This is a genomic window from Ornithinibacillus jepli (assembly GCF_047228935.1).
Taxonomy (GTDB): Bacteria; Bacillota; Bacilli; order Bacillales; family Amphibacillaceae; genus Ornithinibacillus.
The window spans coordinates 57,672-115,342 of the sequence record NZ_JBFEGG010000006.1 but is presented as its reverse complement, the minus strand read 5'-3'; the positions used below and the strand labels follow the sequence as shown (position 1 = coordinate 115,342).

Below are 57,671 nucleotides of genomic sequence, written 5' to 3'. Positions count from 1 at the left end.
CCACCTTTTACCTATTGGTTGGATACGACGATGGCAGTAATGCAAACTGTGCAACAATTACGTAGCGCTGGAATTCCAGCATATTTCACAATCGATGCCGGGCCAAATGTGAAAGTGTTGTATCTTCCGGAACATGAGGCAAAAATACAAGAAACATTGCAGCATATTCCAGGTGTTACCGAGGTGAAATTAAGTCGTGTCGGTCAAGGAATAACCTATTTAGAGGATGAGGAACTTGTCTAATTCATCTATCACAATCCAAGTGCCTGGGAAACTAATGATTGCTGGAGAATTTGCCGTATTAGAGCCGTATCATAAATTAATTGCAATGGCAGTAAACCGTTTTGTTTATGTAGATATACATGCTAATAAAACGAATCAATTAACATTAGAAAAGTTTAACCTGCGTAACTTGAACTGGAACTTTGTTGATAAGCAAGTAATAATTGACTCTACCGATACACGTGTGAACTTTGTACAGGAAGCGATGACAATTGCTTTCGGGTATTTGAGTGAAAAAAATATTTCAATTGATAATTTTTCACTTCAAGTGAAAAGTGAACTCGATGATAAAGTGTCAGGGAAGAAGTTTGGTCTTGGTTCAAGTGCTGCTGTAGCTGTTGGTGTTATAACGGCTATTTTACAATATCATTTGCCTAAAGCTCCATCCCCTTTACTTGTTTTTAAGCTTGCCGCTATATCCCATGTGGCAGCGCAAGGTAATGGTTCTGGTGCGGACGTCGCGGCTTCTGCATTTGGTGGTATTATTCAGTATTCATCTTTTCAAGCAAATTGGTTACGAAATAGATATAATGAATCTAATACATTATTAGAAGTAATAGAAATGGATTGGCCGTATTTATCAATTGAACCGGTAGCGTTGCCAGCTGACATCCATTTGCGTGTTGGTTGGACAGGGAGTCCAGCGTCAACAGGAAATTTAGTAAATCAAATACTACAGTTAAAAAATACGAAACGTGACAAGTATGAGGAGTTTTTACATAACAGTGAGGAAGCGGTTAAAAACATTCTCCGTGGAATGCTAGATAACGATCTTCCTCTATTATTGAGTGGTGTAAAACAAAACAGAACGGCATTAGTAGCAGTTGGAAAAGAGGCAGAGACAGACCTAGAGACAACGAAGATAGCTAAACTATGTGATTTAGCAGAAGAACTGGGAGGGGCTGCTAAGCAATCGGGAGCCGGTGGCGGTGACTGTGGTATTGCTATGATGCCATCTATAGAGAGTGCAGAAATGTTAGTCCATACTTGGAAGGATGAAGGAATAACTCCGTTAGAACTCAAATCCTATCCTCTTGGAGCTATATCCCTATAGATAAGGTATCGTCCTAAAAGTGGTGATACTTTTTTCTTTGCAAAAATCATTAAAGCGTAAGTATGAATAAATATTCGAAAAATTGTCGAGTTGAGTCGTTAATATAAACTAAGGTAAAATAGTATTGTGGAGGTGGCTATTTATTATGAAAAATAAAATATCTTTAATCGGTGTCCCAATGGATTTAGGCCAAAGTCGTCGTGGGGTAGATATGGGACCAAGTGCACTTCGCTATGCTGGTGCGATAGAACGCCTGCAAAGTTTACATTATGATATACACGATTTAGGGGATATTCCGATAAATCGTCCAGATAAATATGAAGATGGAAGTAAATTGAAAAACTTAGAACAAGTTATTGAAGCGAATGAAACATTAGCGGAAATGGTCGATGCTGAGATTAAAAAAGGTCGGTTCCCATTAGTACTTGGAGGAGATCATAGTATTGCAATCGGAAGTTTAGCCGGTATATCCAAGCACTATGAAAATCTTGGGGTGATTTGGTATGATGCCCACGGGGATCTGAATACAAGTGACACATCGCCATCCGGTAATATCCATGGAATGCCACTTGCTGTAAGTCTTGGCATAGGGCATGAAAGGCTAACGAATATTTATAATTATGCTCCAAAGGTAAAACCTGAAAATATCGTGATTATCGGAGCTCGCTCACTAGACCCAGGGGAAAGAGAGTTAATTCGTGAAATGGGTATTAAAGTTTATACGATGCATGAAATTGATAGAATGGGTATGTCAAAGGTGATGGAAGAAACAATTGAATACTTTAAGGGAAATACAGATGGTGTTCATTTAAGTCTAGACCTTGATGGATTGGACCCAACAGAAGCACCAGGGGTAGGGACACCAGTATTAGGTGGTATGACATATCGTGAAAGCCACTTAGCGATGGAAATGTTAGAGGAATCAGAGTTAATTACTTCTTTAGAAGTAGTAGAGGTTAACCCAATTCTTGACGAAAAAAATAAAACAGCTACATTAGCTGTTGGATTAATGGGTTCTTTATTTGGTGAAAAATTAAAATAACCTAAAGATAAAACTTAAAAAGGCATTAATTTGATGAAAATTGATGTCTTTTTATTTATTTGTAATGTTGCTAAATTGGTATTGATTCAATAGATTATCTAATTTTTTGCTTGTTGCTACGACTACTTCTGAGGTGAGTTTATATTTATTGCTCAGTGTAATCATTTCTTTGCGACATTGTTCTATCTCTTGTAATAATGGTTTATTCATTTGTATTCCCCCTATTACTATACATTAAACTATATTACCTGAATAATTTACTGGTTTGCAATAGTAAATTAAGAAAAATCCATATTTTTTATGGATTTTGCGTTATAATGTAAATGGAAAATGTTTACTATTATGAAATCGCACTTGCCATGTCCCGCTCCGAACGCAATTCGCTTTCTGCGGGCGGCTGGTGAGCCAGGCTATTACTTGAGTAATCTTCTCTGTAGCCTTGCACTGAGGAAGCTTGCTGTGAAGCGATACTGGAAGACGCTGGGTGCATCGTAGGGTCTTTAACGATGCCTTTTTTCCTGCTGGAATCTTCGTGTAGTCAAGCCTCTCATTGCTGGATAGTTAGTAATATTCTTCATAAATACTATGGACCAAAAAAATAAGCGGATAATTTTTTTTTAAAAAAAGTGAAACCTTTTTAGTTTTGATACGTAAGGTTTAATACCGCATCAGGCGGAGGTACATGGAATGGAATTGTTAATTAAAGATAAAATTAAACAGGTAAAAAAAGGGGATCAAGCTGCCTTTGAAGATATTATCTTGTTTTATCAGGATAAGATTTATCAGCATTGCCATCGAATGGTTGGAAACGCACATGAAGCAGAGGATATTGCTCAAGAAGCTTTCATCCGTGCATATATGAATATCCACTCCTATGATGAACGTAGAAAGTTCTCAACTTGGTTATATCGTATAGCTACGAATTTAACGATAGATCGTTTGCGTAAGCGAAAACCAGATTATTATCTTGATGCGGAAGTGAAGGGTACTGATGGATTGGATATGTACTCACAATTAGCAACAGATGAAAAGCTTCCAGAAGATCAATTAGAAGGACTTGAACTTCAGAATTATATACAAAAGCAAATTGCTGAGCTTCCTCCTAAATATCGTAGTATAATAATGCTGCGTTATATAGAGGACTTTTCACTTCAGGAAATTAGTGAAATATTAGATATCCCGATTGGTACTGTCAAAACAAGAATACATCGGGGGCGGGAAGCCTTACGTAAAAAGCTTCGTCATGTGTAAAAGGAGTGAATCCAGTTGGATTGTAATAAAGAAGCATTAGAATTAATGCATAAGCACTTAGATGGGGATATATCTACGGAAGAAGAGACCCAATTGAAGAATCATCTAGAGGGCTGTCTGGAGTGTCAAAAACATCTCCATGAATTAAAACGGACGATTACTTTAATTCAAAGTACAGAGAAAATGACTGCACCAGAGGGGTTTGTAGCAAATGTGATGCAGCAATTACCAGTAGAGAAAAAGCATGTGAAGTATGTGCGCTGGTTTAAAATGCATCCTGTTTTAACTGCTGCTGCTATCTTTTTCATCTTCATGTTTACTGGATTAGTATCGGCATGGGAGCATGACTCTCAACTTATGGTTTCCAATCCAGAAAATCTAATAATCGAGGGGCATATGGTTATTGTCCCGGAAGGCGTTACGGTTGAAGGTGACTTAGTAGTTCAAAATGGTGATTTACGAATAGATGGAACAGTCGATGGTAATGTTACTTTAATAAATGGAAAAATAATCGAAGATAATGCATTAGACGGTAATGGACTAATGGCTAATGCTGCCGGTGTTAATGGAGAAATAAATGAAGTGAACCGGATATTTGAATGGATATGGTATCATATGCAAAACATAGTAAAAGGTATATTTTCAGTAGAGTAGAAAAACCTGGTAATTAGCCAGGTTTTTTTGTTACGTTAATTGGGAAAATAAATACAAGTTACCTAACTGAAATTGAGACTAACTAAATGACGTATCTCGAAGTAAAATGTGGTATAATGATAACGATATTTTGAATGAAAATACATAGAACTTTTAATAGCTACTTATTATTTTGACTCAGCACGTGTTCTAAAAATGAATACGGGAAGAGAATTTGATGAATAAAAGGAAGTGTAGACATGCCTAATGGGGATTTTGGTATATTAGACCTACTAAGAATAGGCGTAGATATAGGTCTCGTCTGGTATGTTCTATATAAATTAATCATGTTAATACGAGGAACAAAGGCGATTCAATTATTAAAAGGTATCGTCGTTGTTTTTATTGTACGTTTGCTCAGTATGTTATTTGAATTACAAACATTGATGTGGGCCACTGATCAAATTATCCGATGGGGAGTTCTTGTTATTTTCATTTTGTTCCAACCAGAGCTAAGAAGAGCGTTAGAACAAATTGGGCGAGGAAATTTATTCTCCAGAACGACGAAATCGGATGAAGAGAAATTTGATAAGCTAGTCACAGATATTGTGCATGCATGTAATTATATGGCAAAACGTCGCATAGGAGCATTGATTACTATAGAACGTGAGACAGGTATCGGTGAATATATTGAAACAGGGATACCGATTAATGGGAAATTGACACATCAACTCTTAACTAACATCTTCACACCGAATACGCCACTGCATGATGGTGCGGTTATTATTAAAGAAGATGAAATTGTGGCGGCAGCGTGTTATCTCCCGTTATCAGAAAGCCCGTTCATTTCAAAGGAATTAGGAACTAGACATAGAGCTGCCATGGGTATTAGTGAAGTGACGGATGCTTTGACGATTGTTGTATCAGAAGAAACAGGTAGTATTTCTGGTACTAAAAATGGTGAATTAAGAAGAGATTTAACACAAGACAATTTAAGAGAATACTTACTTGAGAATTTATCTCCTACTCAACGAGCTTTTGAGAAAAAAACTTGGAAGATAGGGGGAAGAAAGAATGGATAATTGGTTTCGAAGCAAATGGTTTATCCGAGGTATTTCCTTAGGTTTTGCCATATTGTTATATGTGTTTGTATCAATAGAAGAGGCAGACACAGCCCATGAAAGTCTTATCCCGAATCTTTTTGGTGGATCTACACAGGTAGAAACATTGCCAAGTGTTCCAATAAAAATCCTAATTGATAGTGAAAAGTATGTAGTTAGTGGTGTTCCAGAAAATGTATCAGTCCAACTTGAAGGAACAGCTAGCGCGTTAACACCTATTGTCAGACAACAGAACATTGAATTGTTTGTCGATTTAAGAGATTTAGGTGAAGGTGAACATGAGGTGGAAATCGAGTACGAGGATGTACCAAATCAAGTCGCTGTTTATATAGAACCAAAAACGATTGATGTCATTATAGAAAAAAAGGCATCCGATGAGGTTGGTGTAACGGTTGATTTTATTAATGAAGATAAATTGCCTGTAGGATATCAAGTAGGGGATTTTGAATTAAATACAGATACCGTTACCGTGACAAGTTCAAAAGAAATTATTGACCGAATTGCTATTGTGAAAGTGTATGTAGACGTCGGTGGATTAACGGAATCCATTAAAAATCGTGAAATTCCAGTAAATGTTTATGATAGCCAGGGGAATGAGCTTGCTGTTAGAGTCGACCCAGCAACGGTTGTCATTTCCGTTGACATTGAAAATCCTAGTAAGCGTGTTCCGGTAAGTCTTGCCACTTCAGGAGAATTACCAGATGGCTATAAGTTAATATCAATGGAGCCTTCAGTAGATGAGATTGAAGTGTTTGCGGTATCAGATATATTGGAAAATCTAGAAGAAATCACTACAAAGCCAATAAATCTATCGGAACTAAAAAAATCAGGAACGATAAAGGTTGGACTAGCAATACCAGATAATGTTTTATCCCCAGACGTAAAAGAAATCGAAGTAGAAGTGGAACTCGAGCAAACGAAGCAATTGGATAACATTGCCGTAGAGGTGGACAACTTACAAGAGGGGTATATCGCAAACTTTATCGAACCTAATGAAGGACAGCTTAGTATAACTGTGACTGGAAATGAACAAGATGTTAGAGAATTAAGCGCAGAAGACTTTCGTATATATATTAATGGTAATGGTCTAGAAGCGGGAAGAAACACCGTTCCGATTGAAATAGAGGGACCAGAAAATGTCACTATAGAGACAGAGACGGAAGAAGTCGTTATTGAAATAGAGGAAGTATAGGTACTAATCTCGAAATAGTATTTATAAATGTCCGGTTGTCAGTAAGGAATTAAAGGAGAGGTACAAAAATGGGTAAATACTTTGGAACTGATGGTGTTAGAGGTGTTGCGAATAAAGAATTAACACCCGAATTAGCATTTAAACTAGGAAGATACGGTGGTTACGTATTAACAAAAGAGACTACTAAACCAAGAGTATTAATTGGGCGTGATACACGGATATCAGGAACGATGTTAGAAGGGGCATTAGTGGCTGGTTTATTATCTATTGGTGCTGAAGTAATGCGTTTAGGTGTTATTTCTACACCAGGTGTAGCTTATCTAACTAGAGCAACTAGTGCACAAGCAGGTATTATGATTTCGGCTTCTCATAATCCGGTGGAAGATAACGGGATTAAATTCTTCGGGCCGGATGGATTTAAGCTTTTAGATGAACAGGAAGCGGAAATCGAAAACTTAATGGATGGAGAAGATAATTTACCTCGCCCTGTTGGAGCTGACGTCGGAGTCGTTTCCGATTACTTTGAAGCAGGACATAAGTATTTATCTTTTCTAAAGGAATCGATTGATAATGATTTTGTAGATATGCGAATTGCACTAGATTGTGCCCATGGCGCTACCTCAAGTTTAGCAACTCATTTATTTGCTGATTTAGAAGCGGACATTTATACGATTGGTGCTTCTCCTGATGGATTAAATATTAATGATGGCGTAGGTTCAACTCACCCTGAAACGCTTCAAGCGTTTGTGTCAGAAAAGAATGCAGATATTGGGTTAGCTTTTGATGGTGATGGGGACCGTCTTATTGCCGTTGATGAGAAAGGTAATATTGTAGACGGGGATCAAATCATGTTTATTTGTGGTAAGTATATGAACGAAAAAGGATTCCTTCGTCATAACACGATTGTTTCTACGGTGATGAGTAATATCGGTTTTTATAAGGCGTTAGAAGAAAATGGGATGCGCAGTGAGAAGACGGCCGTAGGAGACCGTTATGTAATGGAGGAAATGCGTAAAGGTGGCTATAACCTTGGTGGTGAGCAATCTGGACACATTATTTTCCTAGATTACAGTACGACAGGAGACGGGTTACTATCTGCTATCCAGCTAGTTAACGTCATGAAGGAAACAGGTAAACCACTATCTGAGCTAGCTAGTGAGATGACAGTTTACCCTCAAGTGTTAAAAAACGTGAAAGTAACGGATAAAGAAAAGGCCTTAAACGATCCAACAATTAAGCAGGAAGTAGAAAAGGTTGAAGCGGCATTAGGTAGTAATGGTCGTGTATTAGTAAGACCATCTGGTACTGAACCTTTAGTTCGCGTTATGGTGGAAGCACCGACGAAAGAAGAGTGTGACCAATATACGGAACAAATCGCTAAAGTAATTGAAGATTTACTGGGAATAAAATAAGATAAGAAACTGCTCTCGTAATAAGAGGGCAGTTTTTTTGTTAACGTTAAAAAATATAATTCTGAGAACTGTCAGATAATAAAAAATACGTTATACTATTTATAGCAGTAAAAAATTACAGTTTTCTAAAATGGAGGGGAAGAAAAATGTTGAGTTTTCCAAAACCAACAGTAGAGCAGTTCCTACGGACGTATGTTATTAGTGATTTTACAGTGAGTAAGGATGAAAAAAGGTTATTATTTAATAGTAATTTAAATGGAAAAATGAACCTATGGGCAATGGATCTTCCAGATACATATCCATATTTATTTGCACAAAAAGACCAATCTGCTAATTTCATTAAGATTGATCCTGAAGGTCGTTATGTTTTAACTGGATATGATAATGACGGGGATGAAAATTACCAAATTTATTCATTACCAAGTGAAGGTGGTATGCCACAAGCGCTTATTACCGGTGAGCCAAATGAAAAGTATTACTTCACTCATTTAAGTGATGATGGGAAAAGAGTATATTATGTAACTTCAGAAGGAAACCCAAACTTCTTAAATGCTCGGGTTCGCAATTTAGAGGACAATTCCGATACACTTCTACATGAAGGGGAAGCGGGTCCTACGTACTTAGCTGGCGTATCAGAAAAAGAGGATGTTTTTGTTTATACGCGTCTTTTCGCAAACACATATATTCAACTGTTTGTAAAAGAAGGAGACCAAATGGTGAGCCTAACTCCAGATCCGGAAAAGGTTCATGTAGCAACAGTTCCCGTATTTGTAGGGGAAAAGGACATCTACTTTACAACGAACTATGAACAAGAATATAGTTATGTAGCAAAATTTAATTTGGATACGAAAAAGTTTGAAACAGTACTTCAAGTAGAGAAGGAGAGCGTTAGCGACGTTAAGTATGATAAGGAAAATAACCTTCTTTATGTCGTAACGGAAAAAGGTGTAGAGGATATCTTATATCGATATGATTTAAGCTCTAACAAGTTAGAGAAACTTTCTACTCCGTTTGATGTTTTAGAAAAACTAGTGGTGACAAAGCCTGGTAATTTATATGTGTTAGGTCGTAGTGCTACTATACCGTTTAATATTTATAAATCTACTGATGGGTCCGATTGGGAATCTTTGACTAATAACCGTGTACTTGGTGTGAGCCAAGAAGAGATGGTCGAACCGGAAGTGGTAACATATCAATCATTTGATGGAATGGAAATAGAAGCATTATTATTCCGTGCAAATCCGGAGAATGACAATGGACACACGATTTTCTGGCCGCATGGTGGGCCACAAGCTTCAGAACGTAAAATGTTCCGTGCAATGTTCCAAAGTGCATTAAATCGTGGGTATACGATTTTTGCACCGAACTTCCGAGGTAGTACTGGTTATGGTTCTTCCTTTGTGAAATTAGTGGAACAAGACTGGGGACATGGACCGAGACTAGATTGTGTCGCGGGTATTGAGTGGTTATTTGAAAATAATATCACAAACCGTGATAAGCTATTCCTTGTAGGAGGAAGCTATGGTGGATATATGGCATTGCTATTACATGGTCGCCATCCAGAGTATTTTAAGGCAGTAGTCGATATCTTTGGACCGTCTGATTTATTTACCTTTGTAAACTCTGTACCTCCACATTGGAAACCGATGATGGAGCGTTGGGTTGGAGACCCTGAGCGTGATAAGGAACGCTTTATTACAGATTCTCCAATTACGTATCTTGAATCAATGGTTAAACCAATGCTTGTTATCCAAGGAGCAAAAGACCCTCGAGTTGTAAAAGAAGAGTCTGACCAGATTGTTGATAAGCTAAAAGCATTAGATAGAGAAGTCGAGTACCTTGTTTTAGAAGATGAGGGACATGGATTTTCTAAGAAAGAAAATGAAATTAAAGTATATAATATGATGCTTGATTTTCTGGAGAAACATCAAGGTTAATAAGTGAAGCACATGGGTTTAACATCCATGTGCTTATATTTTTAGGAGTTAAAAATTAACGAAACAAAGAAAATGTCATATAATATTAAATGTCACCATGAGATAATGATTGACCAAATGCCATTACATCCTGTAAGATAAATTGGTATCTATTCTTCAGGTTATTTTTTGCCAAGAATAGGGTGACTAAAAAAATGAAATAGTAAGGAGGATCGTAGCAAATAATAATAAAGCGCCTGGACTATTTTCTGTACGGAAATTGAAAATAGTTGACGAGGAAGAAGGTTATCGAGATTTATCGGCGGGTGCCTTCCGATTGCACACTCCAGTCGTCATGCTTTTTTCGAAAAACAGTAGGGTGACCTATTGCACAAAGGAAAAAAGTTGAGTGTAATAATAGACTAAAACACGAGAAAGGGGCAGCACTACGCCCCGTAGAAAGTAATTTCATCTTTCATAGGTCGTTTGTTGCCCCTTAGAGGAGGAACACAACGAATGTGTGGAATTGTAGGATATATCGGACAACAGGATTCAAAAGAAGTATTACTAAACGGACTAGAAAAACTAGAATATCGTGGATATGACTCTGCAGGTATTGCAGTACTTAATGATAGTGGATTAAATCTTTTCAAAGTAAAAGGCAGAATCGCTGCTTTAAGAGAATCAGTAGATGAAACGATTCATGCGACAATGGGGATTGGTCATACGCGTTGGGCTACACATGGAGAGCCTAGTGTAGATAATGCTCACCCTCATCAAAGTGCTAACGGGAGATTTACTCTTGTGCATAATGGTGTTATTGAGAACTATCTAGATTTAAAGCGTGAATACCTTCAAGATGTTACGTTTAAGAGTGAAACGGACACAGAAGTTATTGTTCAATTAATTGAAAAGTTTTATGAAACTAACCAAAGTACACTAGAAAGCTTCCGCCAAACTATGGAGCTTTTAAAAGGTTCTTATGCGATTGCTATGATCGACAATGAAGATCCGGAAACACTTTATGTTTCTAAAAATAAAAGTCCTTTATTAGTTGGATTAGGTAATGGATTTAATGTCGTTGCAAGTGACGCAATGGCTACATTAAAGGTAACAGATCAATATCTTGAAATTCACGATAAAGAAATCGTTGTCGTGAATCGTGAATCTGTAACCATCCAACAGCTTGATGGTGAAGTGCAAGAACGCAAACCGTTTACTGCATTAATTGATGCAAGTGATATTGAAAAAGGTACGTACCCACACTTCATGCTTAAAGAAATTGATGAGCAGCCTATCGTGATGCGTAAAATCATCAAAGAATATCAGAATGAAGATAATGAACTTAAATTGGATGAAGATATTCGTGCAGCAATGAAGGCTAGTGACCGTATTTATATCATTGCAGCTGGAACTAGCTATCATGCTGGTCTAGTGGGTAAAAACTTAATTGAAAAAATCGCACAAATTCCAGTAGAGGTTCATGTTGCTAGTGAATTCTCTTACAACATGCCATTATTGTCAGAAAAACCGTTATTTATCTTCATTTCTCAAAGTGGAGAAACGGCAGATAGTCGTACAGTATTAGTTAAGATTAAAGAAATGGGATATCCAGCACTAACCGTAACGAACGTGCCAGGATCCACCCTTTCTCGTGAAGCAGATTACACATTACACCTACATGCAGGACCTGAGATCGCAGTAGCATCGACAAAAGCTTACACGGCACAGATTGCAGTACTTTCTATTTTAGCGGTAGACACTGCACATGCAAAAGGTATTAAGGTAGACTTTGACTTAATGCAAGAGCTTGCGATTGTTGCGAATGCGATGGACGTTTTAACTGCACAAAAAGAAGAGCTAGAACAGCTTACAAAAGAATATTTAGAAACGACTCGCAATGCATTCTATATTGGACGCGGTATGGATTATTATGTTTCTTTAGAAGGATCATTGAAACTAAAAGAAATTTCTTATATCCAAGCGGAAGGCTTTGCAGGTGGAGAATTAAAACACGGAACTATCGCATTGATTGAAAAAGGTACTCCAGTAATTGCTATTGCAACACAAGAGAGTGTGAACTATTCCATTCGCGGTAATGTTCAAGAAGTAGTTGCACGTGGTGCCAACGCCCTGATCATTAGCATGAAAGGTCTTGAACAAGATGACGATGCATTCGTTATCCCAGCGGTACACGAATTATTAACACCACTTGCAGCGGTTATTCCGTTACAAATTATCGCATATTATGCAGCTCTACACCGTGGAGCAGATGTTGATAAGCCTCGTAACTTGGCTAAGAGTGTAACGGTGGAGTAGGAGGTTAAGTATAAAAAAAGATGGTGTCTAGTGTCCAGTAACATTATAGTTGGTAAATTTCAATAAAGTGGATAGAAACATTTTTTTAACCCTCTGTTCTAAAATAGGAACAGAGGGTTTTTTATATGGTTACTTTGTTGTGATTATCTTAAAATTTATGGGAGCCAATTGTTGATGAAACTAAGAATTGGATATTTATGTTAAAATACATATAGGATTCTGAATATTAAGTACTTCAACTAACGGAGCAGGATAGTTTAATAAGATGAAAACTGTGGCAAGGAGAGAACTAATGGTAGCAAATAAAAGAAAGAGAAGAATAGGAAAAGGGAAAATTATAATTATATTTGGCGTATTATTATTGTCGTTTATTTTTCTATTTAATTATTATGCCTCAACTTCCTATTACGGAACAATAGAAATTAGAGAATTAAAACAAGATAATAATGAATATGTTGTAGCTGTAGAAGGAGACTTTGGAGTTAAAAAGGCTAATTTTAATGAAAAAGAAACATTTAACATAGTTGAAAATGAAGAATTCAGAGTGGGAAACATTACTGAAATTTGGAATGACTTATCAGAAGGTAAATTATTTCAAGTACTTTTGAAGGCTTATGATAATCGTAATGAATTTACCTTAGAAAGAATCTATCTTGATTAATCAATTTAACTAAAGGGTGCAATAGTTAAAAAAAGGTGATCCAACTGGATTACCTTGATGTGTCAAAATTCTATTATTATTTTCTGAATATTATGCTATTGTTGAGGTGGATGTTATTTAACTATAGGAGCAGAAGAGTTTAATAAAAATAGAAATTCATTCAAAGTTAGAAAGAGAGGGTGAACTTATGAAATTACTTAGATACTATCCATACTTTGTAGCATTTGGATTTAGCATTATAATGTATTACCTGATTGCGATAGACCTTGTTCATGTAGAAGGACGTATATTGATATTTTTTCCTACACTTATTTTTACATTTATAATTGCAAGGTTTTATCATTTGAATTTTTATAAATCATTTTTTGTTTCATTATCATTCTTTATTATTGGAGCATTTTTTTTGTTTTTTGTAATTAACTACACTTCACCTTACGCATTAACATTGCACAATCTGGCTTTCCCAGTCTTTTTAGGAGCAATTATTGTAGGAATCATAATTGGATTGATTGTAGAGAAACGTGGAAAATAATTATTATTTTGATAATCTTATTTTGCTAAAGGGTGCTTTAATTGAACAAGCCAAATTTACAATAAAGTGAGCTGAGCCTAATTGTTTAATTAAAACAATTAGGCTTTTTATTCTCCAAAATATATCTACAGAAAGTGGGGAAAATTTACTAACTTTAATGTAATTAATATTTTTCCGGCCATGCAAATTTACTAACTTTAATGTAATTATTTTGTTTGCAGAAGAACGTAAATCACTTGTTATATAGGCATTCTATATTTACTAACTATAATGTTACTGGACAATCTCTCTGTCTTATTCTTCTTCCCCACGCTAAAAAGTCGGTACCTACTGCTAAATAGTTGGTATCCAAACGGCAAGGAAGCGGGAAGAGCAGCGGGCTGTCTATTATGTAATCAATCATTATTCAATAGGTTTTTTCAATCAAAAATCAATATCAACTCGGGGCTGGATTCAATATGATCCAGTCCTTTTTCTTTTACTCAATATCCCTCAATCACTTGTTCAATAAGGGTTCCAAACAACCTTTCTCAAATTCTCTTGTGTCTATTCCGTTGTTTTCCTCACTGTATAAACCCGTAGGGTTTCAGTTCTTTTTCGTGTATTTCTCAACGTGTTTTTTCAATCTTTTCTCTTGATTCTTCCCTCCATTATGGAAGAACTATTTAACATTGTCCGAATATTCGATACAACCCAGAACGGAAAAAAGAGGTCGAAAATGGGTGTTTTGGGGAAGAACTATATAACATAATGGAATGAAGAAAAAAGGCGAGATAAGAGGGTGGGGCTTAGAGCGGCAAGGGCTTGAGGGGAGTGAGAGGGGAAGGGAAGCGGGGAAGAACTTTTTGGCAGGGGAATAGTAAGGAAGAAAATTGATTACACTATTTAGAAGTTTATCTGAGGGCGATCAAGCTGAGATAATAGGGGCTATGGAACTGAAATTACTAAGGTATAAATAATCACGGGAACGTCTATCAAGTTCGACAATGTAATTAATATAGTGTGCAAACTAACGAGGAGCTGAGTAATCAGGCTTATAACCCGAAAAAATTATATAGCATTGATGGGGGTGATACAATAAGACTTCAACTCATGGAATATCAAAAAAGTGCTGAAGTATACTTCCTAAATCATTTGAAAACTGCAATGTACGATTCTCTATCGATTGTGATTGGTTTTGTGCAGATGGTACTCAAAATTACAATTTTATTAATTTATATAGGTCACATTGTCTTATTGTATAAAAGTTTTATTAGTAGTCTGGTTCTCTTTGAACGGGGCTATTTTATTTTAATTTAATAAAACAAATTTCACTGAATAATTGTATTAAAATTCAAACTATTCGTTGACATTATGTACTGGCGGAGTGTAATGTAATGCTAAATAGAGAAAGAAAATATGATATATGAAAGAAGGGGTGAAATTTGATACAACAAATTATTTGTCAGAATGTAGAGAAGGCGTTTAAAGGAGATGGAACGAAAACGATAGCATTAAAAAATGTGGATTTAACGTTTGAAAAAGGAGAATTTACGGCGATCATTGGTCCATCAGGTTCAGGTAAATCTACCTTGTTAAGTTTACTAGGGACCTTAGACAAGCCTAGTGAAGGCACCATTACATATGATGGTGAAGAAATCTTTAAAAAGAGTAAAAGTAAAATTGCAGATTTTCGCTTTCAAGAAATCGGGTTTATCTTTCAACAATTTCATCTACTTCCCACTTTAACTGCCCTAGAAAATGTCCTAACTCCATTGTTTTCCCGAAAAGTCCCATACAACAAATTGGAACGAGCGAAAGAAGTCTTAGAACAAGTAGGCCTACAAGATAAAATGAATTCACTTCCGTCGCAATTGTCAGGTGGTCAACAGCAACGTGTTGCCATTGCAAGAGCGATTGTCCATAAGCCTAGCTGGTTACTCGCGGATGAGCCTACCGGTAATTTAGATACGGAAACTGGTGAACGTATTTATGATTTATTAAAAGAGTTAAATGAGCAAGAAAGCTGTGGTGTGTTATTTGTAACTCATGATCCAGCACTAGCAGCTAAGGCCAATCGTATTATCACAATGAAGGATGGGGTAGTGCTTTCTGATAAGGCTGGTGTCCCTTCATGATTCGCTTTATTTGGCAAAATTGGTGGAGACGGAAGGAACGGTTTATTCTTCTCATCATTGGTGCCTTTATTGTAAGTGCCGGATTAACTTACCTAATTGGGTTATCTGAGACAAATAAAGGAACCGTCGTTGATACCTTACAGAAACGGTGGTCTGCTTCGTATGATATTGTAGTCCGACCCGAGGGGACTCGAAGCGTGACAGAGGAGAAAAAGTTACTAGAACCGAACTACCTAAGTGGCTTAAGTGGTGGCATTAGTGTTGAGCAATATGAAGCTATTAAGGATATTCCGGGTGTTGAAGTTGCAGCGCCAATTGCGATGATTGGCTATGCTGACTATGAGGTTAACTTTGGTTATGCAGAATTGCCAGAGGACGGCATTTATAGGAGGATAATGAAGACCACGGTTGACAACGGGTTAGGTAAAAGAAATGACATATCTGATTATTATTTTGTAAGTGATATTTGGGATAATATGAATAAGGGCCCAGAATATGGAGTAGGTAGCCCTTACCCGGATTTAACTGTTTACTCTTATTCACTGTTAGCTGGAATTGATCCAGAGCAAGAAGCAAAACTAGTCGGCTTAGATGAGGCAATCATTCCCTTGGGAACAAGTAGGTATTTTAATGAGTCTGATGAATATTACTTTAATGAAACTAACGGAGGACATCATGAGTTTCCAATCATCGTAAATCAACAAACATTCGTAGATAAAGTAGAAAGTATTACATTTGAACGTTTGAACATACCTATTAACAAAGAGAATGCAAATGAAGTAATGGAAATGGTAAAAGAAAATGGAGGAGGAAAATATCTAGATTCTATAGAAGGAAAGGTTGTCGAGACATTTACCTATACGGGTGAAGAAGCCTTTCAAAAGTTTATTAATGAAAAGACGGGTGTGGACTGGAAAACTGGTAAAGTACTTCCGGTTGAAGATAAGGAAGAATCAGAGGAGATTATTGGAAATTCTGGCGAGGATAACATAACTGGGATGGTTTATAAACCGAGTCCACTGGAGTACCACGAAATTGGAAGCCCTTATGCGGATAGGTGGCCATATACGTATCAAGTAATACCATTTCAAAATGGGGAAAATACCGTACCATTATATAGAAATCAAGAATCCTATCGTGAACCGGTTTTAATAGAGGAGGAATTTATTAATTATCCTCGAATTAAACCAAGCTGGATTGGCTTCTATGATGCTAGTAAACTAGCAATTTCAAAGGATCCAACGACAGAATTGCCAATGGAAACCTATCGACCAGCAACTGCCGAATTTGTAATGGATACTGAAGGTAATCCAGTGAATCCACCAAAACAATTAAAGCCTATCGGGGATCCAAATTACTTTTTAACAGAACCTCCAGGAATGCTTACCACAATTGAAGTGGCCGAAAAAATACTAGGTGATGAACCAATTTCGGCGATTCGGATTAAAGTTGCAGGTGTTACGGATTTAAGTGATGAGAGTCAAAAAATATTAGAAAAAGTTGCCTCAGAGATTGATAATAAAACTGGTCTTATCACAGACATCACTTTAGGTTCCTCACCACAGTTAGCATTAACATTTGTTCCCGGATTAAATGATGAAAGCGATATAGGTTGGTTACAACAACCATGGGTGAATATTGGATCTTCTATATCTATCTTTAGAGAAACTAAAATTGGCTTTTCAGGTGTGGTTGCAAGTGTAATAGCTGTAGCAATTGTTTACGTCTGGGCATCTGGAATAGTTAACTTGTTGGCTAGGAGAAAAGAATTTGCGGTATTATTATCTGTTGGTTGGAGACCAAATCAATTAAGTCGATTATTATTTATAGAGTCTAGCATAATGGGTGTTTTTGTTGCATTAATTTCTTGGATGATGCTTGGCTTTGTGTATATGTCAGGTGAAGCAACAATATCATTTAACCGTTTCTTATGGACTGGTTTGTTTGGACTTATTGTTTATGTACTAGGATCATTCATTCCGATGGTTTTAACCCGGAATATTTCCTCTTATGAAGCAATGCGTACAGGAGAAATATCTGGTAAAAGTAAGCGATTGTTCCGAGCCAAAGGAATTAATCGTATGGCATTTAACCATTTTATTGGAAAGTGGAAGCGGAGTATTCTTTCGGTTATTTCTATAGCCTTACCAACTGCCCTCTTGGCTGTATTTTTGTACATTACTTTTCGACTTAGAGGGATTATGTATACATCACTACTAGGGGAGTACGTGGCATTAGAGATAGGACCCGCTCATTATGTTGCAATCATAGTGTCATTAATTATTGCCGTCCTAACAACTGCTGAAATTATGTGGCAAAATGTTTCGGAAAGGAGTGAAGAAATTTCCTTACTGCAGGCGATAGGATGGAAAAGATGGAGTATTCGTAGGCTAATCCTTGCCGAAGGGGTGTTTAGTGGTTTTTTTGCTGCAATAATTGGTCTGGCACTTGCATTTCTGATGATGTGGGGTTTATACGGTGCATTTCCTACAGAGGAGATTTCATTCATATTGGCAACTGGATTAATTCCAGTAGTGATTGGTTTAATCGGAACAATCTTCCCAGCAGAGCGTGCGGTTCGTATTGTACCTAGTCAGGGAATTGGAGGAAACTTCTCCAATAAAAAAACTTCTGAGCGACGTTTGAGATGGGTTGTAATTTCTACATTTACTTTATTAGTTGGCACCTTTTTGTTTACTATGGTAAAGGTTGCACCAAATATTGAACGGGATGTTTCCAAAGGTGAGGTGGAACAAGCATTTAGCCCGACAGAAGGGGATATTGCGGATGGGGAGACTAAGAATAAAGTTGAAAAAAGTCCAGCTTCCAGTGAACCTGATAACGAGGGTAGCCAAGAAGTACCTAGGGAGTATTTGTTGGAATTTAATTCAGATGAAACCAGTAAAGATGCGGGGTGGGGTGGTGTACTACTCTATTCAGCTAAAGAAGTAAAGAGTACCTTACCGGCACCTGAAACAGGGATGAAAAATATCGCAATAGAGTATTCCTTTGAAATATTAGATTCTGCTACCTATGAAATGCGCCCGAAGAAAGACTTTTCGCTTATTGTTGATGAATCAACTTTTCTTCCAGAAGATATTAAGGTGCTTGATGCAGAAGCATGGGAAGAAGAACAATGGTTAAAAGGATACCATGGAGGAAGTATTCGTGCAGTGTTAGAATTCACTGTTCCGGAATCTGTTGTAAGTTATGGCTTATTGTTTAAGAACCGAACAATCGGAAAGGGTATAATGATTAGATTTAATTAGGCATCAAATTTGTTAATGAAAGTGAATGAAGCCCTTATATGGTACCTCTGTATTAAAAGAATACAGGGGTACTTGTTTAATTACAGCAAATTAAAGAAAGTTATATGAAGCCTTCCCGATAATTAACGTCGTACAAATTAATTATGTTTAGTTACTAACATTAATGTCAGAGTTATAAAATGGGGAAAATCCAGTTACCAACATTAATGTAATTTTAAAAAATGTATCAAAACGGTGAATACCTTGATACGAAAGGATTCTTTAGTTACCAACAATAATGTCCGTGAACAATGTTGTCTATTGTCCAGTAACATTATAGTTCGTAAATTTACATTAAACTTCGTACATTTGCATTATAGTTAGTAAATTTACAATAAAGTTGGTAAATTTCAATAAAGTAGATAGATACATTTTTTCACCCTCTGCCACTAATAGGAACAGAGGGTTTTTTTATTTGGTTACTTTATAATGATAGAAAATCTTACAATTTGTCGGGCTTAATTGTTGAGGAACTATTTGAGCTAAGAATTGGATGTTTATGTTAAAATACATATAACATTTAGAGTATTAAGTACTTCAATTAACGGGGCAGCTTAGTGGAAGAAGAGTGGATGATAAATTGCCTTTTTTTAAAAGTATAGAGGTGAGAGACATATGGGAAAAGGAATGATTTAATGAAAAAAGTCTATTTAATCCTATTTGCTTCAACTGCTATCATGATTGTTTTTGTTTTAAACAGTATATTTGATAAGCATGATCAAACTATTTACGTAGCTATAAATGGAAATGATCAAAATGCTGGTACAAGATCAAAGCCATTTCGCACACTAAAAAAAGCGGCTTCAGAAGCAGATGCTGGGACAACCGTCCTCATACGTAAAGGAAACTATAATGAAAAGCTTGTGGTTGAACATAGTGGCACCAAATCAAAACCAATTACTTTTAAAGCCTACAACAAGGAGAAAGTTGTGCTTAGTGGAAAGGACCTTAAGGATGTTGAAGGAGATACATCCTTAGTTACGATAAATAATAAAAACTACGTGACCATTAGTGGACTAATTATTCAGGATTTATCTACTGATTTAGCAGATGAAACAGTAATGGGGATTTATGTAACAGGATCTAGCAACCATATTACAATAGAAAATAACAATGTTCAGCGGATTGAAACCCATGCGGATAATGGGAATGGACATGGGATAGCTATATATGGAACTGGCACAATGAAAGATATAAATATTGTGAATAATACGTTGCAAGATTTAAAACTCGGTTCAAGTGAATCTCTTGTCCTAAATGGAAATATTGACGGTTTTAAAGTGGAAAATAATATAGTTCGCCGAAGTGATAATATTGGGATCGATATGATTGGTTATGAAGGCACGTCAAATGATAAAAAAGTGGACTATGTGCGAAATGGTATAGTAAAGAATAATAAAGTTTATGAAATATCTTCTTATGGCAATCCATCTTATGGAGATGATTATTCAGCTGGCGGAATTTATGTAGATGGTGGAAAGAATATAACCATTGAAAAGAATACCATTTATAAAAGTGATATTGGAATTGAAGCAACCTCTGAGCATGCTAAAAAATACGCTGATAACATTAAGATAATGAATAATATTATTTATGACAACTTTTACACCGGGATATCAATTGGTGGGTATGATGAAAATCGTGGAGGTACGATTAACTCTACTATCTCTCAAAATATTCTTTTTCGAAATGACACGAAGGGGCTATATGGGGGACAGCTTTTATTACAACATGATACAAAAAACAATGTGATAGAAAGAAATATTTTAACCGCTGGACCATCGCGGATTTTTATCTCCAACTATTTTACAACTAATCAAGAAAATAAACTACAAAAGAATGTATTTCATAAAGAAAAAGGAGAAACGGGTATTTGGATATGGAAAGAGGAAGAATATACATCTTTTCCGGAATTCAAAAAAGCTTCAAAAAGTGATGAAGAATCCAGTTATTTAGATCCAGGATATCAAAATGCAAACAAATATGATTTTAGGCTGAAAAAGGATTCGCCTGCAAAAAAAATTGTAGACTAATTTTGAATCTAATAATCTAGCTCTTTTGATATTCTAAACATCTACAAGACGTCAGACTTGTTCTGCTCTTATTAGTAATGTGGGGTCTATGCTAGTGGAGATAATTCCATACTAGCTCTTCTTCGATTAATTATTGCTGTAAGTAAGGAAATTAAAGCTATTATTGTAACTATACGCTTTAGTTCATATTTTGATTCTACATCTTACCGATGATTAAATGGGATAGTTACTTTCCAAGACTTTGATAATAATTTAGTGTTAGCCTTTGTGACATGTACCCAATAACTATCTTTCGTTATAGGGTGGCATATAATTAATAAAACTGGAAGGGAGTGATTAATCCAATAATTGTAATGTTTTAATTCTCCTCTATAGATAAATCCTTCTCCGTTTTGTTCATTAAAAAAGATATGCCACATTTTATCTGAATTGCTATTAAGTAAAGGTACATAAGATGGTAATAAAAAAGTAGTAGGAATAGTAAACAAACTATATATTATTGATGTACTTTACTGAGCTTTCCTAACTTAAAGAGACAAGGAAATAAAAAATGAACTATTTTTCACAGCGGATATAAATAAATATATATATTCTTAAAAAGACTGTCCTAAGGGATAGTCTTTTTTGTCAGTGTAATATATGGTTTATTTGTTTAACTTTAAAAAATCCCTATGAGCGAACTTAATAAAATTGGGAATGAACAAATTTAATGCCTTCAAATATAGCCACACCAGTAAAGGTACAGTTCGTATTGCTTATTCTTAGGTACTTCCCACGACCATAACAAATAAAAGATTAGTCCGGTTTGGACTAATCTCTTGTCTACAACATTATAACAAAGTACATGCTTAGTATGAAATTGAACCGCCGTATACGGAACCGTATGTACGGTGGTGCTAAATACTCCCTCCTACCGATGTATTCATCAAACTTGCGCACGTTATATAGGGTTAGAGTTCCAAATCGCAAATGTTATATTAGTGGTATGTTATTTTATGGATATTAAACTTTACAAATATAGCGTGATACTCACTATAAAACGGGTATATTTTTACTTGATAATTCCCCGTTCCTTAACTCAAACTGTAAATCTCCATATTTGGCCAACTCAAGGTCATGAGTAACTAGAATAATGGTTACTCCTTTTTTCTGTATATCCTTAAGCAAATTCATAATATTATCTCGATTATCGACATCTAAATTTCCTGTTGGTTCATCACAAAGAATTAGTTTAGGGTCATTCATTAATGCCCTAGCAATTGCGACACGTTGTTTTTCTCCCCCTGATAATTGAGATGGCATATGGTGATTTCTATCATTTAGGCCGACCAAATGGAGTAGGTCGTTTGCTCTTTTTTCGGCATCTTTCCTTGATTTAATCGGTAGTTGAGGAACAACCACATTGGTTAGGACGTCAAACTGTTCAAATAATTGAAAATCCTGGAACACGTATCCAATATGGTCTCTTCGGAATTTACGTCTTTCCTCTTCTGATGAGGATTTAGGGTTTAACGCATCTAATAAAACTTCCCCTGAATCCGCTTGTTCAATCGCAGATAAGCAACGTAATAACGTTGTTTTCCCGGAACCAGATGGACCGGTAATCGTCAGCCATTTCCCAGATTCAATAACAAGATTAATATTCTTTAAAACATGTACGGTCTCAACCTGTGTTTCGTATGACTTATTCACATTATGAAGCTCGATTCGCAATTTTACCACCCCTTCTTACATTCACACGATACAATGTTATTGTCGATCCTATTATTGTAGCTGCCAAAATGAGCAGGAAGCCTAAAAATCCTAATAGAACGGTTATCATTGTAATTTCTGTTACTAGGATTGTAATGATTAAACTTGTAATCCAACCAACCAAAGTAGAGAGTCCTGCCCAGATAAGAACTTCTTTTTGAAAATAGCCTTGTATAGCCTTTTTACCCCATCCAAGAATTTGAAATAGCTGTATCTCTGACTTTCGTGCATTCCACATGCGATTTAATGATTGAAAGACGGTGGTTAAACTTAGTACATATAATAAAACGATAACCAAATAGAATATCCCTTCTATTTCACCGTGTATAAAGGAACCTAATCTTGTTTTGGTCGTTCGTTCTACATTTTGAATTAAAAAGAATGGTAGAAAACAAGTTAAAATTGCCATGAAGAAAAGTTGAATACTAGATGCAAGTAATTTATTTCGATAGAATCGAATGTTTTGTATGGTAACCGACTTCGATTGTCTCTTAATTAAACGTACTTTATCCTTTTTAATTTTGTCAGCTATTAAAAATAATAAAATATTAACTCCACTTACAATAATTGAAATAATAAAAGGCAGCCACTGATTGTTCCATATTCCAAGGCAAATAAATCCGATGGAAACGAGGGCAATTGGAATACCGAGAACGAACGAGAATTCTTTGTATCGGATGCCACGTATAAGTTTTTCAGACCAACCTAAATGGGCGAGTAATTGCTCATCTTTTTTTCTATCAGCCAATACAATAAAATAAGTATACCCGACAAATGTTAATGCTACCAATCCATAGAGAACCGTTAACGCAACTTGCATCATATTCCAGCTGGATACGACTGTGCCAGCAGCACCAAGTGTCGTAAAGGATTGAACAACTTGGCCGATCCCTTCTACATCTACCGTTAGGTTCTGTAGAGAAGCCCCAGCTACGATATCAACGGTAAATCCTTGTTCTCTCCACTCATTGGCTAATTCCTCAATTAACTTTTCGGCTTTCTTATCATAACCAGTTAGCCCTGCTACTTTCACACGGATGGCATCAATTGGCGCATCGCTCTTCACCCTTTCAGCCTCTTCTATCGCAATTAATCCATGTGCAGGGGTTGTGATGAAGCTACCTGGCACAGCTGTTGGTTGTAGCTTGATAGATTCATCGGATGCTAGGTAAGGCATTTCTCGCCCATAAATACCTAGGGGGGCTGAGGCTAATGACTCCGTATTTTCTTTGATTGAAAACGTGCCATTTTCAATTAGCCCAAAATACTCTTCATCATTTTCCGCTTCATATAATCTATCTTTATTTAATTTATATAACTCCACTTCTTTCAGGTTGCGATAGGTTGGGACTTTATACACATCATCCAAACCAGTCTGCTTTACGAATAGTGTGTTATCTTCCTTTATTTCATAGACAACAGGCTCAAGAAGGTATCCTATCCGTTGACTGTGCTCATCATAAGTCCCAGCATACACTTCATCCTCCTCAAGGTCTTCAATCCCTCCGATTAATCTAAACGTCGTCATATTGTCATTAATTTTGAGCCTATGACTAAGAAAAGGTGAATGGCCGGCATCTGGTACAAGCTCGTTACTCTCTTCTTTCAACATCCGCTTCGTATGAATATGTTGATCAAGGATATGAAAGTAAAGAGAGGGGTCCTCAGCAAGGGTTACAATGGGCTGTCCCGCAATAAATTTTTGCTCCAATACCTCTAGTTCTTCAGAAGTGATATCCTTTAACCCATCCATTGTAAACTGAACAGTAACTGGTACTGAAACGTCCCGTAAACTCATGACTGGAGTTGAATACCTGCTTTCTTTATAGGAATTCATATGATAGGGTTCTTCTGTTAAAGGGGTAAAGTCATATCCGGTGAGTTTCCCCTCTTCTTCCGGATCAATTGCAACTACTTGATGGTAGGACTTTGGAAAATTAAATACCGCAACATCATTACCTTGATAATTATTAAGTAAATCAATGGTGGATGGATATTTCGGTGAACCTGGTACTTTATTTCCAAAATCATAGATGTACTCCCTGTCCGTTGCATATGTATTTACCCCATCACTAGTTCGATATTCCACCTCATAATATGTTGCATCCTCTTCATTTCTATCCAACATAAAGGTGCGTTCTTGTGCTGTGAATAGACCAATCGAGGCTACTGGTGCTGCTATTTCTACTTGAGGGTGATTTTTTATTTCTTTCCATTCTGCAATCGAGATTCCGCCATCACCAATACCAAGGTAGTTTTCCTCCACAAGATTCAATTGCCGTTCTAGATCTGTTTTTGCATGCGGCGGACGAATCAAGATATCGTAGGAACCTCGAGAAAAGTCTGTTATGTTCTGTGTCACCTGCTCATTTGCTTTAGCTAATATTGATAAAGTATAAGAGACTGTGCTAATCGTAATGATTAACACAGTCATTATTACAAGCATTGTTTTTGTTTTATTAATTCTAATCATACTAATTCATTCCCATCAGTATGTTATATTCGCCAAGCCATAAACCGTTGGACCAGGGCCATATGTTTCATTTGTAGCTTGTCCCCAGTAGTTATAGTCTCCATATGACTTCCAGTAATGGGACCAGGTGTAAGAAAGAGTTGTGCTCACTAATCTTTCTTTTGTTCCTGTACCATCTCCGGGATTAAATTTTAATGAGTTTCTCCCATTATTGATATTAGTACTAACTGTTATCCTTTTTGTAACATTCTGTTTTTCAGTAAAACTTTTTGGATTCAAATATGTTTCTGTCCTAGTGGAATTTAATTGTATATCTTCAGGTAGTACATCACCTAATTGTAGATCATCTGCTTGTACCGTGGAGACGCTAAATGTTAAACCTGCCATTACTATAAAACCCACCATTAGCCTTTTAATCAACTTTTTCATTTTTGATATCTCCTTTTTTAAATGGTTTTTAATTGTACTATACACTCCCTCTAGAATGTACGCGTTGTCATTTAATGCTCTAATAATTAAGCACCAGCAGTTACAAATAAAAAAACGCTAAAACTATAACCCCAATCTTTGAATCATTCCTTATTCCCCCTTTCACGCAATAAAAGTAATCAGAGGAATCTGACTACTCAATGTCATTATAACATATTGGTATATTTTAAATATTGGGAAATATATATAATAAATACGGTGATTTTTGACCATTTTGTATCGTAATTGGGAAAGTTGGAAAGTTTTCGACAAAAAACGCGGAAATAAGGAAAAAATAATATAGCAAAATGTCCTGTTTGTAATTCCTTTAATTTTGGGGAATTACTATTTAATCGTAGTGATGTTGAAATAACTATGCCTTAACTAATTCTAGTAGATGTAGAGTTTCGTTGATAGAAGCAATAGATATGCTATTACCTTCTTACTGTTTTAAGGGTAGAGGATATGCTGTTGTAATCAAAGCCAAATTCAAATTGGTCTGTCGCGGAAGAAATCACCAATGCTTTTATTCATGTAAGCCCTTTTTAGTCGCACATTAGTGAAACAAAATTGTGAGATTCTAGCTATTTGCTCTATTGTAAAAGGAGTATATAACTTTATTATGACATCGACCTGAAATTTGAATGGTATTTTGTGTGTTAGTTACGCATTTTAGTATAGAACTATTTTTTCATCTAACAGTTGTTGTAGTATGTAAATATGGAGAAGTGGTTGGGAAGATTGAAGCTCAGTCTAATAATCAGCGAGACGCACATAAAACAGGAAGATAATAGTAAGTAGTCTTTATTAAACAAACGTGTGCACTACTTTAAGAAGCAAAGGTTAATACATTTTATAACTATTGGTGTTAATTGAACAAGCTTTTGGTCGGGGAGAATTATATGGGTATACAAGAAAGCAATGAATTAAGACAACTATACCCAAAAACGACATAAGAAACGCAGAGAGTTTAACACCTCTGCCTTTTTAATTTTTATCTTTCTATAAATTCGAAATGATGCTCCCATAACTTTTTGTAGACTTTATATTCTAATTATATCATGAAGTGTGGTTTATACGAAAAATTCTGAAAGAACACCTTATGGAAGGTAAATAATGTCTGCTGTATCAAACACTAATACAGTAATAGAAGCTCTTCTCTTATCCCGCTATAGGTTGCTTTAGATTAACTAGACAATATAGAAAATATGGTTTTAAATTACAAGTTTGGTTAAAAAGGTAACGTAGTATAGAACACTTTTTTATGTCTATTTAATGGAGTTCTAATAACTGTAAAAAGAGTTATAACTTTATTATGATATCGCTCTGGATTGAGTACAGTAGGGTGTTTAGTAATGCATTCTAGAATGGAACTATTTTTCCATGCAACATTTGTTCAGTTACTGTCCAGTAATATTATTATAATTGGTAAATTTCAATACAGTGAACAGATACAGTTTTTCACCCTCTGCCCTTAAGGGACAGAGGGTTTTTGGTGATTACAATGTATGGTCAGTGGAATGATAATGGTTTCTTAATCAATTATGAGGAAGATTGAATTCAGAACGAATGATATCTATCGATACTAAATCAATGCTAAATATTGAAAATTCTATTTGTAGAGCTTCACTGCTTCCTCTAGAAAGTATAAATATTTTGAGATAAAGCTTTTTGGCTTCAAAATTTTAACTTTATTACCAAAACCAGCTAAAAACTGATAGGAAAATTGATTCTCGGGCAATTCAATTGTCGCATGGTATTCTCTTGGAGTCACTTTTGTAACGGAATTTTTTCCGTACCTCTCAATAAATTGATCTCTTACAGCAACATCTACCGATAGTTGTACAGTAACCAAACTTTGTTGTTCATTATGTTGTTTTTTTTCTTCAAATACCATATCGGATCTTGGGACAAAAAAACCATCTTTTTGGATGTTTGTTATCCTCGTCAATTTAAACGTTCGATAGTCTTTCCGTTCTACACTATAACCAAAAAGATACCAATGCATTTCCCTTAAATGTACCTTATAGGGTTCTACGAGTCTGTACGTTTTGTTTCCTATTTGATCCACATATTCAAATTTTAATAACCAATTGTTCTCAATTGCTTGCTTGATAAATAAAACCTCTTCGTTGATTTGGCTTCTCCCCGGCCAATCATAGAAAGTTAAATCAAGAGTTGGAGAAATATCTGCGCTGGTCATTCCTTTTATTTTTTGAATAGTCGTTTGAATCTCTTGATTGGTAATTAGTCTCTCAAAGCCATCTAAAGCTATAAGTATATTTTCAATATCCTTGTTATTTAGTAATCGTTTATCGAATTTATACTCTTCCATTAGCGCATATCCACCTTCAGCACCATATTCCGCATAAATGGGGATGTTTGCATAACTTAATGCTTCCATATCACGTTGAATCGTTCGTCTAGTTACATTAAAAAGTCGACTAAATTCCGATGCTGACACAACTTCTTTTTGTAATAAGATCATCACTATCGAGATAAGTCGCTCAATTTTTTTCATATTTTCCTCCCATATACGACATACAGTTGTCGTCTATGTACTATTATACTACAAGTATGAAAAGGAGGAATTAAGTTATGAAAGCAATATCTTATCTACAATTTGATGGAAGAGCAGAAGAAGCGTTAGCCTTTTATGAAAAGGCATTATCAGCAACTAGTGTAAAAATGGTGAGATTTGGTGATTTTGGTCAAGATTCCAATGCCCCATTAACAGAAGAAGAACAAAACATGATTATGGAATCTAGAATTGAGTTTTCAGGGAATACTTTAATGATTTCTGATGTTCCGTCTTTTATGCAAGCTGCGACAGGCGAAATCACAAATGGGAATACAATCCTAATTAGTATTATTGATGCTGATCCAGAAATGAATAATCAATATTTTGAAGGGCTTTCAGAAGGTGGTACTGTGATCATGCCGATATCTTCAACGCCATGGTCAGCAAGTTTTGGAATGCTAGTTGATAAGTTTGGGGTAACGTGGAAATTTAATGGTGAAGCGAGTAAATTTCTGGATGGTTTCATAAGTTAAATTTGTATTAGTAAAGTTGGGGGCTCATCAACTTTTTAACGTAGCACCAACACAAAGATAGATTTCCATAACAGACCCTGAATTTCTTACATGATTGAGGAATTTCAGGGTCTGTTTTATTTCTGTTTATCTTCGGGAATTAATTGTTGTTGATGAAGCTAAGAATTAGATTATTTATGTTAAAATGCATATAGGAATCTGAATAAATAAATAATATGAACCGTTTTTATTAAATAGTAAACACGTATTATCGCATATAACACAAAAAATTAGCTGATATAAGTCCGGTACAATACCGAACTCAAACCAGCCAAGCAATTTAGAGTGCACCAACGTGCTTAAGTCTCTTTTCTATTCTTGAAGTTCTTTCGTTTAATAATAATGAAGAAAATGAAAATCCCGTAAACTCCCAGTACTCCTGTAAGGCAGTGTGTAAGAAATTGGAGGTCTGGAGCAAAAAGTCCAAAAGTCCGCCAAGATATTCCTATACTGAAAGAGACAATTGGAATGAGAGCAACAGCGAGTAAAATCGAAAGCATACCAGAAAATATCCAAACTTTTTTATTAACGACTTTTCTACGAATAAAGCGAATTAAACTTATAGAAAAAACAACAATTAAAAGTAATACGATACCAAGCACAATCAACTGGGTACTAACACTCAATGGAGTTAACTCTGGGTTTTCCCCATTCATAATGGATCGGATTCCCTCCATCATACTTAAATAAGCAACCGCTTCTAGTTCATGGTACTTATTCGTTAAAAGAACAGCACCTAACTCCTCTTCGTGAATTAAGAATATCTCCGATCTATAATCTGTTGTTGCCCCAGTATGATAAGGATATTTATTCCCGCTTCTAGGAAAATGCCAGCCTAAACCATATCGTTGGCCACTTTCTGGTGGTGATAGTAATTGGGCTAAACTTCTTTCATTTAATAATTCACCACCCTGAAACATGAAATCAATAAACTTAATAAGGTCACTTGAAGTTGACGTCATATAGCCGTATGGTGCTCCCGAATGATCATACAACCCATCCCCTTTAACCGGTTGACCAAACCATGATTGGTAGCCAGGTACTAAACCTTTGTCTATAGCACTTTCATAGTCTGCCGTCGTGTTTTGCATATCCAGTGGTGCGAAAATATGATTATTCATATAGGATGAGAATGCCTGATTAGAAACCGCCTCAATAATAGCTCCTAATAGCAGATAGTTGGCTGAGTTATATTCATATACCTCTCCGGGACTTTGCCGTAATTCTACGCCGCTTAGTTCTTCAACGGCTTGTGTGATGCCAGATTGTTCATCACGATTCTCTTGATCTGTTACTTTCAGCCCCTCATAGGCACTTATCCCACTGGTTTGTTCCAATAAATGACGTACCGTTATTGAATTATTACTATCGGTTTGATAGGTAAACCACGGGATGTACGTTTCGATTGGTTCATCTAGTTTAATTTCCCCTTCATCTACTAACCCCATTATTGCAAGTGATGTTAAAGGCTTACTTATCGAACCTATTAGAAAAGTTGTGTCTTCGCTAACTGGTGAACCGTCACTCATTGTCCCCCAGCTATCTTGAAAAATGATATTCTCTTTATGTATGACTGCGAGTGTGGCACCAGGTATGTTATATTCCTCCAGCGCCTTATCCATAAAAGATTGAATTTTGTTAGTGGTATTGATCCTTTTATCTGCAAATGAATGGAAAGGGGTGATAATAAGGATTAAAGTAAATAACATCGCGACTATTTTTCTCATTTGGTTTCTCCCTTGTACCCTTAATATTTATTAAACACTTTAGTCAGAATCCGAAATTTTTATATAAAGCTCTACTAATTCGGTTAAAAGTTTATATGAATGGTCTATATCAAATTGATCATTGACTATTTTTTGTAATGCCAGGCCATCAAAACAAGCCAATAATATACTTGCAAGTGCCTTGGCATCTAGGGAATTTTTCACCATCTGTTGCAAAGGATTAGCAAGACTCTCTCTTCCATTGTTGAGAATAGAGTCCACTTGATTTTCGAGATGACCGCCTTTGTCCTTTATCCCTAAAGAATATATTTCATATCTCCAACGGTACCAATCTGGATCCTTTTCCACCCTTGTTTTTATTTCATGTAGAACCTCTGGCGGGCTAATTGATTCTCCTGTATGCCCGTCATATTGCTTTTGGTAACGATTTTGTACTTCCTCTTGTACAGAATGTAATAGTTCCTCTTTATTCTTAAAATAATAATGAACTAGTCCAGGTGTTATACTTGCTTCATTTGCAATATCTTTTATCGAAGCGTTGAGATATCCTTTTTCAACAAATACTTTGTAGGCAGCATCAATTAATTGCTTTCTTTTATCCTTTTTACTCATTTGAATCCCCTCTTATTTTAGTTGGTTGACCAACCAAATTATATTACTCATAATTCACTGTGTCAACTAGCTTAGGGTATATGGATACACATGAATTTTAATGGTACTTCCCTCTTATGTTAGAAGTTGTAAAGAAAAATTAAAAAAGAATTTTAGTAATAGATTATAGTAAAATGACACTAAGAAAGGTAATTTCTATAACTAAATGGGGGATTTAGTGTATGAATAGTAATGCTAATAAACCACAACCACCATATTATGCAGTCCTATTTACTTCACAAAGAACGGAAGGCGACAATGGCTATGGGGAAATGGCACAAGCAATGGGAGAGTTGGCTTCAAAACAACCAGGATTTTTAGGTATTGAAAGTGCAAGAGATCATGAGTTAGGTATTACTATTTCATACTGGGAATCTTTAGATGCTATCAAGAGTTGGAAAGAACATTCAGTCCATAAAGTAGCTCAAGAAAAAGGTAAAAAGGAATGGTATAAAAATTATACTGTGCGGGTTTGTAAAGTTGAAAGAGATTCTTATTTTGAAATGTAAATTATTTTAATAACGGGTACAATGCGTTAAAAGCCATTTTAGAAATGGCTTTTTTAGAGTGATAAAGAAACTCAGATAAACGATTATTTTTCTTCTATTATATTTGGTAAAGAAATGCCAAAAACCTCCGAAATCCAGAAATGAGTTCCACTCAAAACTGAAAAGTCGAAGGTTCTTTACATGTACTATTCTGCTGCAGATTCTTGCGCTGGCTCTGATGTTGGGTTCTTGGATCTAGATTTTTGACTAAGCTGTGCTGGTAATTGCCATGCAGTTGCAACTGCTAATAATACAAAAATGATATCCATACCACCAAATAATACCGAAATATTGTCTACAAATAGTGAAATAGATTCCCCTTGGAAAATACCAGAAATACTATCGTTAATGTAATAGCCTAGAATGAAATATTTTCCGAGTAATATTCCGATTAGACTTCCCACTACAGCAATGACCTGATGGGAAACCGCTACCTCTCCCTTTGAGAGATAGTATACTAAATACCCAGATAATCCCCCAATTGCCCAGGCAACAATCCCTATTTCATAATCTGATACGATAGCAATACCTGCCCAAACCGCACCACCAATTATAGCCGCTAATAAGGCGCCGACAATTGGCAAGCTTAAATTCTTTCCTGCATTCTCCATACTAACATTTCCTCCTAATATAAAATAAGTTCTACAAGATATTCTATATTTCGACAATAATCTCCTTCTTTTTTTGGTAAAATTTTTAAATTGCACAATTTAATAATGAATTTACTCTTACGTTTTGTCCTTTTAAGAGCTCTTTACTATATATAAGGTTACATTAGATAACTTTAATTGTTGAGAAACTATTTGAGATAGGAATTGAATAATTATGGTAAAATACATATAAAATTTAGAATATTATTTACAGGATAAACAGTATTATCGCTACAAAGTTCGTATAGATTTTTAAGATAGGAGTGCTTAAATGGAAGTGTATTATTGGGATACCCAACTGGAATATCTTAAAAGAACAAGGGATTTATATTATAACGATGACTATTTAGAGTTTTTAGTAAGTAGAGTTTGGAAGATTACGAAACCAGTACATATAATTGATTTTGGTTGTGGATATGGGTATTTAGGACTTAAATTACTACCTTTTTTACCAAAAGGTTCTAAATATACAGGGGTAGATAAGGGACAACAATTGATTAATAAGGCGAAAGAATATTTTCATAACCTTCCATATGAAGCGGAATTCTTCGTAGCAGATACAGATGAGATAGAATTAGAGAGAAAGTATGACATTGCTGTTTGCCATGCCTTTTTATTACACATGTCCGAACCCAAAAGAATGCTGCAAAAAATGATAGATTCGGTTGTTAACAATGGAAAAATTATTTGTTTTGAACCACATTGGATTTCAGGAATGTCATCATACGAACTGGAAGGGTATGAACAATCACAGGTTGTTCCACTTGGTATTCTACAGAGATTATTTGAAGAGAGTGCAAACAAAAGTGGTAAAAATGGAAATATTGGAGCAAGAGTACCTCAATATCTATCTGAATTGGGTGTAAAAAACATTGAGTGCCGTGTTAGTGATAAGGTTAATTTCCTACATCCTGATATGAATCAGCAAGATAAACAAAAATTGTTTCATTCGCTCAAAGAAGACGGAGTAGGTGGAGAACTGGTGAATAAAGATCAGTTTATAGAAAGCTTGCAAAAACGAGGTGTCACAGTTAAGGAGGCTGAGGAACAGTTTGAGGCTGAACTGCTGTTTTCAGAAGTATTCAACATGGATTCCTCTTTACTTTACGCTCCCAGCATGAAAATCACGTTTGGAGAAATTGAATAATTGTAGTGAGCTTACCGAAGAAGGCACTACTTCCTAATTATTTGTGTGTAGGAAGAGGGAATAGAGGTTATGGAGGGGGTAGGCCATTGTTTTTAACTTTGTCATAATTTTTAGAACGATAGTGACATCCAGTGTAATAGCTAATTACCAACCATCCGCTAATGAATTAGAACCAAAGGGATTAATGATTAAAAAGATTAAATTGGAGGGATTAGAAAATGGATGTGAAGACACTTTTATTACAACAATGGGTAAGTTGCTTAGATGAAGAGGACTGGTTTCCACCACTTGAAAGAGTTCTAGAAAATATTATGTTTGAACAGGCGATCTGGAAACCGGCAGAGAGGGAAATGAATTCCATTTGGGAATTAGTTTGTCATTTGCTTTTCTATGAAAAGAGATTTCTGATGCGATTTCTTGGTGACACAGAGAATGAACCACAGGCAGAAAATAATAAATCTACATTTCGTTTACCAACTGAGACGCCTCAAAATTGGAAGGAAACAAAACAAGAATACTTCTATGTTCATCGTGAACTTGGAAAAATACTAGCAAAATCAGATCATGACGATTTGTATAGAGAGGTACCAGGAGAGGATAATTCCTTAGTGCTTGAACTAAAGAGTTTAGCAATGCATGGTGCCTATCATATTGGGCAAATTGTGCTCTTAAGTAAATTGCAAGGTGCTTGGCAAGGGACACACGGCGTTTAAAAACGCTTCATTAACTTTACCGTATACCGATATAGGGGGAAAGTCTATATTCTATTACTTTATGTCTTAAAAAAATAGATTTATTGAATTGGTGAAATCTATGAAAAATTTTTCATAAGCGGGAGTGATTTGTTTGGGTGTTACCATCCATTTTGAAGGAACTGCACTAACTCAAAATCAACATAAGATCATTGAATTTATTGAAACATTTGCACGGAATCACAGTTGGAATATTAACGAAAAAGATTCCGCAAGAATCGTTGTTACTCCCCACCCAAAGAGTGAATCAATTGCCATTAGTTTAAACAATAAGCAAAAGTTTTCAGGAAGTGTGAAAACCGCATTCGCAACGAGTGATGTTCATAAACAAGTAGTCAAGCTGTTTTACGAATTAAAACCAATGATGAGGAACTTATCGATTGAGGATGAGAGTGGTTATTGGCTAGAGTATGTCGACCACATTAGCAAGATAAACAAAAACAGTATTACTAAGTTTCCAATGCTAACAAAAAAGGACCTCATTACAACCGAGCTCGTTCTTCCATCTCATGCTACCGCTATGGATCATGAATTCTGGAAAACAACACCCAATTATATGGATCCATTTTTAAATATTGCAGCTATAAGGGATGTAATGGGTTATGACCTAATGAATGGGTCACACGTATTAACTGCCGTCGAGCTAAAGGAGATGCTAGAGAGTGAAGGTTTCACTCTCAATCCCCCTGAGGAGTGGATTGAGGATATTGAATATCTAATTCATCTAGCAACATTATGGGCGTGGAGACAGTCTTCTAGAATGAAAGCAACGAATGTAAGAAGAAACAAATGCGTAGTATTTGGTTGGGCATTAGCGAGAGGTTGCCATGGATTTGGTGGTGGCTTTATAAACCAACTTCATCGTAGGGCTCAAATTGCTATAGACACGTTAAAAAGCGAAGAAGGAAAGGCCAACCCTATAAGAAGTTTAGAGATATTTTACGGACTATCTGATTTTTGTGGGTTCAAGAAAGAGGAGAAAAAAGTGTAGGAAGAATAATTTCTCCACAATACATTTTTTACTTGTGTTTGTTCACGTAATAATTATTTCGCTCTTAAAAAAGGTAATCTTTTAGGTAAAAGAAGGTACTTTCATTTATTTAACACGAAGGAGGTTTTTTTATGCAATATGGACCTGATCCAAATGCAATTTACCCAAATGAAGCAATTAAAAGTATTTGCTATATAAAAAACGTTATAACACGCCCAAATATTACCGTCGGTGACTACACATACTATGACGATATAAATGGTGCTGAAAAGTTTGAGGAGCATGTAACACATCACTATGAATTTATAGGTGACAAATTGATTATTGGAAAGTTTTGTGCCATTGCAAAGGGGATTGAATTTGTCATGAATGGTGCAAACCATAGAATGTCCAGTGTTACTACCTATCCCTTCAACATTATGGGCAATGGTTGGGAGAAATCGACGCCAACTTTATTAGACTTACCCCTAAAAGGCGATACTGTAATTGGAAATGATGTATGGATTGGTCAAAATGTCACCGTAATGCCTGGTGTACATATTGGTGATGGAGCAATCATTGCAGCCAATTCTGTAGTGGTTAAAGATATTCCCGCTTACCATATTGCAGGTGGAAACCCCTGCAAAACGATTAAGAAAAGATTTGATGATGAACTCATTGATTATCTCCTTACTATTAGATGGTGGGATTGGCCAGCACGTAAAATTTTTGATAATCTTGAGATTTTATGTAGTGGGGATTTGACCAAAATTATGAAAATAAAATAGTTGATGTAGCTATTATTATTAATTCTTGAGTGAATATTAGGTGTGCACCTATTTTTACCAACATGAATATCCTATCGGTAAAGTCATCTCATCTTCAGGGGGGATCAGTATGGGATACTATGTTAGTGTAGAATCAGGTGTAAAGTTATATATTGAAGATATAAATCCCAAGGGTAGTAAGACGATAGTGTTTTTACATGGTTGGCCGTTAAGTCATAAACAGTTTGAATATCAATTTGATGTTCTCCCCTTTATGGGTTACCGCTGTATCGGAATTGACTGGAGAGGATTTGGGAAGTCGGATAAGCCAATAAGTGGTTACAATTTTGACCGATTGGCTGATGATATACGGATAGTAGTTGAAGAACTTCAATTAGATAATTTCACTCTTGTGGGCCACTCTACAGGTGGAGCTATTGCGATTCGCTATATGTCCCGACATAATGGTTATGGCGTGGCTAATCTTGTCTTAGTTGATGCTGCAGCTCCTACAGGTTTTACTACAGAAACAGCGACTAAATTCCTTACTCAAGCGTTAAATAACCGTCCTAAGATGATGCGAGAAGTGACAGATAACTTTTTCTTTCAATATATAACTACTTCTTTCTCTGAGTGGTTCTTTCAATTGGGCTTACAAGCAGCAGGGTGGTCAACAGCAGCGATTATCATTACATTAAGAGATGAGACGCTATATGGAGATTTGCAAAAAATACTTGTCCCAACCGTAATAGTTCATGGCGTTCAAGACAAAGTTATTCCATTTTCCCAAGCTCATGAACTCCACCAGACTATAAAACATTCACAACTTGTACCGTTTCATTACAGTGGTCATGGTCCTTTCTGGGAGGAACGTGACAAGTTTAACCAACTATTAAGGCAAATTATTGGATGAATATATTTACTTATTCACGGTATAGTTGAAGAAGTCAAAATTAATTATTGTAAAGGTAAAATGCACATATTCCTAACCTAAGGAATATGTGCATTTTGAACAGTTGAATTTATGAAATTGTCTTTTCTGCTTCGTAGTAGCCCAATTTATGGAAGTTATAAAGTTGATTAATATGCTCCTGAGGATATGCTTCTAATAATTCAAGCATTTCTTTTGTAAATTCTAATGAAGCTGTTCCGTTTGCGGTCACAATTTTTCCGTCCGACACTGCTTGTTCTAGTACATAATGTATTTCATTTCTGTAGTTTTCTTTTGCATATGTTTTCAAATCATTAAGTTCATTACTCGTATGCTTTATTTCATTTAACCATCCATTAGCACCCATAAAAACAGTTGCATCACATATTGCCCCTACTGGAATATCCATAGTAAGTGCCTTTTCCACTAATGGAATGACGTTATTGCTTAGTGGTTTGCGCCATGAGTTCCCTCCAATTAGAATTAAACCACTAAAGGTTTCAGGAATATTATTTATAGTATAATCTGGAAGCACGTTTAACCCACCGATTGACTTTATAACTCCCTCACTTACGCCAACGATCTTAGTGATGTACTTGTCTGTACTATTTAAAAAAGCTGCTACATAAGACATTTCCCAATCAGCAAATTCCTCTAAAACTACAATTAAAATCTCTTTTTTCTCAAATTGATTCATTCTAAATTCCTCCTAATTAAATTAAAAAAATTCTATTAATTTGATCCTGTCTTCAGTATATAATGTAATAGTGACAAGTAATGACACAATTACAAAAAGGGGCAAAAAATTTTGAGTAAGGCGATTAGATTAAATGAATTAAGGCTGTATATTAATCGGGTCAAGAAGTTTAAGGTAGATGATTTAGCAAAAGAATTTAATGTTTCAAGAAGAACGATTCTTAGGGATTTGGAAGAACTAAGTATTTTAGGAGTTCCATTAACTTCTGCAGTAGGAGCTAATGGAGGATATCAGGTCTTGGAAGAAAAAAATCTACTTGCTGTATCTTTTACAAAGGAGGAAACTTTCTCTATCTTTTTTGCTCTTTTGTCTTTAAGACATTTTATTAGCCTTCCCTTTGAGTCTGAATATAATTCAATAATAAAAAAATTCTATTTAAACTTAAATGGAAAGATGAAAGAAGAAATTGATCTAATCAAAAATAAAATTGATTTTAAAATAGATAACCAGAGTAAAGAAAGTCCCCTATTAAAAGAGCTATTTATGGCTGCAATTGAAAATAATGCACTTTGGATTACTTATTTGGGGGTTAAAAGAGAAATTCAACCAGTGGGGTTATTTTCTCAGTATGGAAGATGGTATTGTCCATCATATTGTTATCTTAGGAAGGAATTTAGACTTTTTCGTTGCGACCGAATATCCGATGTCGGATTAAGTGTAAGAAATGACAAGTTGAATCTAAAAGAAACCAACTTATGTGATATTATTACTAATTTAACAACAAAAAGAGAGTATGAGCTTAATGTGGAAGTAACACCAGAAGGAGTAGAAAAATATAAATCTAGTGTTTCACTTTATTATCAAATATCAATCGATAGTAAAGGTTATGGAATCATAAAAGGTTCCATAAGTGAAACAGAAATAGACTTTTTGGCTGATTATTTCATACAAATGGGAAAGCATGCAAAAGTAGTTGAACCTATAGAGTTAAGAAATGTAATAAAGAAGAAAATTTTAGTATTGAGTGAATTATACCGTGATTTGGAATAGGCGACTATTATATAGTCATTCGTGGGTACTCTTTTCCGTAATCCTTATTTAACCTAACTATTGCTTTAGCTATCAGTTTAATGAGCTCCAAGGAATATTTCCTTGGAGCTATTTTTATTGTTTAGGATTGTTTTGGGTTTTTGATTGCTTTTATCATCTGTCGTATCGAACCAAGATGGTAGGCGGAGTGAGCGATAGCACCTAACAGACTATTCGATGTCTGTTCCTCTAAGGAGTCAAGTGAATCAATTTTTTTAAGTAGTGTTGTGTATGCTTGTTGAAGTTCTTCATTAATTTTGGCCCATGTGATTTTATCAACGCTTGTAATTTTCCATGACGCTTCCCAGTCCTTACTGGGTTCTTCACCATTTAAGTAGGAATTCACAACCCATAAGTAATAGCGGGTATGATCCGTTTGTGCGGAGATTGTCGTACCATTGACAGGTATCGAAGCTTCTTCTGCAGATAATTTTTCAAGTGTTCCAAATAAACCACTACCGGGTTTTGCTTCTGTGTACCAGCTTGCGTTTTCTTCCGGTCCATCATAGGTTTCTTCCAGCAATGTTCTAACAGCTACCAACATCTGATTATCCATCTCAGTACCTCCTATTTTTTAACCTGCAAAACTAATTTAGGTGGTTATATTTTAACCTGGTTGTGTCTAACTGTCAATATGTATTATGATGGTTATAGTAAAGGAGTTTTGATTATGTCGGAAACGAACGCTTATATGATGGTCGGAGAACGTATGTGTATGGATTTCATCAATACTGTTAGTTGGCGGGAAAGTGATGAAAAAAGGCGGGATTGGTTTACTAGTTATGACAAATTGGTTGACTGGTGCATCCATGCAGAAGTCTTGACCGGACAACAAGCAAGAACCATTCTATTAAATGCGAAGGAGAAACCTTCAGAAGCGGGAGAAGTTCTGAAGCAGGCAATCGAAATGCGGGAAGTCATGTATCGAATTTTCAAGTCCATTCCAAAGGAAATATCTCCTAACCCGCTAGACCTAGAACGTTTCAATGATTTTGTGAGTCACTTCTATCAAGCTTTGCAAGTAATCCATGAAAACCATCATTACACTTTGAAGTTCAAGCATACCGAGAGAAACTTAGACATTATGCTCCCTCCGATTTTGCAATCTGCAGTTGATTTGCTCGTTTCCAAAAATGATCTGGGACGAGTCAAACAATGTGAGGGAGATGCGTGTGGATGGTTATTCTTTGATACGAGCAGGAACCGGAGTCGCCGTTGGTGTTCAATGGCCGATTGCGGTAATCGTGCCAAAGCACGCCGATTTTACCAAAAAGAAAAGTGACCATACTAGGCAGGGTAGTTGAATAAGAACAATTTGTATTGACAAGTTCTGAAATATAGATAAAATAAGTAGTTAATATCTGCATAACGAAGATTTGTTGTAAACATTTCGGAGTATAAGAACAAAGGCTATGAAAAGAAAGAGTAGCAATCATGTAAACAGACAGAAAGTGACCGGTTGATGAGAGGTGCATGTTGAACGATTGTGAATACATCTTGGAGCTGTGTATCGAAAAGGATTTCCTTAGTAGACTACACCGGTTTAGCACCCGTAATCATGTGCTAAAGTATCGTCAAACGACCGTACTTACGAAGATAAGTAATGTGAGTTACTTATGAATTAAAGGTGGTAACACGAGATGAATCGTCCTTTTGGTTAATCCAAAGGGGCGTTTTTTTTTATCCTTTGTTTCTTATAGAACTTGCAATATTAGAAATAATATTTCAAGGAGATGTTAGTATGTTAGTAAAACCAGAAGAACAACTAAAGATTATTATGAAAGGTGTTCAAGAAGTAGTAAACGAGGAAGAATTACTGGCTAAATTAGAGAAGTCATACCAGTTACAGACTCCGCTTACTATTAAATTAGGACTTGATCCTTCAGCACCTGATATTCACGTAGGTCATGCAGTTGTATTAAGGAAAATTAAACAGATGCAAGATTTAGGTCATAGGGTAGTCATCATTATCGGTGATTTTACGGGCCGTATAGGGGATCCGACTGGAAAAGCAAAAGGCCGAGTAGCATTAAGTGACGAGCAGGTTAAAGTAAATGCAAAAACATACTTTGAACAAATCTTTAAAGTGTTAGATTCAGAAAAAACAACTGTCCGCTTTAACAGTGAATGGTTATCAAAATTAACATTTGAGGAAGTCATTAAACTAGCAGCAACAACCTCTGTTGCAAGAATACTAGAACGTGATGATTTCCAAAAGAGATATGAAAATCAAGTACCAATTGGTATTCACGAATTCTTCTACCCGCTAATGCAAGCGTACGATTCTGTAGAAATAGAAGCAGATATTGAATTAGGTGGTACAGATCAAACATTTAATATTCTAATGGGGCGTACACTTCAGAAGCATTGGGGATTAGAAAAGCAAATTGCAATTTTTATGCCATTACTGGAAGGTCTTGATGGTGTAGAGAAAATGAGTAAAAGCCTCGGAAATTATATCGGAGTAAATGAATCAGCAGAAGTGATGTTTAAAAAGGTCATGGAAGTACCTGATAACCTAATTATTAAGTACTTTGAGTTAGCAACCGATGAGCATCCGAATGAAATAGAAACGATTAAAAAACGTCTTGAAAAGGGAGTTAATCCAAGAGATATTAAGCTTGAATTGGCTAAAATTATTACAAACCTATATTGGGGAGAGGAAGAAACGAATAAGGCGATAGCATACTTTGAAACGGCATTTCGTAAAAAAGAAATACCAGATGATATCCCAGAATTACTAATAGAAGTTGGGACAGATACAATGGAAGCTATCATTCCTCAGTTAATAAACAAGGGACTTGTAAAAAGTAAAAGCGAATTTTTACGTTTAGTTAGACAGAATGGTGTTAAACTCAATAAAGAAAAAATAACTGAAGATGATTTAGGGCGTATATTACAGAATAATGAAGTCTTACAAGTTGGGAAAAAGCGATTTTTACGTTTCATTAAATAGACGATGATTTAGTGAGCGCTTATTCAACTTTAGAGATTAACGATTCTAAGGTGAACATAGTGTCACCTTTTTCTTTTGGGTATTATTTTTCGAATATTATGATATTATATAAATGGAGTCCTAGAGGAAATAGGAGCTAATGTTGAACCAGAATTACTTGGTTTCATTAGAAAATGTGAGAATGAACTAATAAGAAATAAGTTGCTTTTATAATAGCATAAGCGTCTCTAGTTATTTTTTATAGAAAGAAGTGAGGGGAATGAAGAAAAAGATCTGGTGGTTAACAGCTATATTAACAATCGGTACTTCCTACTGTCTAATAACCCTATTTCTTTACGAGCCATCTGACAATTTATATGGGTTTCCAGTACCTAAAAATGCAGAACTTACGCGAAAAGATGAGAAAGTGGAAAGTTATAATTGGTCAAGGGCATCCGAGGAAAATGGCATACCATTCTCATATGAAATGGTACTGAAAGTAAATGGTTGGACAAAAGGGGAGAGATTAGGTGCTTCTGTGGTTTATACAAAGGACGATTATGAAATCACATTGATTTCTACTACTAAACAATTAGATTTCATTAAACCTGAATAAGGGTACGAGGTATAATTTTTAGAAATATTTTTTAGTGTCGAATTCTAACCTGCTCCTGCTGTTATCAAGAATTTCACAATAATTAATTGTTCTGAAAATATATACATAAGAACATATGTTTGTTAATATGGAATGATAGAAAGGGGGAGTTTGATGAGTAACATACTACTTCGGAATGTGGAAAGGGATGACCTTCCTATATTTTTCAAGCACCAACAGAATCCTGAAGCTAATCATATGGCTGCCTTTACTAGCAAAGATCCTAGTGATTGGAATAGCTTCCTATCACACTGGTCTAATATTTTGGCGAATAAGGATATCGTTAAGCAATCAATCATGGTTGAAAATAATGTGGTTGGTCATATTTCCTGCTTTGAGCAATTTGGAGAAACAGAGGTTAGTTATTGGATTGGTAAGGATTATTGGGGGAAGGGTATCGCCACTAATGCACTACAAGAGTTTCTAAAAGTTATTACCATTCGCCCCCTTCATGCACGTGCAGCAAAAGACAATATTGGATCTCTTAAAGTACTTGAGAAGTGTGGATTCATAATTACTGGTGAGGACAAGGGTTTCTCCAATGCGCGTGGCGGAGAAGTCGAGGAGTTCATTCTTACTCTAAGTTAACATAGATATGGAGGAAACATATGCAAAAATTTGTAGCTATTTTAAAGGATAAGAAGAAGGGTATGTTAACAGAGGCATTATTACTTAAACATGTGGAGCACCTGACAACATTAAACTATCAATCTAAACTACTTTTATGTGGACCATTTAAAGATAATGATAAAGCAATACAAATTTTAAACTGTGAGACGATCAATGAGGCGAAACGCTTAGTGGAGGCTGATCCATTTATAAAAGAGGGTTATTATGATTCGTATGAGATAAATGAATTGATCGAAGCAAATGAAGAAAATAATTGGTTAATAGATATACCTCAAACTCAAGACAATGTTAAAGAAAAAAGTTAGTCTTGTTAGCCGGAAAAAATTATTGACCTCAAAAAACCGATACCCCTTGGGACATCGGTTTTTTTACTGTTTAAAGGACATTCACCGATACAAAATATAATTCAATTTCCTCATAATTTAACTAATAAAGGGGAAGATTATTCTTATTTGAAAAATCTGGAGGTTGCTACATGAAAAATTCGAAACAGCTTTTAATTTTCATGATGATGTTTTCTTGGCTCTCCCTTTTATTTATAGGCAAAAAATCCATAAAACGCTTTTTACCTGCATCGCTATTTATGGCGATATTAGTACGGTGCGTTAATGTTATAGCGAAAAAGAGAAGATGGTGGTGGTATACCAAAATCCATCCTTTTGTATCAGGTTCATTTCCTTTTGTTTGGGGGCCGTTCTTTGTAAGCTCTTTTTGGTTTTTGAAATATTCCTATGGAAAATTAATTAAATATTTTGGCTTGAATTTATCGGCACACTTTTTATTTACATATATACTAGAGCCTATTCTAAATAAAATGGGTATTGCATCTTTGGTACGTATGAAGAAGTTAGAGTTAATGTATGTGTTTTTAGTACTAGCATCATTTTTATATGGATTCCAATATATAAGTGAAAAGGTATCGATGAGTAAAGGAAGTTTTAACTAAAAAGGCTGGATCCAATGGGATCTGGTCTATTTTAATGTTTAGAAAAAAGTTAAAGGAATTGAAAGAAGGAATATTCCTATACAAAATAGAATTAATATTAAATTACCCGACATTTTTGTGCATGCAAAGTCGGAAGTAGGAATCCATTTTCTCGTATATTAGGTAATGAAAGGAGTGAGATAATGGATTGGCTAGAAAGAATGAATCGAGCGCTAGATTATATTGAGGAGAATCTCGATGATGAAATTGATTACAAAAAACTAGCAAAAATTGCGCTTTGCTCTCAATATCATTTTCCAAGAATGTTCTCAGCGATATCAGGTATATCGCTATCGGAATACATCAGACGTAGGCGTTTAACCGTTGCTGCTTTTGAATTACAAAAGAGTGACATTAGAATTATCGATTTAGCTATTAAATATGGCTATGATTCTTCAGATTCTTTTTCACGTGCTTTTCAAAAAACACTTGGAATAAAGCCATCAGAAGCTCGTAATAACGGAGAGCAATTAAAGGCCTATCCAAGAATCTCATTTCAACTATCAATAAAAGGGGATACGGAGATGGAGTATAGAATAGAGAACCTGGATTTTGAATTAAGAATTGTAGGGAAGGGTGAGCCTGTGAAAACAAGTAAGGCATTTAAAACAATCCCTACACTATGGAATACTGCTAAAAAGGATGGATTTATGCAGAAACTGATTGACATGTCATGGGAAAATCCAAAATGTACGCTTGAAAGCTTATTAGGAGTTTGCGGGAAAGAAGCGGCTATTATGGACGAAGAATTTACATATTTTATGGGTGTTCGTTATGACGGAGAGGCACCAACTGATATGGAGTGTATAATGGTATCTCACAGTACTTGGGCAGTAATCCCCAATATAGTGGAAGCATGGAAACGTTTGTATTCGGAATGGTTACCGACTTCAGGATATGAACTAGCCGATTTCCCTTGTATTGAATGCTATTACCCACCAAAGCATAAGCCTAGACATGAGCTGTGGGTTCCAATTGTTTCTAAATAATGGATATTTGGACTAGAATGAGTAAGAAGATGTTGTATATAAGTTTCTAAGGTGATAGAATATAAAAAAATTATATAGCGAATCACGATGAAGAGAAGAGTACATGAAATTAAATCATGACAGAGAGCTCCAGAAGCTGAAAAGGAGTATGCACTTATTTCATGGAAGCAAGTCTCAGAGTATCACGTTGGATTGAAGCATGATGGCGTGACGGGAGCTCCTGTTATAGAGCTAGAGTATAAGCAGATTTCTGCCGTACTTAAAGAGGTTAATATGGTGACATATTAACAAACTGGGGTGGCACCGCGAATATAAATTATTCAAAATCTCGTCCCCAAGGCTAATGTCTTGGGGGTGGGATTTTTTTGTTGTCATAAATAATTTGGAGGAGGCTTAATTATGGCGTTTAGAAAAATAGTAGATTATTGGAAGTATCCTTCTATTCTTTTATTTGGAATCGGAATTTCGAGTGTTGGTTCTTGGATATACTTTATTGCGTTAAACATAATCGTATTTAATATGACTGGTTCTCCTCTTGCGGTATCTGCACTGTATATTATAAAACCATTGGCTACGTTATTTGCGAATCTATGGGGTGGAAGTGTCGTTGATCGTGTAAATAAAAAGCACCTAATGATAGCATTGGACATTACACAAGGTATGTTTATTACTTGTTTAGCATTTTTAACTAATACATTATGGGCAATCTATTTGCTAGTATTTTTAATTAATATTGTCGGTTCGTTATATCACCCAACTTCTATTAGTTATATAACTAGATTAATTCCACAAGAACAAAGGCAACGCTTTAATTCGTTAAGAAGTCTGTTAGATTCTGGTGCGTTTTTACTCGGCCCGGCAATAACTGGGTTATTATTTTTATTAGGTACACCAATTTATGCGATTATTATTAATGCGATATCGCTTTTCCTTTCCGCTCTCGTCACCTTATGGATGCCTAATGTTGAGAAGAACAATTCGCTGAACCAAGTATCTAATCAAAAACTATCTTTTAGCGTAATAAAAGAAGATTGGAAAATAGTGTTACGGTTTAGTGGTCGCAATTTGTATGTGATGTCGGTTTACTTTTTATTTAGTACATTCGTTGTCCTTCAGTCAGCGGTGGACTCGTTGGAGGTTGCATTTTCTAAAGAAGTTATTTCGCTGTCAGATAGTGAGTATGGATTTCTTGTAAGTATTGCTGGGGCGGGTATTTTAATAGGGTCATTGTTCAATGTGATATTCACGAAAGGATTAGCAGTTCACTTCCTTATTGGTTCTGGTTCGGTAATGGTATCAGTAGGGTATATGATTTTTGCTTTCTCTAGTAATTTCACCATGGCTACGGTAGGCTTTTTTGTATTAGCATTTTCTCTTGCCTTTGCCAATACGGGCTTTTATACTTTTTACCAAAACAACATTCCGGTTGAGGTTATTGCCCGAATTAGCAGTATATACGGGTTTCTGGAGGCATTGTTAGTCATTGTTCTTACTTCTCTATTTGCTATAGGAGCACAAGTATTATCAATTAAGTTACTAGTAGCCTTGGGAGCCATTTTTATGTTGATACTAACCATAGCATTATTATGTATAAGTTTAGCACCGACTAAGCGCAAATATTATGAAGCGGCATCATGAACGAGAGAAATACACATTTTACCAACCTCGTTCTAGCGATTACAATGGGTTAAACGAGGAGTTATTAGCGGGAAAGATAGCCTGATAAAAGGAGGAAAATATTATGACAAGTGGAAGTAAAGAATTGTCATCTGAACAACGAGAAGGATTAATCAAAGTATTAGAAGCTAGATTTATAAAACATAAGCATCGTCACGAGGGGCTTGATTGGGCTCATGTTCAAGCAAAGCTAGAGGCAAATCCAGAAAAGCTATGGTCACTCCATGAAATGGAAAGAACTGGCGGTGAGCCAGATGTGGTCGGGTATGATGAAGAAAAGGATGAATACATCTTTTATGATTGTTCTCCGGAAAGTCCTAAGGGGCGAAGAAGTCTCTGTTACGATCGAGCGGCTCTAGAAGCAAGGAAAAAGCATAAGCCAGAAAATAGTGCTATCGATATGGCGGCTGATATGGGAATTGAAATTTTAACAGAGGAAGAATATCGAGAATTACAGAAACTGGAGACGTTTGATAAGAAAACGTCGACCTGGGTGAAAACACCGTCTGACATTCGAGCGCTTGGTGGGGCGTTGTTTTGTGATTATCGTTTTGGTCATGTTTTTGTCTATCATAATGGTGCGGATTCTTACTATGGTTCCAGGGGATTCCGAGGCTCACTTAGGGTTTAAGTAGTTTATAGGCGTGATTAAAATGAAGGGGCGGAATCCATTTGGATTTCTCCCCTTGCTAATAGTACATTACTGATTTACTAACGTAGCTTTACGTCTCTGGGAAGCATGGATTTTCTTCATTGCAAGTCTTGCTATAGGTTGAGCGATTACTAACTCAATCCAAAATGCTACACCAAAGTTTCTAAACCAACTTGGAAAGAAGTTTTGAAAAGGCAAAAGACTTATTTCTTTTGTACCAACCCAGTTTCCGATAATAGTTAGAAGTAATGATAATACAGTCACATTCAATAAAATCGTTAATAATACTCTCGCATTAAATCCATCGGTTTTTCCTACGAATTTTGGCATTAGTTGACCTACTAACGGACCAGCAACGAATTTCACCAATAAGACAACAATAATCCACATGATTGGAATAATTTTTAGAGTCTCCAAATAATTTTCCTTACTAAATCCGAGTTCCATACCTATGATAATGGGTGCAATCGTGTTAACGGAAATGATGGAAATAATTAATAAAAATATAATGCCTTCCTTTGGACTTTGAGGTAATCTATCTTCCTTATACATATTTTTTACCCTCCGAAATTAAAATTTCAGATGGTAGACGTATCTTGCGACATATATTTTTGGTCAAGTATTGGACCAATATCTCTACACACTGATTTCATTATTTTAGCATGTAATTTTACATGATTTCTAGACTTGTAATATTGTGGGATTTGTGAGCAAAATAACCCTTTAGCTATGAAGGAATGTAAAAACGTACAAAAAAGTAATTTTAAAAAAATGATTGACATATGTTTAAATAGGCACTATAGTATGTATCATAAACTTACAACTACATAAATTAAGAATTTTCTTCTTATCCAGAGAGACCGAGGGATCAGGCCCTATGACGTCTCGGCAGCGGGTTAATGTAAATTAACACTGTGCCAATTCCTGCAAATGTTTCACATTTGAAAGATGAGAAGGAAGTCGTTTCAATTTATATTTTGAGACCTTCCTTTTTTCTTTTGGATAAGAAAAAAGGAAGGTCTTTTTCCTTTTTACATAAATTTCAAGACAGGAGTGAGTCAAGTATATGATTGAATTTCGGAATATATCAAAAACGTTTAAAATTGGCAATCGAGAAGTAAATGCCGTTAAAGATGTTTCGCTTTCCATTCAAAAAGGCGAGATATTTGGAATTATTGGTTTTAGTGGAGCTGGAAAAAGTACTTTATTACGTCTGGTAAACCTATTGGAAACTCCTACGACTGGTGAAATTGAAGTGAACGGTGTAAATATCGGAACACTTTCCCAAAAAGAAGTGAGAAAGCTAAGAAGTGGAATCGGGATGATTTTTCAAAATTTTAATTTATTTGCTTCTAGAACCGTTGCGGGGAATGTAGCATATCCATTGAAACTTGCAGGTTGGTCTAAAAAGGATATCGATACAAGAGTCAATGAGCTACTTAGCTTTGTAGGTCTTACTGATAAGGCAAAGGATTACCCTGAACAATTATCAGGTGGTCAAAAGCAGCGGGTGGGGATTGCAAGAGCGCTTGCTACTTCACCTAATATCTTAATCTGTGACGAGGCAACATCGGCGCTAGACCCGGATACAACAAGTGAAATCCTTCGCCTTCTTAAAAAGGTAAATAAAGAACTGGGAATTACGATATTACTAATTACACATGAAATGCATGTTATACAAGAGATTTGTGACAAGGTAGCGGTAATGGAGAATGGAGAAGTGATTGAAACGGACTCTGTATTTAATGTATTTACGAATCCGCAGCATCTGACTACACAACGATTTATCCAATCCGTTCAGCAGGATAGACCGTCGGCTACCTTGTTGGAAGAATGGAAGAACAAGGGTGGAAAACATTTATATCGCGTTATCTTTAAAGGTGAAATTGCTAGTGATCCCGTCCTCTCTCGTGTGACAAGGAAATTTGGGGTAGATGTCAATATCGTGTATGGGTCTGTTCGAGAGCTTCAGGAGAAATTATATGGAAATCTGCTTGTATCGTTTGAAGGGGAAGAGGAAAATATTTCTTCGGTTCTTTCCGAGTTAACGAGAGATGTCATTGTAGAGGAGGTGAAGGTTAATGAAGGTTGATTGGAGTACGTTTTGGCCACGGATAGTGGAATCCACTGGTGAGACAATTTTAATGGTTGTCATGACCTTGATTCTAGGATCAATTCTTGGTATAATAATAGGTTTACTATTATTTGTGACGAGAACAGGAAATATTCTAGAAAATAAAATTGTATTTAATCTACTGAATGTCTTGATTAATATTATTCGTCCAATCCCGTTTATCATTTTCCTAGTAGCAATTAGTCCATTAACAAGAGCAGTAGTCGGGACAACTATTGGAACGTGGGCAGCTATATTTCCAATGACGATTGCTTCAGCATTTGGGATAGCGAGAGTAGTAGAGAACAACTTAGTTAGCATTGATTCTGGAGTGATTGAAGCGGCAAAGGCAATGGGGGCAAGTCCATTACGAATAATATTCACTGTGTTAATTCCAGAGGCACTTGGGCCACTTATTCTAGGTTTGACTTTTGTGACAGTTAGCTTAATCGACTTCTCCGCAATGGCAGGTACAGTTGGTGGTGGCGGCTTAGGTCACGTAGCGATGACATATGGATACCAACGATTTGATGGAAGTGTCATGCTCGTTACTGTCATTATACTTATTCTTCTAGTACAGTTTGCACAGTGGATTGGGAATACGCTATCGAGAAAGATTATGAGGCGATAAGCAACACGTTATAAGACTATTACATTATTTAACTACAAAAAGAGGAGATAGAATGATGAAGAAATGGTTTAGTATTTTAGTTGTGTTAATTGCGGTAAGTACATTGGTAGCCTGTGGAAGTGATACCACTTCAGACAGTGGGGATGATGTGGTAGTTAAGATTGGTGTAACTGGTACAGATGGTGAAGTTTGGCCGATTTTAAAAGAGAAGGCAAAAGCAGAAGGTATTGAAATTGAACTAGTGGAGTTCTCTGACTATACTTTACCGAACCAAGCGTTAGCAAACGGAGATATCGATATCAATTCGTTCCAGCATATCGCGTTTCTAGCTCAATTTAATGAAGAGAACAATCTTGATTTAGTACCAATCGGGGCTACTGTCATTGCGCCAATGGGATTATATTCAGAGAAGTTGAGTGATGTTAATGAAATTAAAGAAGGTGACAAGATTGCGATTCCGGATGATCCTTCTAACCAAGCACGTGCACTGAAATTATTGGAATCAGCAGGTTTAATTACGTTAGCGGACGACTTTGGCCTATTTGGTGACCCAAGTAAAATAGTGGATAATCCAAAAAACTTAGAAATCCTACCAATCGTTGCACAACAAACACCACGTGTATTACCTGATGTAGCGGCATCTGTTATTAATAATGGTGTTGCTGGTCAAGCGGGGTTTGACCCTGTGAAAGATCCGATTTACTTAGAAGATGCGAATGACCCGAATGCAATACCTTATGTGAACATCTTCGCTGCACGTTCTAGAGATCAAGATAATGAAGTTTATCAGAAGATTGTGGAACTATATCATGAAGAGGATGTAGTAAAAGCGGTAGAAGCAGATACAAATGGTGGTTCTATTGTGGTTGATTTATCGAAGGATGAGTTGCTAGAACAATTTGGAGGACTATAAGGAGGAGAGTATGTTGAGTAAAACGTTAGCGGGTGTGGAATTAATTCAAAAATCCATTGAGTCAAACAAAGAGCTGTATATTGAAACGAGTCAGGCGATTCATGCGAATCCAGAAATAGGCAATCAGGAGTTTTTTGCAAGTAAAAAACATGTAGAGATTTTGACTAATGCTGGATTTAAGGTAGAAACAGCTATTGCTGGACATGAGACATCTTTCTACGCTGTGAAGGATAGTGGGAAACCGGGTCCAGCAATTGCCTTTCTTGCGGAGTATGATGCACTGCCAGGCTTAGGCCATGCTTGTGGTCATAACATTATCGGTACGACTAGTGTAGCTGCAGGTATAGCGCTTGCTGAAACGCTAGCTGAAACAGGCGGAAAAGTGGTTGTACTAGGAACACCTGCAGAAGAGGGCGGGCCAAATGGTAGTGCAAAGGGTAGCTTTGTTAAGCATGGTTATCTTAACGGGATTGATGCTGCGTTAATGATCCATCCATCAGGGAAAACATCCCTCACAGGCGATTCATTAGCTGTTGATCCACTTGATTTTCACTTTTACGGGAAATCTGCCCATGCATCTGGTTCACCGGAAAAAGGAATTAATGCTCTAGACGCTGTTATTCTACTGTTTAATGGAATTAACGCATTACGCCAGCAGCTTCCGACTGATGTGCGAATTCATGGAATTATTACCCACGGGGGAGATGCACCAAATATTATACCGGAATATGCATCTGCTAGATTCTATATTCGTGCTGAATCATGGAGTAAAACAGAGGAAGTATCTAATAAGGTACGTGCTATAGCAGAAGGTGCGGGGCTTGCAACTGGTGCAACTGTTAAAGTTGAACGATTCCAAAATGAAGTTAAAGACTTCGTATTGAACTCTGTTTTGGATAATGTATTAAAAGAAGAGTTGGAAGCAGTAGGAGAGGTGGTCTGGACTGAAAAAGGAAAAGGGAAAGGCTCAACCGATGCCGGAAACATAAGTTACGAAGTACCAACTGCTCATCCTCACATTAAAATAGGTCCGGATGATTTGATAGGACATACAAATGAATTTAGAGAAGCAGCTAAATCAAAAGAAGGTGACGCGGCTCTTATTAAAGGGGCAAAAGTGCTTGCGAACACTGGATACCGACTGTTAACGGACAGTAATTTATTAAAACGAGCGAAGGAAGCTTTTGAAGAAGCTAAGACAAAGAAAAATTGAACATGATTAAACAAAAAATAGGGTATCCTTCTATGGATGCCCTTTTTTGACGTATAAGTTAGGAGTTGTTCTCCCAATATGGTGGATAGGAATATGTGGAATAGGTTGGTGAAAAAGTCGACTGCATTGTCCATACTGAATGGCACGATGATAGAAGAGAAAGATATCCCAAAGGATTAGCCCTCACTTGGGTGGTGGTAGAGGATAGAGCTTTTGTTCGTTTAGTAGCATAATAATTTTCAACCCTAGATTTCTATCTTTAGGAAAAGAGGTATAGGATTTCGTCTACATGGAGTATAAAACGATTGAATTAATTGATACTAAAAACGAAGTAGGCGAATGATTGGATTTCGGGGGTACACTATGGCAAAGATTACAATTCCGCAACTCTTTACTATTTTTCTTCTAAGCACGGGGTTAAATAATCATGTCATTATCACTCCATTATTACTTAATGCCTCAGGAAGGGATGCCTGGATTAGTATAATCATTGGTTATCTCGCAACTTTATTAATCTCACTTCCGATTTTCTACATATCGAGCCATTTTTTAAACGAATCCTTCATTTCGTGGCTTTCTACTACCTATTCGCGTTTTCTGGGTAGGATGATAGCGACTTTTTTTGTTATTCATTTAATGGTAGCGGGATGGATATCGTTAAGAGAGACCACGTATTGGGTAAATGAAACATTTCTATTTAATACACCGATCATAATAATTGCTATATGTTTATTATTAGCCTCGTTATATATTTCATATGGAAAATTAAATACTATTGCGATTTGTGCGGGTGTTTTACTACCATTAGTTATCCTCTTCGGTGTGTTTGTTGCCATTGGGACTATTCCTGATAAAAACTACCAGTTAGTAACACCAATATTAGTTGAGAATAGTTGGAGCGATGTATGGTACGGGGCATTATATGTATTAGGGTCAAATATAGAAATTCTTTTTATCATACTAATTCAAAACCAGATTTCAAAGAAAGTGTTACGGAGACATTATATTCTTCTTATTACGTTTTTAATTATATTGACGATGGGTCCGTTACTTGGGACTATAGCTATATTTGGCATTGAAGAAGCAAAAGAACTCAGTTATCCTTCTTTTTTCCAATGGAGAATTTTAGGGATTGGTACTTACTTTAATCATCTTGATTTTTTATCCATTTACCAGTGGACATCGGGTCATCTTATTAGGCTAGCGATATTTTTATACCTCATCACACATGTATTAGAAATAAAGAAGAAGAGAATGCGGCTTTATATTCAAGTATTTATATGTATGATTTATTTAACCTTCACGATATCTTCCATTTCAGATGAAGGATTTGTTACTTTTTTAAGCAATTATTATTATGCTTTTAGTTGTATAGTTGGTGTAACGATGATCATTTTTTTAACATTGCTTGTAAGAATATCAAAGAGGAGGGCCATGATTGAGAAATAATATTGAGGCAACAAAAACTTACATTAAAAACCTATTTCATGATTCTTCTGATATTACAATTGAGGAGCACCAACTCTTTAATCCGAATAAAAGTAAACTAATGATAGTTGTCTATTGTAATGGCCTTATGGATAATAATATTTTACGAGAAAGTATCCTCCCAAGTATTCAAAATAGCTACTATTATAATAAAAATAGTGACGTGTTATTAAATTGTACACTGAGTCTAAAGAGGAATGAACTTCATGCTGATCAAGTTATTACTGAAAATATATTTAATGGCTTAACCGCAATCTTTATAGACGAATCTATTTATTTTTATAATACATCTAATCCACCTAAACGTTCACCGGAGGAATCCAATGCGGAGGTTTCGTTACGTGGACCGAGAGATGGATTTGTCGAGGATATAAGTACAAATGTTGCATTAGTACGAAAACGCCTTAAAACTAATTCCCTTGTTATCAAATCGTTTAACATCGGTAAACGAAGCCAAACAAAGGTTTATTTAGCTTATATTTATGACATTGAAAATGAAGCATACATTCAAGAAGTAACGAAACGTTTAGAAAGTATTAATATTGATATGCTAATCAGTGACAATCAATTGTTGGGAGAGTTAGGTGATTCCAAATATCCTCTTTTTCCTTTGCTGGGTGCTTATTCACGGCCGGATGGTGTAGCGAGTAGTTTAGTTAGAGGGAGATTTGTGATTTTTATCGATAATGTGCCCAATGTACTTGTTGCCCCTGGAAATTTAGGATTATTCCTTAATACCTCTGAGGATGTACATGTGCCTTACTATTATGCTACGTTTGAATACTTATTAAGACTAATGGGATTGTTACTATCTTTATTTCTGCCGGGCTTTTGGTTAGCTTTATCAGCATATAACGTGGATCAAATTCCATTCCCGTTATTAGCTACAATAGCGTCAGCAAGATTAGGAATTCCATTTAATACGGCAATAGAGTTATTATTAATGATTACATTATTTGAGTTATTTCGTGAAGCGGGTATTAGATTACCTAAACCGGTTGGTCAAACCGTTGCTGTGGTTGGAGGATTAATCGTTGGGGATGCAGCTATCCGTGCAGGTTTGACTTCTCCTACGATGTTAGTAGTTGCTGCTATAACGGCGGTCGCGACATTTTCACTAGGAAATCAAGCATTGTTTGGCTCTGTCTCCATCATACGATATTTCTCCATTTTGATTACGGCTATTTTGGGGATGTTTGGATTTTTTATTAGTCTCTTTTTCGTTCTTGGGTACCTCGCTAAACTGGAGTCGTTTGGAATACCTTATTTAAGTCCGGTATCTCCATTCGTTCGAAAGGATTTTGCTAAGACTCTATTTCGATTTCCAGCAGTAAAACAAAATATGCGCTCAAGGATGCTAAAAACGATAGATCGTGATAGACAAGGAGATTCATAACAATGGTAAATCGTTTTATAAAACTCCTTTGTATAGGTGGTATGTTAGTTGTTGTGATGGGCTGCTGGGATGAAAAAAATATTGGAGAGGTTAATTATCCGGTTACATTAGCGATAGATTATAAAGATAATCGATATATCGTTTATGTTCAGCTATTAGATTTTTCTAATGTTGCCAAGCAGGAGGTTAAAACTAGCCAACCATCTCCGTTATTTATTGGGAGAGGAGAAGGAGAGACGTTCAATATAGCGATAGACGAGATTTATCGAACTTCACAACTAAGTATAGATTGGTCTCATATTGGAGCAATTATATATACAGAATCAGTTCTTGAGCGAGGAATAGAGGAAGTGGAACTATCTTTAAGTAAAAATGGTGAATTTCGTTATACACCATGGGTATTTGGAACAAAGGAATCCATAGAGGATATATTAAGTACATCGGGCTTTTTTCAGCTACCACCAGTGTATACTATATTGTATCGTCCTTTAGATTTATTTAAAAGCTATTCATATATAGAGCCAGTTCGATTGCATAAGTTTATATCTATTTATAGCGAGCCAGGAGGAACTGGACTTATACCGTCGCTTCAAGTGAACACATCGAGTTGGAGGCAGGCAACCGAAGAAACATTAGAAAAGAATGTTCTGGAGATAAATGGTGTTCATGCTGTATCAGAAGGTAAGTACAAAGGTTGGTTATCCTTTGATGATGTGGTAGGACTTAGATGGACACAAAATAATACAGAAAGAAGTACCATAGATATAAAGGATGAAGAAAGTATTGTAGGTACAGTTGAAGTGGAACAACTATTAACAAATACTAGTGTTGAAATAAATGGAAAGAATATTCGGGTGGATATAACTGTTCAGGCTTCAGGAATGGTAAAGGGACTAGAGGAAAATCTGAATCCTGAGGAAGTTATGGAGTTAGTTTCGAAACAAATGGAGAATGAAATAGAGACTACATATCAAATTGGAATAGATCATAGTATTGATATTTATAATATTAGAAACAAAGTGTTTCATAAAAGGGTAACTCCTAATAAGCTTGGGGAATATTCTTTTACTAAAGACTCTTTACACGTTAATGTTACATTTTTATTGAAAAGCATGGGGGTTAAAAAGTAATTATATACAAAATAGGGTGTCCTATTATTGGATACCCTATTTATCTTATATGGCTCAAGGTACGGGAGGTGGGGATGACTCTATTACTTATCACTATCCTGGTATAATGGATTAGGCGATTATTTATTCTCGTGCAGATCAACGCGATTTCCCACGTGTTGCTTCACAAAATGACAAGTCCGATTTGGTTTTTTAATCCGTTCTAAATTTTATGGATTGCCCCAGTAATATGGATATGGAATATACGTAATAGGTTGATAGTTTTGTGTTTGTCTTGGTTGATTATATGGTGTAGTCTTTTGTTGATATTGGGTATGTTCCTGTTGTCCGTTGCAATCTTTATATGGTCCGATATAGGTAGTAGGTTTCACCGGTGCGGTTGCTTGTTGCCATAAGTTTTTATCAATGCAATAAGTATGGGACATGATGGAAGCAGGAGTAAATTTTAAGATATCGGAGCCTAAAATCACTTCTGGAGTTGGTGCATCGAAAATGGCTAACAGGTGCGTATCATCAACTAAAGCCACCTCATAATGCCACCAGCCTTGAGGAACATTTGCAACCTGTCCAGGTGTAATGGTGTAATTTTGAATTTCCTTTGTAAAAGGATTGAGGATAGAGACCGTGGCAGATCCGGAAATACAGTATACTAGCTCTGCCGCATTTTGATGATAATGTGGTTCAACTACATTATTAGTGCCTAGGAAAATGTCTAATAATGAGACATTTTCAAGCGAGTTTAATTGTTGTATGCCTAAGATGTTAATGTAGTTTTGGTTGTCTTTTTTAAATAACGTACTTTTATTTACGTCAAAGCTAAATTGAGTTGAAGGGGAAGTGTAATCAAGTTTTGAAGACATTCGTTAATCACCTCTATGATATTCGCCCACTACAAGCGTTATAGTAATACGATATGCATTATCTTCCATTTCGTGCACATCTGCCTATAGTTGGTAAAATTCATAAGGACTTCCCTTTTAACTCAATATAAAAGTAGAAAATTAATGGTTTAAACTGTTTTCTTCTAACACTTCCGATATATCGCCATACACCTTGATGAGATGATTTTCACCCCATGTACATAACGAGCTTAAAATGGCTTCTAAGCTTTTCCCATATTCACTTAATTGATATTCTACTTTTGGTGGTACTTGATTATAAACAATCCGCTCAATAACCCCGTCTGCCTCTAGCTCACGAAGCTGTTGTGTCAACATTTTTTGTGTGATATTAGGCATCAATCGCTTCAATTCACTTGTTCGTCTTTTCCCATGGGTAAGATGGCAAAGGATGACGGTCTTCCACTTTCCGCCAATTACTTCTAATGTTGCTTCAACAGATATATTGTATTTCTTTTTTTCCATAGTAACGCCTCCAAATTCATAGGCACTAAAAAGTACCTATATAACTAAAAAGTACTTATATCACTTTAAAGTGCGTACTTCCCTTTTTGAACCACTTATCACATAATAACATTTGCCGGCGAATTCAACTATACTTTTTTCATTTTAATTGGTAGAAAGGGAAGGACAATATATGGGTTTAAGTAAAATACAAAGTACGCTTGCATTACTTGCGTTAGCAGTAAGTGCATTTGCGATTGGTACGACAGAGTTTATTAGTGTCGGATTACTTCCGTTAGTGGCGGAGGATTTACATGTGCCGGTAACTACTGC

Annotated in this window: 54 protein-coding genes, 1 riboswitch and 2 other annotated features (2 of these 57 cut by a window edge); of the genes, 40 read left to right on the top strand and 14 right to left on the bottom strand. The window is 35.9% G+C overall.

Going from position 1 to position 57,671, the window contains the following annotated elements:
* From mvaD to rocF, 3 genes are all read left to right on the top strand, one after another.
* On the top strand, positions 1-243 hold the 3' portion of the coding sequence (gene mvaD / locus AB1K81_RS17090) for a diphosphomevalonate decarboxylase (RefSeq protein WP_412977894.1). It extends 750 nt beyond the left edge of the window; only the last 243 of its 993 coding nucleotides appear in the window; its start codon lies off the left edge, out of view; it ends in the stop codon at positions 241-243.
* The gene (locus tag AB1K81_RS17085; RefSeq protein ID WP_412977893.1) at positions 236-1,336 is read left to right on the top strand and encodes a phosphomevalonate kinase; all 1,101 of its coding nucleotides are present in this window, start codon (positions 236-238) and stop codon (positions 1,334-1,336) included. The genes mvaD and AB1K81_RS17085 overlap by 8 nt, the downstream gene beginning before the upstream one ends.
* Positions 1,337-1,481: 145 nt before the next feature.
* The gene (gene rocF / locus AB1K81_RS17080; protein ID WP_412977892.1) at positions 1,482-2,378 is read left to right on the top strand and encodes an arginase; all 897 of its coding nucleotides are present in this window, start codon (positions 1,482-1,484) and stop codon (positions 2,376-2,378) included.
* A 51-nt stretch (positions 2,379-2,429) separates the two neighbouring features.
* Here the strand turns inward: rocF and AB1K81_RS17075 are convergent, their stop codons facing one another.
* Positions 2,430-2,588, bottom strand: a complete 159-nt coding sequence (locus AB1K81_RS17075; RefSeq protein ID WP_412977891.1) for an aspartyl-phosphate phosphatase Spo0E family protein — start codon at positions 2,586-2,588, stop codon at positions 2,430-2,432.
* Positions 2,589-3,065: 477 nt separating this feature from the next.
* Between AB1K81_RS17075 and sigW the strand changes: the two genes are divergently transcribed.
* The 12 genes from sigW to AB1K81_RS17015 all read left to right on the top strand — a co-directional run bounded on the left by sigW (position 3,066) and on the right by AB1K81_RS17015 (position 20,873).
* A complete protein-coding gene (sigW, locus tag AB1K81_RS17070) occupies positions 3,066-3,629 on the top strand; it encodes an RNA polymerase sigma factor SigW (protein WP_412977890.1) in 564 nt (187 codons plus the stop codon).
* A 15-nt stretch (positions 3,630-3,644) separates the two neighbouring features.
* A complete protein-coding gene (locus tag AB1K81_RS17065) occupies positions 3,645-4,283 on the top strand; it encodes a zf-HC2 domain-containing protein (protein ID WP_412977889.1) in 639 nt (212 codons plus the stop codon).
* Positions 4,284-4,522: 239 nt separating this feature from the next.
* Positions 4,523-5,344, top strand: coding sequence for a diadenylate cyclase CdaA (gene cdaA, locus AB1K81_RS17060; RefSeq protein WP_412977888.1), 822 nt, complete (start codon positions 4,523-4,525; stop codon positions 5,342-5,344).
* Positions 5,337-6,575: a CdaR family protein gene (locus tag AB1K81_RS17055; RefSeq protein ID WP_412977887.1), complete on the top strand. Its 1,239-nt coding sequence runs from the start codon at positions 5,337-5,339 to the stop codon at positions 6,573-6,575. The genes cdaA and AB1K81_RS17055 overlap by 8 nt, the downstream gene beginning before the upstream one ends.
* 68 nt (positions 6,576-6,643) lie before the next feature.
* Positions 6,644-7,987 (top strand): phosphoglucosamine mutase, encoded by a 1,344-nt coding sequence (gene glmM, locus AB1K81_RS17050; protein WP_412977886.1) that lies wholly within the window; start codon positions 6,644-6,646, stop codon positions 7,985-7,987.
* A 146-nt stretch (positions 7,988-8,133) separates the two neighbouring features.
* Entirely contained in the window at positions 8,134-9,924 is a 1,791-nt protein-coding gene (locus AB1K81_RS17045) for a S9 family peptidase (RefSeq protein WP_412977885.1), read from the top strand.
* A gap of 495 nt (positions 9,925-10,419) precedes the next feature.
* Entirely contained in the window at positions 10,420-12,222 is a 1,803-nt protein-coding gene (gene glmS / locus AB1K81_RS17040; RefSeq protein ID WP_412977884.1) for a glutamine--fructose-6-phosphate transaminase (isomerizing), read from the top strand.
* Between the two features lie 292 nt (positions 12,223-12,514).
* Positions 12,515-12,883, top strand: a complete 369-nt coding sequence (locus AB1K81_RS17035; protein ID WP_412977883.1) for a hypothetical protein — start codon at positions 12,515-12,517, stop codon at positions 12,881-12,883.
* Positions 12,884-13,070: 187 nt separating this feature from the next.
* Complete coding sequence (locus tag AB1K81_RS17030; RefSeq protein WP_412977882.1) at positions 13,071-13,415, top strand: hypothetical protein; 345 nt, start codon at positions 13,071-13,073, stop codon at positions 13,413-13,415.
* Positions 13,416-14,839: 1,424 nt separating this feature from the next.
* Positions 14,840-15,532 (top strand): ABC transporter ATP-binding protein, encoded by a 693-nt coding sequence (locus tag AB1K81_RS17025; RefSeq protein ID WP_412977881.1) that lies wholly within the window; start codon positions 14,840-14,842, stop codon positions 15,530-15,532.
* Positions 15,529-18,801 (top strand): ABC transporter permease, encoded by a 3,273-nt coding sequence (locus AB1K81_RS17020; protein WP_412977880.1) that lies wholly within the window; start codon positions 15,529-15,531, stop codon positions 18,799-18,801. Before AB1K81_RS17025 ends, AB1K81_RS17020 begins: the two co-directional genes overlap by 4 nt.
* A gap of 674 nt (positions 18,802-19,475) precedes the next feature.
* On the top strand, positions 19,476-20,873 hold the full coding sequence (locus AB1K81_RS17015) for a right-handed parallel beta-helix repeat-containing protein (protein ID WP_412977879.1): 1,398 nt from the start codon (positions 19,476-19,478) through the stop codon (positions 20,871-20,873).
* Between the two features lie 203 nt (positions 20,874-21,076).
* On the opposite strand, the gene AB1K81_RS17010 is transcribed toward AB1K81_RS17015, so the two are convergent.
* From AB1K81_RS17010 to AB1K81_RS16990, 5 genes are all read right to left on the bottom strand, one after another.
* A complete protein-coding gene (locus AB1K81_RS17010) occupies positions 21,077-21,292 on the bottom strand; it encodes a DUF4365 domain-containing protein (protein ID WP_412977878.1) in 216 nt (71 codons plus the stop codon).
* A gap of 613 nt (positions 21,293-21,905) precedes the next feature.
* Positions 21,906-22,586, bottom strand: a complete 681-nt coding sequence (locus AB1K81_RS17005) for an ABC transporter ATP-binding protein (RefSeq protein WP_412977877.1) — start codon at positions 22,584-22,586, stop codon at positions 21,906-21,908.
* Positions 22,567-25,098, bottom strand: coding sequence for an ABC transporter permease family protein (locus AB1K81_RS17000; protein WP_412977876.1), 2,532 nt, complete (start codon positions 25,096-25,098; stop codon positions 22,567-22,569). The genes AB1K81_RS17005 and AB1K81_RS17000 overlap by 20 nt, the downstream gene beginning before the upstream one ends.
* A 15-nt stretch (positions 25,099-25,113) precedes the next feature.
* Positions 25,114-25,527, bottom strand: a complete 414-nt coding sequence (locus tag AB1K81_RS16995; protein ID WP_412977875.1) for a hypothetical protein — start codon at positions 25,525-25,527, stop codon at positions 25,114-25,116.
* A gap of 1,651 nt (positions 25,528-27,178) precedes the next feature.
* Positions 27,179-28,087, bottom strand: a complete 909-nt coding sequence (locus AB1K81_RS16990; protein ID WP_412977874.1) for a helix-turn-helix transcriptional regulator — start codon at positions 28,085-28,087, stop codon at positions 27,179-27,181.
* A 77-nt stretch (positions 28,088-28,164) separates the two neighbouring features.
* Between AB1K81_RS16990 and AB1K81_RS16985 the strand changes: the two genes are divergently transcribed.
* A complete protein-coding gene (locus tag AB1K81_RS16985; RefSeq protein ID WP_412977873.1) occupies positions 28,165-28,620 on the top strand; it encodes a VOC family protein in 456 nt (151 codons plus the stop codon).
* A 338-nt stretch (positions 28,621-28,958) separates the two neighbouring features.
* Here AB1K81_RS16985 and AB1K81_RS16980 read toward each other — a convergent pair whose 3' ends face one another.
* Together AB1K81_RS16980 and AB1K81_RS16975 are read right to left on the bottom strand one after the other, a co-directional pair.
* Positions 28,959-30,386, bottom strand: a complete 1,428-nt coding sequence (locus AB1K81_RS16980) for a serine hydrolase domain-containing protein (protein ID WP_412977872.1) — start codon at positions 30,384-30,386, stop codon at positions 28,959-28,961.
* Positions 30,387-30,425: 39 nt separating this feature from the next.
* Entirely contained in the window at positions 30,426-30,998 is a 573-nt protein-coding gene (locus tag AB1K81_RS16975; RefSeq protein ID WP_412977871.1) for a TetR/AcrR family transcriptional regulator, read from the bottom strand.
* A 221-nt stretch (positions 30,999-31,219) separates the two neighbouring features.
* On the opposite strand from AB1K81_RS16975, the gene AB1K81_RS16970 reads away from it, so the two are divergent.
* On the top strand, positions 31,220-31,546 hold the full coding sequence (locus AB1K81_RS16970) for an antibiotic biosynthesis monooxygenase family protein (RefSeq protein WP_412977870.1): 327 nt from the start codon (positions 31,220-31,222) through the stop codon (positions 31,544-31,546).
* Positions 31,547-31,731: 185 nt separating this feature from the next.
* Here AB1K81_RS16970 and AB1K81_RS16965 read toward each other — a convergent pair whose 3' ends face one another.
* Positions 31,732-32,196 (bottom strand): hypothetical protein, encoded by a 465-nt coding sequence (locus AB1K81_RS16965; protein WP_412977869.1) that lies wholly within the window; start codon positions 32,194-32,196, stop codon positions 31,732-31,734.
* 310 nt (positions 32,197-32,506) lie between these two features.
* On the opposite strand from AB1K81_RS16965, the gene AB1K81_RS16960 reads away from it, so the two are divergent.
* From AB1K81_RS16960 to AB1K81_RS16940, 5 genes are all read left to right on the top strand, one after another.
* Positions 32,507-33,382: a class I SAM-dependent methyltransferase gene (locus tag AB1K81_RS16960; RefSeq protein WP_412977868.1), complete on the top strand. Its 876-nt coding sequence runs from the start codon at positions 32,507-32,509 to the stop codon at positions 33,380-33,382.
* 218 nt (positions 33,383-33,600) lie between these two features.
* On the top strand, positions 33,601-34,095 hold the full coding sequence (locus AB1K81_RS16955) for a DinB family protein (RefSeq protein ID WP_412977867.1): 495 nt from the start codon (positions 33,601-33,603) through the stop codon (positions 34,093-34,095).
* Between the two features lie 133 nt (positions 34,096-34,228).
* Complete coding sequence (locus AB1K81_RS16950) at positions 34,229-35,125, top strand: hypothetical protein (RefSeq protein WP_412977866.1); 897 nt, start codon at positions 34,229-34,231, stop codon at positions 35,123-35,125.
* 131 nt (positions 35,126-35,256) lie between these two features.
* The gene (locus tag AB1K81_RS16945) at positions 35,257-35,892 is read left to right on the top strand and encodes a Vat family streptogramin A O-acetyltransferase (protein ID WP_412977865.1); all 636 of its coding nucleotides are present in this window, start codon (positions 35,257-35,259) and stop codon (positions 35,890-35,892) included.
* Positions 35,893-36,001: 109 nt separating this feature from the next.
* The gene (locus AB1K81_RS16940) at positions 36,002-36,784 is read left to right on the top strand and encodes an alpha/beta fold hydrolase (protein ID WP_412977864.1); all 783 of its coding nucleotides are present in this window, start codon (positions 36,002-36,004) and stop codon (positions 36,782-36,784) included.
* Between the two features lie 109 nt (positions 36,785-36,893).
* On the opposite strand, the gene AB1K81_RS16935 is transcribed toward AB1K81_RS16940, so the two are convergent.
* Positions 36,894-37,499 carry a DJ-1/PfpI family protein gene (locus AB1K81_RS16935; RefSeq protein ID WP_412977863.1) on the bottom strand — a complete coding sequence of 202 codons (606 nt, stop codon included), beginning with the start codon at positions 37,497-37,499 and terminating at the stop codon, positions 36,894-36,896.
* A 111-nt stretch (positions 37,500-37,610) separates the two neighbouring features.
* On the opposite strand from AB1K81_RS16935, the gene AB1K81_RS16930 reads away from it, so the two are divergent.
* Positions 37,611-38,549 (top strand): helix-turn-helix transcriptional regulator, encoded by a 939-nt coding sequence (locus AB1K81_RS16930; protein ID WP_412977862.1) that lies wholly within the window; start codon positions 37,611-37,613, stop codon positions 38,547-38,549.
* 121 nt (positions 38,550-38,670) lie between these two features.
* Here the strand turns inward: AB1K81_RS16930 and AB1K81_RS16925 are convergent, their stop codons facing one another.
* On the bottom strand, positions 38,671-39,144 hold the full coding sequence (locus AB1K81_RS16925) for a hypothetical protein (RefSeq protein ID WP_412977861.1): 474 nt from the start codon (positions 39,142-39,144) through the stop codon (positions 38,671-38,673).
* A 114-nt stretch (positions 39,145-39,258) separates the two neighbouring features.
* Here AB1K81_RS16925 and AB1K81_RS16920 point away from each other — a divergent pair, with 114 nt between their 5' ends.
* The 9 genes from AB1K81_RS16920 to AB1K81_RS16880 all read left to right on the top strand — a co-directional run bounded on the left by AB1K81_RS16920 (position 39,259) and on the right by AB1K81_RS16880 (position 47,090).
* On the top strand, positions 39,259-39,870 hold the full coding sequence (locus tag AB1K81_RS16920) for a CGNR zinc finger domain-containing protein (RefSeq protein ID WP_412977860.1): 612 nt from the start codon (positions 39,259-39,261) through the stop codon (positions 39,868-39,870).
* 121 nt (positions 39,871-39,991) lie between these two features.
* Positions 39,992-40,244 (top strand) — a binding site (T-box leader).
* An 85-nt stretch (positions 40,245-40,329) separates the two neighbouring features.
* Positions 40,330-41,544, top strand: a complete 1,215-nt coding sequence (gene tyrS, locus AB1K81_RS16915; protein ID WP_412977859.1) for a tyrosine--tRNA ligase — start codon at positions 40,330-40,332, stop codon at positions 41,542-41,544.
* Positions 41,545-41,803: 259 nt separating this feature from the next.
* Positions 41,804-42,139 carry a hypothetical protein gene (locus AB1K81_RS16910; RefSeq protein ID WP_412977858.1) on the top strand — a complete coding sequence of 112 codons (336 nt, stop codon included), beginning with the start codon at positions 41,804-41,806 and terminating at the stop codon, positions 42,137-42,139.
* A gap of 153 nt (positions 42,140-42,292) precedes the next feature.
* Positions 42,293-42,766 carry a GNAT family N-acetyltransferase gene (locus AB1K81_RS16905; RefSeq protein ID WP_412977857.1) on the top strand — a complete coding sequence of 158 codons (474 nt, stop codon included), beginning with the start codon at positions 42,293-42,295 and terminating at the stop codon, positions 42,764-42,766.
* Positions 42,767-42,786: 20 nt separating this feature from the next.
* Positions 42,787-43,113: a YciI family protein gene (locus AB1K81_RS16900; RefSeq protein WP_412977856.1), complete on the top strand. Its 327-nt coding sequence runs from the start codon at positions 42,787-42,789 to the stop codon at positions 43,111-43,113.
* Between the two features lie 170 nt (positions 43,114-43,283).
* The gene (locus tag AB1K81_RS16895; RefSeq protein ID WP_412977855.1) at positions 43,284-43,754 is read left to right on the top strand and encodes a hypothetical protein; all 471 of its coding nucleotides are present in this window, start codon (positions 43,284-43,286) and stop codon (positions 43,752-43,754) included.
* A gap of 182 nt (positions 43,755-43,936) precedes the next feature.
* Positions 43,937-44,782 carry an AraC family transcriptional regulator gene (locus AB1K81_RS16890; RefSeq protein ID WP_412977854.1) on the top strand — a complete coding sequence of 282 codons (846 nt, stop codon included), beginning with the start codon at positions 43,937-43,939 and terminating at the stop codon, positions 44,780-44,782.
* Between the two features lie 78 nt (positions 44,783-44,860).
* Positions 44,861-45,121, top strand: a binding site (T-box leader).
* Positions 45,122-45,181: 60 nt separating this feature from the next.
* Positions 45,182-46,420, top strand: coding sequence for an MFS transporter (locus tag AB1K81_RS16885; protein ID WP_412977853.1), 1,239 nt, complete (start codon positions 45,182-45,184; stop codon positions 46,418-46,420).
* A 103-nt stretch (positions 46,421-46,523) separates the two neighbouring features.
* Positions 46,524-47,090 carry a DUF4256 domain-containing protein gene (locus AB1K81_RS16880; RefSeq protein ID WP_412977852.1) on the top strand — a complete coding sequence of 189 codons (567 nt, stop codon included), beginning with the start codon at positions 46,524-46,526 and terminating at the stop codon, positions 47,088-47,090.
* A 69-nt stretch (positions 47,091-47,159) separates the two neighbouring features.
* On the opposite strand, the gene AB1K81_RS16875 is transcribed toward AB1K81_RS16880, so the two are convergent.
* Positions 47,160-47,663: a hypothetical protein gene (locus tag AB1K81_RS16875; protein WP_412977851.1), complete on the bottom strand. Its 504-nt coding sequence runs from the start codon at positions 47,661-47,663 to the stop codon at positions 47,160-47,162.
* Positions 47,664-47,955: 292 nt separating this feature from the next.
* A riboswitch (SAM riboswitch) is annotated at positions 47,956-48,066 on the top strand.
* Positions 48,067-48,177: 111 nt separating this feature from the next.
* Between AB1K81_RS16875 and AB1K81_RS16870 the strand changes: the two genes are divergently transcribed.
* From AB1K81_RS16870 to AB1K81_RS16840, 7 genes are all read left to right on the top strand, one after another.
* Complete coding sequence (locus tag AB1K81_RS16870) at positions 48,178-49,203, top strand: methionine ABC transporter ATP-binding protein (RefSeq protein WP_412977850.1); 1,026 nt, start codon at positions 48,178-48,180, stop codon at positions 49,201-49,203.
* Entirely contained in the window at positions 49,193-49,855 is a 663-nt protein-coding gene (locus AB1K81_RS16865) for a methionine ABC transporter permease (protein ID WP_412977849.1), read from the top strand. Before AB1K81_RS16870 ends, AB1K81_RS16865 begins: the two co-directional genes overlap by 11 nt.
* 55 nt (positions 49,856-49,910) lie before the next feature.
* Complete coding sequence (locus tag AB1K81_RS16860) at positions 49,911-50,768, top strand: MetQ/NlpA family ABC transporter substrate-binding protein (RefSeq protein WP_412977848.1); 858 nt, start codon at positions 49,911-49,913, stop codon at positions 50,766-50,768.
* Between the two features lie 10 nt (positions 50,769-50,778).
* A complete protein-coding gene (locus tag AB1K81_RS16855; RefSeq protein ID WP_412977847.1) occupies positions 50,779-51,981 on the top strand; it encodes a M20 family metallopeptidase in 1,203 nt (400 codons plus the stop codon).
* 363 nt (positions 51,982-52,344) lie between these two features.
* Positions 52,345-53,430: an endospore germination permease gene (locus AB1K81_RS16850; RefSeq protein ID WP_412977846.1), complete on the top strand. Its 1,086-nt coding sequence runs from the start codon at positions 52,345-52,347 to the stop codon at positions 53,428-53,430.
* Entirely contained in the window at positions 53,420-54,865 is a 1,446-nt protein-coding gene (locus AB1K81_RS16845; RefSeq protein WP_412977845.1) for a spore germination protein, read from the top strand. The genes AB1K81_RS16850 and AB1K81_RS16845 overlap by 11 nt, the downstream gene beginning before the upstream one ends.
* A 2-nt stretch (positions 54,866-54,867) precedes the next feature.
* Complete coding sequence (locus AB1K81_RS16840) at positions 54,868-55,995, top strand: Ger(x)C family spore germination protein (RefSeq protein WP_412977844.1); 1,128 nt, start codon at positions 54,868-54,870, stop codon at positions 55,993-55,995.
* A gap of 209 nt (positions 55,996-56,204) precedes the next feature.
* Here AB1K81_RS16840 and AB1K81_RS16835 read toward each other — a convergent pair whose 3' ends face one another.
* Both AB1K81_RS16835 and AB1K81_RS16830 read right to left on the bottom strand, forming a co-directional pair.
* Positions 56,205-56,855, bottom strand: coding sequence for a cupin domain-containing protein (locus AB1K81_RS16835; RefSeq protein WP_412977843.1), 651 nt, complete (start codon positions 56,853-56,855; stop codon positions 56,205-56,207).
* A gap of 141 nt (positions 56,856-56,996) precedes the next feature.
* Positions 56,997-57,359 (bottom strand): winged helix-turn-helix transcriptional regulator, encoded by a 363-nt coding sequence (locus tag AB1K81_RS16830; RefSeq protein ID WP_412977842.1) that lies wholly within the window; start codon positions 57,357-57,359, stop codon positions 56,997-56,999.
* Positions 57,360-57,531: 172 nt separating this feature from the next.
* On the opposite strand from AB1K81_RS16830, the gene AB1K81_RS16825 reads away from it, so the two are divergent.
* Positions 57,532-57,671: the 5' portion of an MFS transporter gene (locus AB1K81_RS16825; RefSeq protein WP_412977841.1), read on the top strand. The gene runs 1,057 nt beyond the window's last position; only the first 140 of its 1,197 coding nucleotides appear in the window; the start codon lies at positions 57,532-57,534; its stop codon lies off the right edge, out of view.

Excerpts from the sequence above, each read along its gene's own strand:
- AB1K81_RS16870 (WP_412977850.1), top strand. The coding sequence starts at position 48,178 with ATGATTGAATTTCGGAATATATCAAAAACGTTTAAAATTGGCAATCGA.
- AB1K81_RS16955 (WP_412977867.1), top strand. The coding sequence starts at position 33,601 with ATGGATGTGAAGACACTTTTATTACAACAATGGGTAAGTTGCTTAGAT.
- AB1K81_RS16885 (WP_412977853.1), top strand. The coding sequence starts at position 45,182 with ATGGCGTTTAGAAAAATAGTAGATTATTGGAAGTATCCTTCTATTCTT.
- AB1K81_RS16900 (WP_412977856.1), top strand. The coding sequence starts at position 42,787 with ATGCAAAAATTTGTAGCTATTTTAAAGGATAAGAAGAAGGGTATGTTA.
- AB1K81_RS16995 (WP_412977875.1), bottom strand. The coding sequence starts at position 25,527 with ATGAAAAAGTTGATTAAAAGGCTAATGGTGGGTTTTATAGTAATGGCA.
- AB1K81_RS16890 (WP_412977854.1), top strand. The coding sequence starts at position 43,937 with ATGGATTGGCTAGAAAGAATGAATCGAGCGCTAGATTATATTGAGGAG.
- AB1K81_RS16920 (WP_412977860.1), top strand. The coding sequence starts at position 39,259 with ATGTCGGAAACGAACGCTTATATGATGGTCGGAGAACGTATGTGTATG.
- AB1K81_RS16945 (WP_412977865.1), top strand. The coding sequence starts at position 35,257 with ATGCAATATGGACCTGATCCAAATGCAATTTACCCAAATGAAGCAATT.
- AB1K81_RS16860 (WP_412977848.1), top strand. The coding sequence starts at position 49,911 with ATGAAGAAATGGTTTAGTATTTTAGTTGTGTTAATTGCGGTAAGTACA.
- rocF (WP_412977892.1), top strand. The coding sequence starts at position 1,482 with ATGAAAAATAAAATATCTTTAATCGGTGTCCCAATGGATTTAGGCCAA.
- AB1K81_RS17015 (WP_412977879.1), top strand. The coding sequence starts at position 19,476 with ATGAAAAAAGTCTATTTAATCCTATTTGCTTCAACTGCTATCATGATT.
- AB1K81_RS16905 (WP_412977857.1), top strand. The coding sequence starts at position 42,293 with ATGAGTAACATACTACTTCGGAATGTGGAAAGGGATGACCTTCCTATA.
- AB1K81_RS16865 (WP_412977849.1), top strand. The coding sequence starts at position 49,193 with ATGAAGGTTGATTGGAGTACGTTTTGGCCACGGATAGTGGAATCCACT.
- AB1K81_RS16965 (WP_412977869.1), bottom strand. The coding sequence starts at position 32,196 with ATGGAGAATGCAGGAAAGAATTTAAGCTTGCCAATTGTCGGCGCCTTA.
- sigW (WP_412977890.1), top strand. The coding sequence starts at position 3,066 with ATGGAATTGTTAATTAAAGATAAAATTAAACAGGTAAAAAAAGGGGAT.
- AB1K81_RS16935 (WP_412977863.1), bottom strand. The coding sequence starts at position 37,499 with ATGAATCAATTTGAGAAAAAAGAGATTTTAATTGTAGTTTTAGAGGAA.
- glmM (WP_412977886.1), top strand. The coding sequence starts at position 6,644 with ATGGGTAAATACTTTGGAACTGATGGTGTTAGAGGTGTTGCGAATAAA.
- AB1K81_RS17030 (WP_412977882.1), top strand. The coding sequence starts at position 13,071 with ATGAAATTACTTAGATACTATCCATACTTTGTAGCATTTGGATTTAGC.
- AB1K81_RS16970 (WP_412977870.1), top strand. The coding sequence starts at position 31,220 with ATGAATAGTAATGCTAATAAACCACAACCACCATATTATGCAGTCCTA.
- AB1K81_RS16940 (WP_412977864.1), top strand. The coding sequence starts at position 36,002 with ATGGGATACTATGTTAGTGTAGAATCAGGTGTAAAGTTATATATTGAA.
- AB1K81_RS17075 (WP_412977891.1), bottom strand. The coding sequence starts at position 2,588 with ATGAATAAACCATTATTACAAGAGATAGAACAATGTCGCAAAGAAATG.
- AB1K81_RS17020 (WP_412977880.1), top strand. The coding sequence starts at position 15,529 with ATGATTCGCTTTATTTGGCAAAATTGGTGGAGACGGAAGGAACGGTTT.
- AB1K81_RS16960 (WP_412977868.1), top strand. The coding sequence starts at position 32,507 with ATGGAAGTGTATTATTGGGATACCCAACTGGAATATCTTAAAAGAACA.
- AB1K81_RS16830 (WP_412977842.1), bottom strand. The coding sequence starts at position 57,359 with ATGGAAAAAAAGAAATACAATATATCTGTTGAAGCAACATTAGAAGTA.
- AB1K81_RS16880 (WP_412977852.1), top strand. The coding sequence starts at position 46,524 with ATGACAAGTGGAAGTAAAGAATTGTCATCTGAACAACGAGAAGGATTA.
- tyrS (WP_412977859.1), top strand. The coding sequence starts at position 40,330 with ATGTTAGTAAAACCAGAAGAACAACTAAAGATTATTATGAAAGGTGTT.
- glmS (WP_412977884.1), top strand. The coding sequence starts at position 10,420 with ATGTGTGGAATTGTAGGATATATCGGACAACAGGATTCAAAAGAAGTA.
- AB1K81_RS16895 (WP_412977855.1), top strand. The coding sequence starts at position 43,284 with ATGAAAAATTCGAAACAGCTTTTAATTTTCATGATGATGTTTTCTTGG.
- AB1K81_RS17035 (WP_412977883.1), top strand. The coding sequence starts at position 12,515 with ATGGTAGCAAATAAAAGAAAGAGAAGAATAGGAAAAGGGAAAATTATA.
- AB1K81_RS16980 (WP_412977872.1), bottom strand. The coding sequence starts at position 30,386 with ATGAGAAAAATAGTCGCGATGTTATTTACTTTAATCCTTATTATCACC.
- AB1K81_RS16975 (WP_412977871.1), bottom strand. The coding sequence starts at position 30,998 with ATGAGTAAAAAGGATAAAAGAAAGCAATTAATTGATGCTGCCTACAAA.
- AB1K81_RS16855 (WP_412977847.1), top strand. The coding sequence starts at position 50,779 with ATGTTGAGTAAAACGTTAGCGGGTGTGGAATTAATTCAAAAATCCATT.
- AB1K81_RS16840 (WP_412977844.1), top strand. The coding sequence starts at position 54,868 with ATGGTAAATCGTTTTATAAAACTCCTTTGTATAGGTGGTATGTTAGTT.
- AB1K81_RS16850 (WP_412977846.1), top strand. The coding sequence starts at position 52,345 with ATGGCAAAGATTACAATTCCGCAACTCTTTACTATTTTTCTTCTAAGC.
- AB1K81_RS16875 (WP_412977851.1), bottom strand. The coding sequence starts at position 47,663 with ATGTATAAGGAAGATAGATTACCTCAAAGTCCAAAGGAAGGCATTATA.
- AB1K81_RS16910 (WP_412977858.1), top strand. The coding sequence starts at position 41,804 with ATGAAGAAAAAGATCTGGTGGTTAACAGCTATATTAACAATCGGTACT.
- cdaA (WP_412977888.1), top strand. The coding sequence starts at position 4,523 with ATGCCTAATGGGGATTTTGGTATATTAGACCTACTAAGAATAGGCGTA.
- AB1K81_RS17045 (WP_412977885.1), top strand. The coding sequence starts at position 8,134 with ATGTTGAGTTTTCCAAAACCAACAGTAGAGCAGTTCCTACGGACGTAT.
- AB1K81_RS16925 (WP_412977861.1), bottom strand. The coding sequence starts at position 39,144 with ATGGATAATCAGATGTTGGTAGCTGTTAGAACATTGCTGGAAGAAACC.
- AB1K81_RS17055 (WP_412977887.1), top strand. The coding sequence starts at position 5,337 with ATGGATAATTGGTTTCGAAGCAAATGGTTTATCCGAGGTATTTCCTTA.
- AB1K81_RS16985 (WP_412977873.1), top strand. The coding sequence starts at position 28,165 with ATGAAAGCAATATCTTATCTACAATTTGATGGAAGAGCAGAAGAAGCG.
- AB1K81_RS16990 (WP_412977874.1), bottom strand. The coding sequence starts at position 28,087 with ATGAAAAAAATTGAGCGACTTATCTCGATAGTGATGATCTTATTACAA.
- AB1K81_RS16835 (WP_412977843.1), bottom strand. The coding sequence starts at position 56,855 with ATGTCTTCAAAACTTGATTACACTTCCCCTTCAACTCAATTTAGCTTT.
- AB1K81_RS17010 (WP_412977878.1), bottom strand. The coding sequence starts at position 21,292 with ATGTGGCATATCTTTTTTAATGAACAAAACGGAGAAGGATTTATCTAT.
- AB1K81_RS17000 (WP_412977876.1), bottom strand. The coding sequence starts at position 25,098 with ATGATTAGAATTAATAAAACAAAAACAATGCTTGTAATAATGACTGTG.